Genomic DNA, 57,671 nt, shown 5'->3' with positions numbered 1-57,671 from the left:
CAAAGGAGCCAGATATGGTAGGCTGCTGCACTCCGGTTCCTGCAAGCAAAAGTCTGAATCCTAAATTCCATCCCTTATGAAGAAAGGTTTTCCGCATACCATACATGCAAGCAAGCAGGAAGAGCAGAAAACAGAGTCCTCCTAGATGAGCGGGAGAAAATAATGTGAAGGGATTTTTTTCATAGGATGTGCTGAAAAAAGAAATCAAAGGATTCAACTCTCTTCATTTTTCTCTCATTATAATGGTTTCATTATTGATTAAAAAGATAAAAAATGGAAGAAACATCAGTTGATTATTATCATTATGTATATTATTATTGAAAGTGATAATAAAAGTTGGAGGGTTATAAAAATGAAGAAAAAAATGGACCTGATCCTTCATCCTGTCCGGTTAAAAATTGTTCAGTCCCTTTTGAACGGAAAGACAATGACGGTACAGCAGCTCGCTGAGCGGGTGGAAGATGTTCCGCAGGCTACGTTATACAGACATCTGAAGAAGCTTCTCGAAGCAAACATTCTTTCAGTGGTCCAGGAAAATCAGATTAGAGGAACAGTTGAGAAAGTGTATGCATTGAATGAACCCGCTATTCAGTCCCATGAGGATTTGCTCAATCTCACAAAAGAGGAGCATCTTGAAATGTTTATGCATTTCACCACTCATTTAATGGGGATGTATGAAGCTTATTTGGAGAAGGATAACCCTGATTTAGTAAAGGATGGTGTAACCTACAGGGTTGCAAATGTTCACCTCTCCGACGAGGAGTTTATGGAAACAGCCCAAGAAATCGGGAAGGTCGTTTTGAAGGCAATGAAAAACGAGCCTTCACCTGAACGAAAAAGCAGAAACATTGCAACGATTGTCATACCTGAGTAGCAGCCATTGGGAGGGATCTTATGAAAAAATTGGAAATGAAGCTTGCATTGTTTATCGGCGTCATATGTTTTGGGGCAGGTTTTTTGCTGCTGCCTTACCAATTAGAGACCTTAAATTCAGCGCTGCCGCAAAGCGAATTTGAAAAAATGACAGCGGATATGCAGGTGGGGATTATGTCTCTGGCTTTTTCCGCGCAGCTGTTTTTGATGAGTTTCCTGTTAGCCTGGGCCGGGTTTCATCTTGCACGCAAAACGGGTTTTTCGTTTGACATTCTGCAGTCTTTTTTTGAAAAAGGGCAAAACAAATCGTTTGCAGGTAAACCTTTTGTGCTTGCTGTCATCTTTGGTGGAATAACAGGGTTTCTTATTGTTGCTTCGGATCGTTTTTATTTTGAAAACCGCATTCTGCAATTAAATGAGTTCAGTCCTGAATTTTCATGGCTCGGTTTGGCTGCGGGTGTAGTAGGAGGAGGCGTTTTTGAAGAAACACTTCTCCGCCTGTTTTTTGTCTCCTTTCTTGTATGGGGATTCCGCAAGATTTTCAGAACATCAGGCAAGACCGTATACTGGGCAGCGATCCTCATTGCTGCTTTGGGATTTGCTGCGCTGCATTTACCCTTTACATTCGTCGTGTTCGGCGAGCTTACAGGGTTAATCGTGTTCAGAAGCTTTTTGCTTAATGGCATTGGGGGAATTTTCTTCGGCTATCTGTATTGGAAAAATGGATTCGAATACGCAATTATTTCTCATATGTTTGCCCATATTTCCATGCAGCTGCTGTTTATTCCGCTATTCTATTAATGTTAGAAAAGGAGATTGACAGATATGATTAAGGTCACGGATGTATCAAAATCATTTGGGAGTCACACAGTGCTGAATGGTGTGAATTTTAAAGCGGAAGAAGGAAGGATTATCGGGCTGCTCGGTCCGAACGGTGCGGGAAAGACGACGTTTATCCGGATCCTGAATGGCGTCATCAAGCCCGACAGCGGTGAAATCTCCATTTTTGGCCATGATCCTGCCTCAAGCGGAGATGAAATCAGGAAGCTGTCCGGTGTTGTGACGGAAAGTGCCGGCCTCTATCACCAGTTAAGCGGCCAGGAGAATCTTGCGTTTTTTGCTGATTTATACGGTGTAAAAGAAAAATCAAGAACTGGAGAACTGCTTGAGCTTTTTGACCTTGCCGAACATAAAGACAAACCTGCAGGCACCTACAGCACAGGCATGAAAAAACGTCTTGCGCTGGCGAAAGCACTCCTGCATAAACCAAAGCTACTTTATTTAGATGAACCAACAAACGGGTTAGATCCGGACGGCATTAAAATGGTCCTGTCCTATTTGAAAAAATACAACAAAGAAACAGGCACAACCATCATCATCTGTTCCCATGTTCTTCATCAGCTTGAACCTGTCTGCGACTCTTTTGCGTTTCTTGAAAACCGCACGATTGTTGAACAGGGCACGGTATTAGAGCTGTCCGATAAATACTTGAATGAGGTCAAAGTGAAAGTTATAACGGAGCCTGCTATGATTCAAAGGGGTGCAGCAAGTTTTCCTTTTGACCAGCTGAAACCGGGAGAGGCGGTGTTCACTCTGCCTTCCAAAGAACACATTTCAGGGCTGCTGAGGGAACTTTTGAAAAAGCATTCCATTTATTCAGCTGAGATGGTAAACAGCGGACTTGAGGCCATCTATTTTAAAGTAAGGGAGATGCACAATGAACAGCACAATCATGAAGGCCATCATTAAAAAAGACCTTAGAGACATTATCCGCAGCAAGAACCTGTTTGCCGTACTGATCATTATCCCTGTTCTTTTTTCAAGCGTCATCCCTGCAGCCATTCTCTCTGCCGCTCTCTTTTTAGATCTTGAGGAACTTGCCGGCAGTGACGCGGAGAGGATGATCGCGAGCTTCATGACCCAGCTGAACCGGGAAAGCATTGCTTTTGAAACAGTTGAACAGCAATTTGTCTTTTTATTTTTAAATTACATGCTGCCGTCTCTTTTTCTCCTCGTGCCGATTATTACAGCAAGCGTAGTCGCAGCGAACAGTTTTGTTGGAGAGAAAGAGCGAAGAACACTTGAAAGTCTCCTGTTTTCGCCAGTGTCTGTCAAAACGCTGTTTGTGAGCAAGATCATTGGATCATTCTTGCCTTCGCTGCTTGTATCGTTTGCAAGTTTTGTTCTAAGCGGGATCATTATCAACAGTCTCGGCTATCAGATGTACGGACAAATGATTTTCCCGTCCGCTAACTGGCTTGTTCTTATTTTCTGGCTGTCTCCGATGGTTTCCCTGCTGACAGTCCTGCTGAACGTGCTGATCTCTTCACGGGTGAAGACGTATCAGGAAGCACAGAACATCGGAGGGGTCATTGTCCTGCCGGTGGTCGCCATGATGGCGGGTCAGGCAAGCGGGCTCTTTTTAGTAGGGTCTGGAGTCACGTTTTTAATCGGGCTAGGCCTGCTCCTTGTGAATTTGCTGCTGATAAGCAGAATGGCAAAGTTCAGCGACCGGTATATGCTGTTTGAAAAGCAGATTCATTAGAGTTTTGGGATAGTGCCATCAAGCGAAGGGATCGGGGAATTGAAGGCACTTATCCGGGAGAACGGATGCCTCAGTTGGAGAAATCTTGGATTTGATGGCACTTATCATGGAGAATAGAACCCTCAAGCGGAGAGATTTCAGAGTTGATGGCACTTATCAGGGAGAACAGAATACTCAAGCGGAGAGATCTCAGAGTTGATGGCACTTATCCAGGAGAACAGAACACTCAAGCGGAGAGATCTCAGAGTTGATGGCACTTATCCGGGAGAACAGAACCCTCAAGCGGAGAGATCTCAGAGTTGATGGCACTTATCGGGAAGAATAGAACCATCAAGCGGAGAGATTCGATAGGTTGATGGCACTTATCGGGAAGAATAGAACCATCAAGCGGAGAGATTTCAGAGTTGATGGCACTCATCCGAGAGAATAGAACCCTCAAGCTGAGAAATCTCAGAGTTGATGGCACTTATCGAGAAGAACAGAACCCTCAAGCAGAGCAATCCCAGAGTTGATGGCACTTATCCGGGAGAATAGAACCCTCAAGCAGAGCAATCCCAGAGTTGATGGCACTTATCCGGAAGAACAGAACCCTCAAGCAGAGCAATCCCAGAGTTGATGGCACTGATCCAGGAGAACAGAACCCTCAAGCGGAGCAATCCCAGAGTTGATGGCACTGATCCGGAAGAACAGAACCCTCAAGCAGAGCAATCCCAGAGTTGATGGCACTTATCCGGCAGAAAAGAACCCTCAAGCAGAAAAATCTCAAAGCTAATGGCACTAATCAAACAAGGGAGAGCGAATAAATGGATACAGCTATACTTGTACTTGATATTCAAAAGGGCTTTATCGGCCAAAAAGCTCGAATGCCCGCAGCAGGACATCACATTGAACCGATGCTGAAAAATGTAAATGACATTGTAAAGAAAGCTGATCATACAAAACTGCCCGTTGTGTATATTGGCAATGAATATGAACCAAAACAATTCATTTCCAATTTTTTAACAAAGAAATCAGCATTAAAAGGAAGCGAGGGGGCTGAACTGGATGAGAGGCTTCTGAGGGTGAATGATCGTTATTTTTCGAAAAGCAAATCAAGTGCGTTAAGCAATCCGGAGCTAGTTTCATATTTAACGGCTAACAGTATTAAACACTTAGTTATTGTTGGTTTGTTTGCAGAAGCCTGTGTAGCTGCAACTGCACTCGATTCCATCCGCAGGCAATTCACTGCAACAGTTGTAAAAGATGCAATAGCAAGCATGAGTGATACAAGAAAAGAGAAGTCTTTAAAGTACATGCATTCAAAAGGGGTTGCGATTGTTGAATCCTCCCATTTATTCAAGAATACCTTCATTGAACACTTGGGATAGTTCTTTAAAGTTTCCGTCAATCAAATCGTACCAGGTTAACTGGTCCTCAGACTGTATAACCACAAAACAACCCCCTCTGACATATCAGCGGGGGTCTCTTCATTAAATCTTAAGATCAATTTTTGCGTTTTTCTTCAGTTCTTCTACTTTTTGAGCCAGAAGTTCCTGTTGTTTTTGCTGTTTGAGAGATTGCTCGATTTGAGGTTTTACTTCTTCAAGCTTAGGTACTTCCTGTTTAGCTGCTTTTCCTTGCTCTGCGTACTGGTCATACGTTTTTTGAATCTCTTCATCAGAGATTTCGCCTGCAGGCACTTCTTTTTCGATATACTGTCTGAATTTGATGTCATCAGCAATCTGAGACTCAAGAGTTTTCATGTCCATGCCTGATTTTTTGAGTGCTGCTTCAAATTCTTTTTCTGTTTTGAATTGTTTTTTCGTTTCATCAAGCTGTTTTTTTACGTCTTCATCAGATGCTTTGTAGCCTTTTTTGTCGGCTTCCTGCATAAGAAGGGTTTGTCCGACTAAGCTGTCAAGCGTCTGCTTTTTTACTTGTTCGGCAGCTTCCTTGGACGTTGGATCCTGTCCCATTTGCTGCATTTGTCCCTGTGTTGCCTGAAGGACGCTGTTGTAGTCTTTTCCAAGAATCTCTTCGTCATTAACGAGAGCGACCGTCTTCTTCTCATCCACTTGCTGCTTTTCTAATTTTTTCTGCATTTCTTCCATTTGCTTTTGCTGTTCCTTCTGCTGATCGGTTTCGGCTGTTTTTGCTTTATTTTCTGTTTTAGCCTCTTTGCTTTCTTCGTTGCCTCCGCATGCGGCTAAAACAACGGCCATCAGACCTGTTATGAGTGAAAACATTATTTTTTTCATCATCGATCTCCTTCCTTTAAGCTAGAAGTATAATTTTTTCTAAAAAAAAATCATCTAGTGCGCATTATAAAGGAAATGAATTGAAAAAGAAACCTTATGGGGCAGTTGTAACGAGATGTAATACGATTGAAACCTTTTTTACGAGCTAAAAAATGTCTTAAGATATGTTAGAATATGGGTGTTGGAAAAGGGGGAATCAATCATATGGGAAAAGTGGTCGGTTTTGAATTAAGCAGCAAACATCCGGAAAAAGCGGCAGCATTTTACGAGTCGGTGTTCGGATGGGATGTTGGCGAGCCGGTCTGGGATTACAGACAGGTAAAGACAGAACAGGGTGCAACGGGAATAAACGGCGGAATCAGCAAAGGACCGGAGGATTTTCCTCATGGAACAAGAATTCAGATAGAAGTAGATTCAATTGATCAGACACTTGCCGCTGCTAAAAGGAATGGAGCTGTAATCGTCAGAGAAAAGATGGAATTTGATGACTTTTATCTTGCGTATGCAACAGACCCTGCAGGCATCGGGTTCGGTTTAGTAGAAAGAAAGAATTCTTTACATAAAGGAGATTAATCAATGGCTAAACTGCCTCCAAAACCATGTTCAGAGTCACGGGTTTTTCAGACAAACCGCGTGCTGCCTCCGGATACAAACAATCATCAGACCCTGTTTGGAGGAAAGCTGATGGCCTATATCGATGTTGTAGCATCCATTTCAGCATCCAAGCACTGCAGAACAGAATGCGTCACGGCCTCAATGGATTCGGTTGATTTCCTGCACCCGATCCGTCCGGCAGATGCGGTGCATCTTGAATCATTTGTGACGTTCACTGGAAGGTCGTCGATGGAAGTGTTTGTAAAAGTGACAGCAGAGGATTTAAAAAGCGGGAAATCAAAGGTCGCAGCAACAAGCTTTATTACGTTCGTCTCACTTGACGAAAATGGCCGGCCGAAAGAAGTTCCAGCTGTCTTTCCGGAATCCGATGAGGAAAAATACTTATTCGCAACAGGTGATGAGCGCTCGCAGATCAGAAAATCAAGAAGAAAAGCAAGCATTGCCTTCTCTGAACAAATTAAACAATATTGAGGAATCATTCATGTTCATTCTATACAGAAGACTTCTTGCAGAAGATGTAAAACCGGGCCTGCTCGACCATTTTGTCAGGTATCAGAAAACTGATCGGGTATGGTATGCGGAAAATGGCCAGTTCAGGGAAAAGGAAGATTCTTTTACCGATGATTGGGACCGTGAAAAGAAGAATGAAGTCATTCAATCCCTCAAGCAATGCATGCGGGCTGGAGGAACTGTCATTGGCGCCTTCCTGGGAGAGCACCTGATAGGTTTTGCCGCGGTTGAAGGAAAGAAGTTCGGGAGAAGCCTGCACTATCTTGAACTGTCATATATTCATGTCTCAAAAGAGACGCGGGGCAGAGGGACAGGTCTTGAGCTTTTTAAACTTGCCTGCACATATGCCAAACAAATGGGTGCTGAAAAACTGTACATTGGCGCACATCCATCCGTGGAAACACAGCATTTTTACCGGAAAGCAGGCTGCGTGCCTGCTAGAGAAATTAATCGGGAGATATACAGCCGCGAGCCGCTGGATCTTCAGCTTGAAGTGTCACTTGATCCTTTTTAAGGATCTTTTTTTTGTTTACATTCTTAACAGAATCTACATTGACTTTTTCACCACTGGGTCATATAGTTAAATACGTTAAAAGTTAAATTGTTGAACTAATAATTTTGATAGATGCAGAACTTGACACAAAAGGAGGGATTGGGCATGTCATGTAGTAAAATTACCGAGCTCGTCGACCGGTACATAGCGGTTTCCTATTCTGTGACGAATATCGCGGAAACGCTTGTAAAAGAACAGATCGGCAGTGATCTGACGAATGATCAGCACTATATGCTGAGATACATGAGCGGGGCAAAGACCTGCACATCGACTGAACTGGCAGCTGCTTTTAATGTAAAAAAAAGTGCCATTACGGCCATCATTACACGTCTTCATGAAAAGGGGCTGATTGAACGCGACCGCGACGAAAATGACCGCCGAGTTGTTTACTTAACGCTGTCTGATAAGGGACATGAACTGTTTGAAAAAGCGGAAAACCGCATACATACGCTCGTAGAATCATTTATCAATAAATTTGATCCCGAAGAGATCACGCAGTTTATTGAAACCTATGAAAAGCTGAACAGACTTCTGCTTGAAAACAAAGAAAAGCATACGGGGGAATCTGAGTGAATACGATAATTAAACAAAAATGGTTTGTCCTGATTCTTTGGATTGCCGTTATTGCCGGACTGCTGTTTACAGCTCCGAACATGGCGGACCTGGTCCGGGAGAAGGGGCAGATCGATGTTCCTGAGGGCTATTCCTCTTCCTACGCATCTGAAATTCTTGATGAGGTGCAAAAAGAAGAAGGCGGGGAAGATTCAAGTTCGGTGGCACTTGTCTTTTACAGCGAGAAAAAGCTGACGAAATCAGAGATTTCCGAAGCGGAAAAGGCAATCCGCACGCTTGAAAAAGAAGAAGATAAACTCGGTATAACCGAAATTCTCACCCATTTTAACGAAAAAAGCCTCAAAGAACAGCTTGTCTCAAAAGACGGCAAAGCGATTCTTGCATCTGTCAATGTCGCATGGAACGACCGCGAACCGGAAGAAGTGAGAGATGCTCTCTATGAAGCAATCAGCGATGTGGACGTTGAATATGACTATACAGGCAACTGGATGATCAATGAAGACTTGATAAAGAGCTCTGAAGAAGGATTGAAAAAGACAGAGGGCATTACGGTTATTTTTATACTCGCAGTGCTACTTCTTGTCTTTAGATCCATCGTGGCGCCTATTATCCCGCTTCTTGCGGTGGGCTTCACGTATCTTGCTTCACAGTCTATCGTTTCGTTTTTAGTAGATTCATCGGATTTTCCTATCTCGAACTACACTCAGATTTTCCTTGTAGCCGTTCTATTTGGAATTGGAACCGACTACTGTATTTTGATTCTGAGCAGATTTAAAGAAGAATTGGCCGTAAGTGAAACAGTGACTGATGCCATCGTGGCAACGTATAAAAACGCGGGCCGGACAGTCTTTTTCAGCGGCGTTGCCGTCATGATCGGCTTTGCTGCCATCGGATTTTCACAGTTTAAACTCTACCAGTCAGCTTCGGCGGTTGCAGTCGGTGTGGCTGTGCTGCTTATCGCGTTATTTACGATTGTGCCGTTTTTCATGGCCGTGCTCGGCGGGAAGATTTTCTGGCCGTCCAAAAGCAAAGCAGAACACGGGGAAAGCCGACTTTGGAGCATCCTCGGCAGATTCTCGCTTGCCCGCCCGCTGCTCTCCCTGCTGATTGTTGCAGCCATTTGCGTGCCGTTTCTGGCCGTTTATGACGGCGAACTGTCATTTGATTCTCTTGAAGAAATCAGCGGAGATGTTTCCTCGATCAAGGCATTTAATGCCATTGCCGACAGCTTTGGACCGGGTGAATCCATGCCCACACAGATTGTAATGCAAAATGATGAAGAAATGGACTCTGCAGAATATGCAGCATTGGCCGAAAAAATCAGCCAGGAGGTCGAAAAAGTCGACCTTGTTGATAATGTCCGGTCCGTTACCCGTCCGGCGGGAGAGCCAATTGAAGACTTCTTCGTTGCCAAACAGGCGGAAAACCTGAGCGATGGACTCGGCGACGGCAAAGAAGGAATCGATGAAATCAGCAAAGGATTGAACGAGGCCGGCAGCGAGCTGTCAAAATCACAGCCCCAGCTGAATGACGCAACAGAAGGAATTAACGGACTGATCTCGGGAACGTCTGAACTCCAGTCAGGCATTAATGAGGTTCAGTCAAATCTTGTCAAGATTGAAGACGGCATTCGTCAGGGCAGCACCGGCTCGGCGAAAATTAAAGAGGGGCTTTTGAATACAAAGGCAAAGCTTGAGGAGCTTTCAGCCGGGTATGAAGAGCTTGAGGCTAATTATAAGTTATTAGGAACTGGACTCGGCGAACTTACTGCAGGTTATAAAGAATTGGAAGCTGGTCTTTCATCATTGAATCAAGCATTCAACAAGCTTAATAGTAATGATTTTGCTGCATTGGGTCAGGAGTATACAAAGCAAGAAGGTAATTCCAATAAAAGTTTAGAAAGCGACACTAGATACCAAACGCTTGTAGGAACAGTTGCGACAGCAAAAGAATCTCTCAACTTACTGTCTCCCGGTCTTAGTGAGCTGAACGGAAAGCTATCCGCGGTCTCAGCCGGCATGACCCAGGCAAACACAGGCTTCACCCAGGCAAACAACGGTCTTGCACAATTCCCTGGCGGCATCGACGCTCTTATTAAAGGCATTGATCAGCAGCTTGCGGGACTTAATCAGCTCGCTGACGGCCAAGGGCAGATTGTCGGAAACATGCCGAAATTTTCAAACGGGCTTGGAGAAGTCAATTCCGGCCAAAAGCAGCTGCTTGACGGGTTTGGAGATCTTGGCGGCCAGCTTGGTCAGCTGACGGACGGCTTAAATCAGAGTGCTGACGGGCTTAACCAAGTATCAGACGGGATCGGCTCTGCTCAGGATTACTTGACCGGTCTTTCCAAGTCCTCGGATCAAAATGGATTCTACCTGCCTGAGGAAGTTCTTGACAGCAAGGAATTTGCGCAGGCGCTTGATGCCTACATGTCTGAAGACCGGAAAACGATGACGCTTGATGTTGTGTTTGAAGCAAGTCCGTATTCCAATGAAGCGATTGAACAAGTGCCGGAAATTAAAGAAGCTGTAAACCGTGCTGTAAAGGATACAAAGCTTGAAAATGCAGATGTGGCCGTAGGCGGCATTACAAGCACAAACGCAGATTTGAGTACTGTTTCTGCACAGGATTACTCGCGTACAGTTATTTTAATGCTTGTGGGAATCTCTATTATTCTCATCTTTATGTTCCGCTCTCTGATTATGCCAATCTACATTATTGGTTCACTCGTGTTGGCCTACTTTACATCCATGGCGATCAATGAAGTGATTTTTGTAGACATTCTTCAGTACACAGGCATAAGCTGGGCCGTACCGTTTTTTGGATTTGTCATTCTTGTTGCGCTTGGCGTCGACTACAGTATTTTCCTGATGGACCGCTTCAATGAATACCGTGATCTGTCAGTAGGCGAAGCAATGCTGATGTCTATGAAAAAGATGGGGACAGTTATTATTTCAGCAGCCGTTATACTCGGAGGCACGTTCGCTGCAATGATGCCTTCCGGAATGCTTTCTCTGCTGCAGATTGCCTCCATCATTTTAATCGGATTGTTCTTATACGCACTTGTGATCCTGCCGCTGTTTATACCGGTTATGGTAAAAACATTCGGGTCAGCAAACTGGTGGCCGTTTAAGAGAGTATCGAACGAATAGCAACAGACGCAAAAAAGCTCCGGCAGTTATGCTGGAGCTTTTTTTGTATTTGAATATCAGAATGTCACTTCATCCTGATTTCTTACCACAAGAAGCGTTTTGCCTTTATCAAGTTCTTCTTCGAGCTTTTCGGCCATTTCAGTATCAAACCCGATTTCTTCCATTTTCACGACGAGTTTGTCATCTTTGCTTCTGAACACATTTTTTATCGCTGTTCCGACTCCGGTTACACCTACGCCGATTTTATTAGCGTCTGTTTCTTTGCGGTCGCGTCTGACGTGATCATTGTCGTGTGAGAGTATGTAGATATCCTCGTCCCTGATGCCGTCATGGCGCAATCTGTCAATCGATTCCTTCAGCTGTTCATCATCGTGAAAAACTTTGAATTTCGGTTTCATCTTTATCGCCTCCATGGTAAAAAGGTACCCGCTCTATGAAAGATTGAAACAAGGAAACAAGTACTCGAAAAAAACGGGAGGAATTTGCTATAATAGATTGAATGTCAATCATACACGTGCTTGTTTAAACAGGCATTTTTATAAGAATGGAAAGAGAGTGAAAAAATTATGGGCCGTAAATGGAACAATATTAAAGAGAAAAAGGCGTCTAAAGATGCAAATACAAGCCGGATTTACGCAAAATTCGGCCGGGAGATTTATGTAGCAGCCAAGCAGGGCGAGCCGAATCCTGAATCAAACCAGGCACTCCGCATGGTGCTTGAACGTGCAAAAACATACAGCGTCCCTAAAAACATCGTTGACCGCGCAATCGAAAAAGCAAAAGGAGGCTCTGAAGAAAGCTATGATGAGCTTCGTTATGAAGGCTTCGGGCCGAATGGTTCAATGGTCATCGTGGATGCATTGACAAACAACGTCAACCGCACAGCATCCGATGTCCGGGCTGCGTTTGGAAAAAATGGCGGCAACATGGGAGTTAACGGTTCGGTTGCGTACATGTTTGATGCAACTGCCGTTATAGGCGTTGAAGGAAAGAATGAAGAGGATGTGCTGGAGCTTTTAATGGAAGCAGATCTTGATGTGCGGGATATCCTTGAAGAGGAAGATTCTGTGATTGTCTATGCTGAACCAGACCAATTTCATGCTGTTCAGGAAGCATTCAAACAGGCGGGCATTACTGAATTTACCGTGGCAGAGCTTACGATGCTTGCGCAAAATGATGTTGAGCTCCCTGAAGATGCACAGGCACAATTTGAAAAAATGATTGATGCGCTGGAAGATTTAGAGGATGTTCAGCAGGTATACCACAACGTGGACCTGGGATAATAGATGAAAACAGGCGGAAAATCCGTCTGTTTTTTTATACCCAGATAAAAAATGAATAAAAAAGTGATCCATTTAAAAAATCCTGTCGTTTCCTGTACAAGAAGTTCAAAACGAACTTAAAAAAACGACAGGGAGCGTGTAATCATGAAAATCAAAAAATTGTTAGCACCTGCACTTGGATTATCCTTACTTGTACCAACTTTCGGAACGGCCGTCCAGGCAGAGGAAATGAAGCCGACAGTCAACACACCTGCAGCGCAGCTCAGAGCAGACCTTGACTACCTATTGTCAGAGCATTTTGTTTTAGCGGTAACAGCCATGACAAAGTCCTATGATGGAGCAAAAGATGCAGAGGCAGCAAACAAAGCTTTAGATCAAAATGCAGCTGACATGACTCCTGCCATTGCTTCAGTATACGGGGAAGAAGGCGCAGCTGAATTCGAGCGAATCTTCCGGGAACATAATAATTACACGGCCGATCTTGTAAATGCGGCAAAAGGAAATGACGAAAATGCCCGTGCAGAAGCAGAAAAAGAAGTCGCGGCATTTGTTGAAGAATTTTCAACCTTCCTTGGAACTGCAACAGAAGGAAAGCTTCCTAAAGAAGCAGCTGAAGAGGCAGTGAAAGTTCACGAAGCCCAGGTGCTTGAAGTTTTTGATAACTACGTAGAAGGCGACTACAAGGAAGCAAATGAAACATTCCGAGAAGGATATAAACATATGTATGTGATCAGTGACGCATTAGCGGGAGCCATCACAACTCAAATGCCTGAAAAATTCGAAAATACAAAATCCGATACACCTGCAGCTGACCTTCGCTCAACCTTGAACAGCCTTGCTGCTGAGCATTTCTCTTTAGCGGCTACCGGCATGCAAAAAGGATTTGACCAAACAGAAGATTATGACTTTGTCAGCTGGTCAGAAGATGCCAACACAGCAGACTTTAAAGCGGCAATCGGCTCTGTATATGGAGAAGAGGGTGCGGCACAGTTTGAAAAAGTATGGCAGGGCAACCACATCAATGCACAAGCTGAAATTGTAGCAGCTACGCTTGAAGGCGATGATGCGAAAATCACAGAATCTAAAGCAAAGCTTGATCAATTTGCAATGGACTTCGGCACATTCCTTGGTGCTGCAACGGGTGAAAACCTTCCTGCCAAAGACGCACAGGCAGCAATTAAGCAGCACGAAGCACTTGTAACACAAACGTTTGACCAATATGTTGCCGGCGACTACGATGCAGCTTACCAGTCATTCCGCGAAGGCTACAAGTTCATGTTCGGTGTAGGCCAGAACCTTGGAAATGCCATTGTGACGCAAATGCCTGATAAATTTGAAGCTTCAGCAATGCCTGAAGACATGCCAAAAACAGGACTCGGCGGAACAAGTGAAGCACTTCCGGCATCAGCAGCCGTATTTGCAGGCCTAGGCTCGCTCTTAGCTGCAGCAGCTCTTGTTCTTTTCAGAAGAAAAACGGCTCAACAGAAGTAATTGCTGAAAAGAGAGATGAGAGGGATGCTCTGTTTTAGAACACATGAGATTGGATCAGCTGCAAGCGCACTGATCCTTTCCCTCTTTTTTCCTTATTAGAACAAAACTATGTGATTTATAAACGGGGTGCATTGGAAAATGAAAAAAATCATCTTACTCGGCATAAGCAGCGTTATCTGTTTTATCCTCGCGGGCTACAGTTACGGGCTTTTCCCAACTCAATTATCCTCTACCGATACCTCCCCCAAAAAAGCAGAGCAAACGACTGTGCAGACGGAAAATGCTGCCGCCGGGGCAGATGGGTCTGAACGTCCGCTGAATGAATTTACCTTATTAAAAGCAGAAGTGAAAAAGCTGATTGAAGCCCAAAAAAGAGAGACTGCCCAGATGAAAGGCATCATCCCTGCAACCGTTGAAATCCCATCGATAAATGTGAATGCCCCAATTGAACAGGTGGGGATTCTTGACAACGGTCAGATGGGGGTGCCAGAGGACATTAATAATGTCGGCTGGTTTGAACCTGGAGTGAAGCCTGGAAGCAAGGGAAGCGCAGTTCTTGCAGGACATGTTGACAGCAAAACGGGTCCTGCCATCTTCTTTGATCTGAAAAAAGTAAAAGAGGGCGACGAAATCATCGTAAAGGATCAAAACGGAACAGCTCTTACGTTTATCGTAAAAAAGCAGGAAAGCTATGAACGTTCATCAGCTCCGATCGATGAAATCTTCCAGACGTCAGAAGGACAGAATTTAAATTTGATTACTTGTTCAGGAACGTTTGACCGCTCTGCAGGAACGCATGAGGAAAGACTTGTCGTGTTTGCAGAGTTAAAAAAGGAAAAGAAACCGGCAAAGAATGTTCCTCCCCCTGCCCCTGATACTGTAGAAGTGAATGGAACATTTGTAACGTGGCATGCTGTCCGCGAAGATACGGTTGCAGGCTACAGAGTATACAGAGGAGACAAAAATGGCGAGAACTTCGAGCAAATTGCGAGCATATCAGCTCTTGAAAGAAAGAGTTTTATGGATGAAAATGCGGCAGACCATACTTATTACGTGACAACTGTCGATGCATTTGAACAGGAATCAGAGCCTTCTGAAATAGCCGCGGTCAATTAAACTTCAGAAAACCAGTCTGTCATTTGATCAGACTGGTTTTTAAATGTGTATTTTTTGAAAAAATGAAACTTTTCACCTAATAAAACGTTAGATATAATGGGTCTGTTTATATACTATTCTGCAATTATTTAAGGAGCGTTTGATTATGGCCAATACAGTCATACAAGAAAAAACAAGCGTAAAAAAGAAACGGAAGAGGAAGGTTTTTCTTGGCGCACTTTTGCTTTTCGTCCTTTTGGCTTCTGGCACAGCAGTCTATCATTATACAAAACCTCTTCCGGCAGGCATCTCCCACGAAGGTGATATTCATGCCGGGCAGGTGGAATTTCTCTACGATCTGACGTTTGAAAACGGGGAAGAAGTGACTCATAATCAGGTCATTTTTGACAGGATTGAAGATACCATTGAAGAGGCTGACCAGTTTATCATGATGGATATGTTCTTGTTTAACGACGAATACGACCGGTCTGCAAGCTATCCAGCCCTGTCCCGCAGCCTTAAAGACGCTTTAATTGAAAAGAAACAGAAGGATAAAGAAATCCAGATAACGGTGATTACCGACCGCATTAATACCTTTTATGGATCATACCCGTCACAGATTGCAGAAGAGCTGAAAGAAAACGGCATTGAAGTTGTCTTTACGGATTTAAAGCCTCTCAGGGATTCGAATCCCTTTTTCTCCGGGGGCCACAGGACGTTTCTGCAGTGGTTTGGAACCGGTGGAAGCGGCTGGATTCCGAATGCGTTCAGTCCTGATTCTCCTGATGTCACACTCAGGTCCTATCTGGACTTATTAAATTTTAAAGCAAATCACAGGAAAGTCATTGTATCTGAAAAAGAAGGAATCGTGACGTCCGCCAATCCCCACGACGGCAGTTCGCTCCACTCTAATATTGCGTTTGCTGTAAAAGGAGAGATCCTGAGGGAACTTGTTGAAACGGAAAAAGCGGTCGCTTCCTTGTCAGGAACGGATGTGGAAATGGATGAGAGCGCTGTTGTATTTGCACAGGCGGAATCCGGCGCTTATGATGTTCAGCTTTTAACCGAAGGGAAAATCAAGAAACACTTAGTAAACGAAATGAAGCAGACCGGAAAAGGTGAAAAGATTAAAATTGGGGCATTTTATTTATCTGACCGCGACATCATTAATGAGCTGCTAGCAGCTTCAGAAAGAGGAGCAGAGGTCAGACTGATACTTGATGCAAACAAAGATGCCTTTGGACGGGAGAAGAACGGTGTTCCCAACAGGCCTGCTGCTCATGAACTTGTTTCAAAATCTGATGGAAACATCCAGGTGCGGTGGTATAAAACAAACGGCGAACAGTATCACACGAAGCTGATGTTTTTTGAGGGTGAGGAAGAGGATACGGTCATTGGCGGATCAGCCAATTTTACGAAACGCAATCTCGGAGATTTTAACCTTGAGACAGATCTGAAAATTACCGGCCCTTCCAATACAGGGATGATGGAGGAAATGGAAGCCTATTTTGATGAGCTCTGGTCAAATCAGTCAGGAACATACACAGAGGATTATGAAGTATTTGCAGATGATTCGCTCTTTTTGACATTCATGTACCGCTTTCAGGAGTGGAGCGGGATTTCAAGTTTTTGATGGGAAACGGCAGCTTGTTGCTGCCGTTTTTTATTTGCACCTATAAAAGAGGCTTCGACAAAACATGTTATAACAATAAATTGGGGTTCAATAAAAATCCGGAAAATGACACCACAAACGGGCATCCAATTCTGGTGAAAGTGGCGGCACTAAGCGGAATGACGCCACAAACGAGCATCCAATTCTGGTAAAAGTGGCAGCACTAAGCCGAATGACACCACAAACGAGCATCCAACTCTGGTAAAAGTGACGGCACTAAGCCGAATGACGCCACAAACGAGCATCCAACTCTGGTAAAAGTGGCAGCACTAAGCCGAATGGCGCCAGCAAGTTGGGATTCATTTTTAGCACTTTAACATAAATAAACCGGACGAGCTATAGCACTAGTCCGGTTTTCATTCTATGAATCCATTGATTTTCCAAGACTTTGTTTGCGCTCCTGCTCAGCAATCATTTCATCGTCTTCGGCATTGTCGCGTGTAACTTTCTGCGTTAGAATTGCTCCAACGGCAACAAGCATCATGACAGCGATGTAGTAGCCTTTTTCATTCAGCTGAAGGTTATCGGCATTGTACAGTCCGATACAAAACAGCGCGACTCCGGCAAAGAACGTAAAGTAAGCGAGGAATGTAAAGGCCGGTGTATTTCTTCTTCGGTATTTTTGCATGGCAGATCGCTCCCTTTTAATAGGTAATATGGCAGTAATGACTCTGATATCATACCATAATTTCCCTAAAGTGAAACGTATTATTTGTCATATTTACAGTTTCATTGTGAGGAGGTGCACCTATTTTACATTTATATTGAGAGGTCCTTTGATCCGCACGGGAGGTTCATTGACCGAAATCTCTGTCCGCTGCTGGCGTTTAGCTCCAAAGACAGCTCCGACCTGCTTGATGGAGGATGTGACATTGTGGAGCATTTCACCGACGTCATGGGCAGATTCAAGGAGCGGATCGACAGTGCGGATTTTGCCTTTGACATCTGATGTTAGCTGATTGGCTGTATGAATCAGCTGCTCGGCTTCTTCTGAAAGCCCGTTTACGGCATTTCTGACTTCTGCAAGCGTCTTGTTGGTTTCATCCAGCGTAACCATCCCTTTTTTTAATGTTCCGATCAAATGGACAGCAAGACAGATGAACGCACCCGAAGCACCTGCAACACTTAATTTGATTAACATGTTTTCCCTCCTTTTTGTATCAATCTATGTTTTTCTTATATTGGAAATGCCATAATTGGTGTAAACTCATAAACAGTTGAACAACTTAAATGGCTTGTGTAAAAGACATAAAGGGGAAGAAATCTGTGTATAAAATTAGACCTGAAAGAGAAGAAGACATTCAAGAAATAAAACAAATGAATGATGATGCGTTCTGTCAGGAAAACGAAGCAAAGCTGATTGCGGAAATAAGGAGCTCTGACGGGTTTATTCCTGAGTTATCACTGGTAGCATTGGGTGACACAGGCAATATCATTGGTCACATCCTTTTTAGCAGCATTCATATTCAAACTCAAAATAATAAAATAGCAGCGCTGGCGCTGGCTCCTATGGCAGTCAGTCCTCAGATGCAGAATAAGGGCATTGGTTCAGCCCTTGTGAGAGATGGGTTGATACGCAGTAAAATGCTGGGGTACAAATCTGTCATCGTTCTTGGACATCCTCTGTTTTATGCCAAATTTGGTTTTAAGCCTGCAATTGAATATGGAATTAAGCCGCCTTTTGAAGTGCGTGATGAGGTTTTTATGGCTTTGGAATTAGAGCAGGGTTCTCTTGAACAAGCAGCAGGAACAGTGGTGTACCCGCCTGCCTTTTCTAACGTCTGACAACCGCCTAATTATTATAAAATTTAGATTAGTTGTTGACATCATTGTCGGTTTCTTATAAAATAGCAGTATACCAATCGAATAAATGAACCTCCTAAAGGGGAGTAGCTTTTACAATAGTGTCGTCACTTCGAAGCAATTTGCTTCCGGCTCTATTGGCAACCATTGCGTTGTTAGCAAGACCTTTACCTATTACCGGTAAAGGTCTTTATTGTTTTTAAGAACAAAAAACCTTTGCCGAATGCAGGCAAAGGTTTTTTTATTCGAAATTTCCTATATGAGGTGTGAGAGTATATGAAAAAAATCCGATGGTCCATTGAAAAATTAATTCGTGAAAACAAAGAGGAACTGCTGAAGGATAAAACGCAGCTTGAAAAAATTGAACAGCGCATTGATGACAAGTACACGAAAAAAATAGGATTTAAATAGGAGGAATGAAGATGATTCTAAGAAAATATATGTCTATTCTAGGTATTGGTTCTGCTCAAATTGATTTAATCCTTACTAAGGAAGAGTTCAGTCCCGGTGAGTGTGTGAAAGGTTACTTTTTAATAAAAGGCGGTGTGATTGAGCAGCAGCTGAAGCGGATTGACTGTGATTTGGTTGCGGCTGATCTGTCTGCCGGGAGTGAGAATGTGCTTGAAACGTCGAATATTTTAACCTCAAAGCAAATTGCTGCTGACGAACAAAACCGGATTGATTTCGTATTCAGGCTTCCTCAAAACCTTACGGAATCAAACGATGAGAGGTCATACTTCTTTAACACGAGGCTGGTTTTCGATGAAGGTGTCATCAGCAAAGATCAGGACTTTATCACAGTAGTAAAGGGGGACTAACAGATGGAACTAACAATGCTGATGGAATATGGATGGGTATTGCTGCTTTTGATTGCGATTGAAGGACTGCTTGCCGCAGATAACGCGCTTGTGCTTGCCATTATGGTCAAACACCTGCCGGAGGATCAGCGGAAGAAAGCTTTATTTTATGGTCTTGCAGGTGCCTTTGTTTTCAGGTTTGGCTCCTTGTTTGCAATCTCCTTCCTGGTGGATGTCTGGCAGGTTCAGGCGATCGGGGCTCTCTACTTGCTGTTCATTGCAGCGAACCATATCTTAAGAAAACTTGTGTTTAAAAAGAAAGAAGAAGAAGAGAAGCCGGATAAGAAAAAATCAGGATTCTGGGCAACTGTACTGAAGATCGAGCTTGCAGATATCGCATTTGCTGTAGATTCCATTTTGGCTGCTGTGGCTCTCGCTGTCACGCTTCCAAACACCAGCCTGCCGCCAATCGGCGGTCTTGACGGCGGAAAATTCCTCGTCATTTTCGCAGGGGGCATTATCGGGCTTGTGATTATGAGATTTGCGGCAAACTACTTTGTCGACTTGCTTCATAAACGTCCGGGTCTTGAAATTGCAGCCTTCGGAATTGTCGGGTGGGTTGGAGTAAAGCTTTCCATCTACACCCTGTCGCATCCTGAACTCGCTGTGCTGCCTGAAGGATTTGCAAAATCCCCCGAGTGGAAAATCACATTCTATGTTGTACTCGTTGGAATTGCAGCAGCGGGCTGGTTTTTGTCAAAAGAGAAAAAAGAAGAATCGGCAGAAGTCAGTCAATAGTTTTGAAGAGCATCCATTTCATCATGGATGCTTTTTTGTGTTTTCTTTAGAAAATCTTTACCTTTTTCCAAAATTTATCATGTATAGTGAAGGTAGATTACACAAGAGAAACGGATGGTCGTAATGAAAAAATTAATCAAATACAGTTTGGCCGGCTTGCTTCTTTCAGGCTTAATCTATACAGGATTTCTCCATTACAGCATTCAGACAGCAGCCTCCGGGCAGCCGGAAGATGGAGCGGATTACATCATTATTCTCGGTGCAAAAGTCAATGGAACGGTGCCTTCTCTCGCACTGCAGTACCGGGCTGATGCAGCAGCAGAGTATATGAAGAGAAATCCCGGGACAATTGCCGTCGCATCGGGCGGACAGGGGCCGGGGGAAGAGATTACGGAAGCTGAGGCAATCAGCAGGATATTGAGCGGGCATGGTATTGATGAAAAGAGAATTATAAAGGAATCGGCGTCAACAAGCACAATTGAGAACCTTTCATATTCAAAGAAAGTACTGCCAAAAAACGCAAAACAGGGACTGATTGCCACAAATGACTTTCATATTTACCGCTCATTGCTTGCAGCAGAACAGCTTGGCCTTGATGTGGAGGGGCTGCCGGCAAAAACTCCGGGTGTCGCCGTTTTGAAATCTTTTTCAAGAGAGTACTTAGCGATAACAAATTACTACGTAAGAGGACGCTATGAGGCAAAATAAAAAGAACCATCTTTTCCGCCGTCCCGGGAATGGTTCTTATGTTTTTCTCTATAAAGCTGTTCTTTTTTCGTTTTCGTCCGTTTCGTGCTCAAATCCTGCAGAGCAAATGGACTTCTGCTGCTTTCGGGATTCCGTTTTCCTTCGCGCGTCATTTTCAGGCGCTGTTTTTTTGCTTTTGACAAACTCATGGCATTCACACTCCTGCTATTATTTCTATCAGTATACGCGGAAACAAGACATTTTGTACAGATGGAGTGAACGCTGTTATGTATCTTTTTCCAGCAGGTTTCTTTTCGCCTGCCAATGGGAAATGTATAGTCAGATAACAATGACTGACGTGAGGGAGAGATAAATATGGAGTATTCTGCAAAGGCGGAAGCCAAGGCAAAGGCGAATGATGCAGGAGAAGAAACAAAGCCCTGGATCAGGCGGTTCGGACGGTTTGGCTATATGGCAAAAGGACTTGTCTATTTTTTAATCGGCGTTCTTGCGCTGCTTGCTGCTCTTGGACTGGGAGGGAAGATGACCGGAACGAGCGGGATGTTTGAAACCGTGGCAGGAAAGCCATTCGGGGAGATATTGCTGTGGGTGATCGGCATCGGACTTATTGGTTATGTTTTATGGGAACTCATAAAAGCTTTTCTTGATCCTGAAAGAAAAGGAAAGAAGACAAAAGGCATACTCGTTAGAACAGGCTATGCAGTAAGTGCAGTCGTCTATGGAGCCATCGCTTATAAAGCAATATCGATTGCTATGCACGCAAGTTCAGGCGGAGGCGGGTCTGAAAAAACAATTTCAGCCAAGCTGCTCCAGCAGCCCTTTGGCCAATGGATCATTGGACTGGTTGGCGCAATCATTATCGGATATGGACTTTATGAACTCTATAACGGCTATACTGAACGATTCATGAACAAATTCAGAGTAAGCGAAATGAATGAACATGAACGCAAGGTTGCAAGAAAGTCTGGAAAGTCAGGCTTAATTGCAAGGGGAATCGTGCTTGCGATGATCGGGTATTTCTTTATTCAAACGGCCATTACAGCAAACCCGGAGCAATCTAAAGGAATTGACGGCGCCTTAGCTGAGCTTGCCTCTAAACCTTACGGCGGGTGGATGCTGGGCCTTGCTGCCGCAGGACTGATGCTTTACGGCATTTATGAAATGATCCGCGGCCGATATGAGCATATGAGCTTTGGGCGTTAGAAAAAGGGAGAGTAATCTCCTTTTTTATTTGGATAAAATCCTTTATGTTTCCCGGAAAATATTATAAAGGCACAGGCAAATCTCTCTAAAGCGGAATAGGTTACTGTAAGGGAGTGATTTAGGTGTCTAAAAAGAATACAAAAGACAAAAAGGTCAAGGTAAAAGTGATTTTTCTGGACGAAAGTGAAACCGATTCACTTGCCGGAGAACTTGAAGAAGGTGATTTTTCGTACAGTTTGGCAGGCGAGTCAGCAGAAAGTGATTTTTCGGACAGTTTTGCAGGCGAGTCAGCAGTAATGGACTTTACCGAAAGCCTGGCGGGCGTGATAGGAGAGGCTGTGGAAGAATCTCTCGAAGCCGTGTCAAAACATGTTTCCTGTGAAAAAAATTATAAGAAATACTTTAAGGAAAAATACAAGCACAAATATAAGAGAAAGTACAAAAAATGCTGTAAAAAACAGAAGATTTCCATTGCCTATGGATCTCTATACAATTTTGAACTTGGCAGTTTTGCCTTGGATGGAGAACCAGTTAATTTCACAGTTGCAGGACCGCTTCGCCATGTAAGTGGAATCCTTGCTGATAATTGCCTGAGAATAAAAAAATCCGGTGTTTACGAAATTATTTTTTTGGCAGATATCATGACAAATCCGGTCATTGCCAATTTTGCCATCTTTAGAAATAATACATTGATTGACTTGTCCAGGTTTTCACTTATGGCGACAGACACAATCCAGACGACAATCGGAAAAACAGTCCACTTGGAACTATCAGGCGATGATGAAATTACTGTCAGAACGCTTGATGTCAGCTCTCCAAACGTAGAATACGTAACACCTGCCGTCCAGATTCTGAATGCAGCGCTGACGGTCAAACTGCTAGATCAAGGATAAATCTGACCTCAACCATCTCATATTTTACAAAAAACAAGGCACCTTAAGAATGTCTTGTTTTTTTATGTTCCTGAAAAAATGGAGAGGAGGTCTGGTCATGTTCACTTTTTTTAAGAAGAAGCCGCCGCAGAGTTCGTCGTCTGACCAAAATCAGGACAGCAGCATGGAAGGCCTGCTGAAGAAATGCAAGCTTTCTTCAGATTTCACCTCGTACCGCTATTCAGAGGAATGTCCTTATTATATTCATTACTATAAGACGCTTGTTGACGCGAAAGTGCTGCATGATCACGTTCTTCCTCATATTATCGAAGGGGAAAAAGGCGCAACGCTGTTTGATCTGCAAAAAACCGTTCCAATTGATGATTCAGAGATTATTAACGATGCTGAAAAAGCTCAAGGAAAACTTCTGGCGGGCAACATTGGGATACAGTGTATATCAAATAGGAATGAACTGCTTTTGATCCCTGCAATCACAGTTGAGAAAAGGGCAGTCAGTCTGCCTGAAGTGGAGTACAGTGTTGTCGGTCCGAAAGAAGCGTTTGTAGAATCGCTTGATGCCAATCTGAATCTGATTCGAAAACGGCTTCCGATTCCCGAATTAATTGCAGAAGAAATTAAGGTGGGCAGACTCTCAAAAACAAGAGTGGCTGTTCTTTACATAAAAGATATTGCGGATGATACAAATGTTCAGACCATTATCCAGAGAATCAGTGATATCGACTACGATAATGTCCTGGACAGTTCGGTTATTGCCCAGATTATTTCAGATAACCATCATTCTGTATTTCCGCAAATGATTGATACGGAAAGGCCGGACCGTGTCGCTGGTGTTCTTACTGAGGGGAAAATTACGATTTTGGTTGACGGTTCCCCGCATGCACTGACCGGTCCGACAACGCTGATTGAATTTTTCTCGGCATTTGAGGATTATTTCCTGTCGTATCCAATTGCTTCTGCCTTCAGGCTTGTCCGGCTGTTTGCCGTGTTTTTCTCTGTCATATCGACGGCTATGTACGTCGGGGTGCTGACGTATCATTATGAAATGATTCCGCAGAATCTGCTTAATCCGCTTGTTGCTTCAAGAAGCGGCGTGCCGTTTCCTCCCATTTGGGAAGCGATTATCCTGGAACTGACCATTGAACTGCTCAGAGAAGCGGGAGCAAGACTGCCGACGAAAATCGGCCAGACCATCGGTATCGTAGGCGGGATTGTTATCGGTACAGCAGCAGTTCAGGCAGGCCTGACGAGCAATGTGCTGCTTATTATTGTAGCCCTTGCAGCGCTTGCCTCCTTTACCACTCCCGTTTATCAAATGGGCAACGTCATCCGTTTGATCCGTTTTCCTTTCATCTTTTCTGCACAGCTGTTCGGTCTGATGGGAATCGCGTTTTGCTTTGCCTATTTTCTTGGCCATCTATTAAAACTTTCTTCCCTCGGACGTCCATATCTTGCACCTGTTTATCCGCTTAGAATGAAAGATCTGAAAGATTCCCTATTCAGGCTGCCGATTTATATGCAGACTGAAAGGCCTCTGCAAATGAGAACAGCTTCACCTGTGCGGTTTGAAACGAAAAAACACAAGGAAAGAAAGCCGGACATTGAAGAATAAGGAGGTGCTGTGATGTTTCCGCTGCCAAACGAGGATAAAAAAGTCTCGAACTATTTTGTCTTTTATTTAATTCATGCCATGCAAGTGGGGGTTGGGATATTAGGCTTTGAACGGTACATTGCAAAGTCAGCGGGTCACAGCTCCTGGCTGGCTATTATCCTTTCCGGCGTGACCATTCTCGTTCTGATCTGGATTTCCTATCAGATTTTAAACAGGGGAAAAAATGATATAACCTCCATCCATCATGACCTCTTCGGTAAATGGATCGGCGGGCTGTTCAGCCTCTATTTTGTTGTCTATTATACGATGTTTGTCATTGTGCTCATCCGTACTTATGTCGAAGTCATTCAAGTCTGGGTATTTCCGGACGTCTATCACTGGGTATTTGCCGGAATTATCATTTTAATAGCCTACTCTTACGTGACAGGAGGCTTTCGAATCGTTACAGGCATTGCCTTCCTCGGTGTCATTTACGGAATTCCATTGCTGTTTATAAAATATTTTCCTATTCGGGAAGCTTATTGGGGCAGCCTGCTGCCGGTCATTGATTTATCGTTTAAGGAACTCTTGAGCGCCACGAAAACGATGACACTCAATTACCTTGGATTTGAAGTCCTGTTTATGTTCTATCCCTTTTTAAAAGATCCTCCAAAGTCTCAGAAGTGGGCACATTATGGTGTACTGTTCAGCATTTTTATTTATTTAATCACTGCACTTGTTTCGTTCGCCTATTTTGATCAGGATCAGCTTAAAACGACGATTTGGGCTACATTAACCCTTTGGAAAATTGTCGATCTGACTGTTATTGAACGTTTCGAATACGTTGGAATTTCCATTTGGTTCTTTATTGTTCTTCCGAATATCTGCATCGGACTATGGAGCGCGAGCAGAGGGGTGAACCGCATAATGCCTGTAAAACAAAGAACGGCCCTGATTATAATTAGTGCGGCGGTGTTTGTTTCCTGCTATTTTCTAAAAGACAGGGGTCAGATTGACTGGCTGAATAATAAGATGTCCGAAATTGGATTTTATACGATATACGGATACATACCGCTCCTTTTTATCCTGCAGATGATCATTATGAAAGTGAGGAAGCAAATTTGAATGCATTTAAAGCGGCCGTACTTGTTTCTCTCATGCTGATTACGGGGGGCTGCGTGCCTACTTCAAAAGTTCTCGAAGACGTGCAGCTTATTCAGGCGGTCGGATACGATTATATCGGAGAAGATGAATTCCAGGTAACAGACGGCGCAACCTATACACCGCCGGGAGTTCAGTCAGAGCCGGAAAATGTTGTGCTTACCGCCGTTGGGAAAACAAGCAAAAGCATCAGGCAGAAAATCCAGGCTCAGTCCACAAGGCCGGTAGAAGTCGGACGGGTGGGCATCATTATTTTTGATCAGGAAATAGCGAAATACGGTATCGGGCCAATTGTCGATAACCTCCAGCGGGATCCGAATATCGGGAGAGATATCAGCCTTTGTGTTTCTGAAGGAAAGGCCTTTGAGATTCTTGCTTCAGATATTAAGCAGGAAGAATCTGTGTCTCGATATGTGACAGATATTGTCTCGCAGAATATGGACCGCACAATCCCAAGCATGAACCTGCATCATTTCCTTTTTCAATACAGGGGAGATGGCTTCGATCCGTTCCTTCCGTTAATTGAAAATAAAAACCAGGCAGTCGAGGTTCTGGGTGTTGCCCTATTAAAGGGGGATAAGCTTGCGGGCAAGCTGGATCTGCAGGAAAGCTACATGATGAAAGTCCTTTATGAAAAAACGAATAAAGGCATTATCGAAGTGGATTCGAAAAAAAAGAACCCGGTCAGCATTCAAAATCTCTCCTCAAAAGCTTCGTTCCGTCCGCGAAAAGAGATGACGGGATACACGATGTCAGTCTCAGTCAAAATGGACGGGCGGGTGATGGAAGCCGGAGGGCTTGATTTAACAAAACAGACAAACATAAAAAAACTTGAAAAGAAAACAGAAAAAATGCTCGAGGAGGAAATGCTTTCTCTGCTCAAAAAACTTCAGGAGCTTGATGTCGACCCTCTTGGAATAAAAGAACAGTTCCGCCAGGAGGGATACAAGGACTGGAAAAAGCTTGGTCAAAAAGTGCAATTTAACGTGCATGCAGATGTACGTCTGATCCAGGCAGGAATCATGGAATGAGCGAATAAAATCGGTTTCCTGATAGAGAATAGAAAGGTGAAAAAAGGAGGATAAAACATGACTCAGCAAATCAATGGAGATCCAAACGAAAATATGCAGACAGGCATGGTTCCGCCGCAGCAAAATCACGGCGGGCATGAAATGTTCGATGTATCAGAAATTTTGTCGGGAGCGGTCAATGCTTTAAATCTTTATGTCCTTTTAAAACCGCATGTCAAAGACCCTGAACTGCTTGATCTGATGAACAGACAGGAGCAATTTATGATGACGGAATATAACACGATTGTAGAATGCTTTCAGACAGGAGTAAAACCCTCTGTCTCTACAGAAGTCTACAACATGAAACAGAAAAATGATTTTGTATACGGCCTGAAACAAACTCCGCCAGTGAAGCCAATCGGGATGCCGGGTGAGATAACGGATCAGGTTATTTCAAGCCTGATGCTGAACATGGTGAAATCAAATGCATCCCTTAAAGGAATGGCAACTACGGAGGTAACCAACCCGACAGTCAGGCGAGTGCTGGCAGATACCATTCCAAACTGTATTGAGATGGCCTATGAGATCTCGATTTATCAGAACAAGCATCACTATTATCAGGTGCCGCAACTTCCCGAAGGGGACATGCAGCAGATGGTAAATGCTTTTGCTCCTGTTCAAAAGAAGCAGCATTAAAAACAAATGTAGGTAAAGATTGTTTAGAACCATCAAGGGGCAGGAGCAGCTAGCTTGTGGGAACTTATCTGCTTGATTAGGACCATCAAGGGACAGGGGGAGCCTGCTTGAGGGAACTTATCCGCTTGTTTAGAACCATCAAGGGACAGTGGGAGCATGCTTGAGGGAACTTATCCGCTTGTTTAGAACCATCAAGGGACAGTGGGAGCATGCTTGAGGGTACTTATGGGCTTGATTAGAACCAACAAGCAACAGGAGTAGCTAGCTTGAGGGTACTTATGGGCTTGATTAGAACCATCAAGGGACAGGGGGAGCCTGCTTGAGGGAACTTATCCGCTTGAATAGAACCATCAAGGGACAGGGGGAGCCTGCTTGAGGGAACTTATCCGCTTGTTTAGAACCATCAAGGTACAGGGGGAGTCTGCTTGAGGGAACTTATTCGCTTGTTTAGAACCATTAAGGGACGGAAAAAGCCAGCTTGAGGGTACTTATCAGCTTGTTTAGAACCATCAAGGGACAGAGGGAGCCAGCTTGAGGGAACTTATCCGCTTGATTAGAACCATCAAGGGACGGAAAAGCCAGCTTGAGGGAACTTATCCGCTTGATTAGAACCATCAAGGGACGGAAAAGCCTGCTTAAGGGAACTTATTCGCTTGTTTAGAACCCTCAAGCAACAGGAGCAGCTAGCTTGAGGGTACTTGTCTGCTTGAATAGAACCATCAAGGGACGGAAAAGCCTGCTTGGGGGGACTTATCGGCTTGTTTAGAACCATCAAGGGACGGAAAAGCCAGCTTGAAGGAACTTATCCGCTTGTTTAGAACCATCAAGGGACAGGGGGAACATGCTTGAGGGAGCTTATCCGCTTGTTTAGAACCCTCAAGCAACAGGAACAGCTAGCTTGAGGGAACTTACCTGCTTGATTAGAACCATCAAGAGCGGGAGTAGCCTCCTTGAAGGTACTTATCCATCAGGAGCTGAATCTACGATAAAAAAGGGTGAATTTGACCGTGCTCAAATTCACCCTTTTTACTATTTTATTAAGGCTTCAATACAACCTTCACACATTCATCTTCATGATCATTAAAGATTTTGTAAGCTTCACTGGCTTTGCTTAAAGGCACCTTATGTGAAACGATTTCGGTCGGGTCAAGCTTCCCTGATGCGATCATATCAAAAAGCATTGGCATGTAATGAATGACCGGTGCTTGTCCCATTTTTAAATTGATGTTGCGTTCAAAGATATTTCCCAGAGGGAACATATTGTATTTTGAACCATATACACCGGTAAGCTGAATGGTTCCAAACTTCCTGACGGCGTTCATGGCGATTTCAAAAGGACTTAACGTTCCGCCCTGAAGCTTCAGCTTTTGGCCGATTTCCTCAAGAGCTGATTTTTTGCCGTCCATTCCGACACAGTCGATCACAGCATCAGCGCCTCCGCTTGTCAGTTCTTTTATGTGGGAACCCGTGTCTTTAAAATCATCAAAATTAAGTATTTCAACATTGTTCATTCGTTTTGCTTTCTCAAGCCTGTACGGCAGATTATCTACAGCGATAACCCGTTTGGCGCCTTTCATCCAGGCGAACTTCTGCGCCATGAGTCCGACCGGACCGCATCCGAGGACAACTACGGTATCGTCAGCCTTTACCCCGGCGTTCTCAATACTCCAGTAGGCTGTTGGAAGGACATCAGACATAAACAGGAGAGCTTCATCCTCAAGTTCAACCGATTCAGGAATGACAAACGGCATAAAGTTTCCGAAAGGAACTCTCAAATACTCAGCCTGACCTCCGGGATGATTTCCATAACGTTCGGTGAATCCAAAGTACCCGCCTGTATCGATTTCAGGATTTCCATTGGAATTGTCACACTGGCTTTCGAGTTCGTGTTTACAGTAGTAGCATTCTCCGCAGGAAATGTTAAAAGGAATAACGACCCGGTCTCCCTTTTTAACCTTTGTTACTTCGGGTCCGACCTCTTCGACAATCCCCATAGGCTCATGCCCAACGACATAATCTTTCTCAGCGGGGAGTGCGCCCTGATAGATATGCAGATCCGAACCGCAAATGGCAGTTGATGTAATGCGGACAATGATATCATCATTTTTCTGAAGAACCGCATCCGGAACTTCCTTCACTTCCATTTCCTTTGCACCCTGAAACGTTACAGCTTTCATCAATACAGCCTCCTAAATTGTGATAGTGTTGTTATACCCGTCTTTCCTCTAAATAATGGACTTATTGGAAAAATGAGACTTTTGTAGGAGAGTCGATATTTTTCGCGAAAATAGAAATAGCCCGGCGGATATAAAATCCACCGGGCTTGAACATGTGATTATTGGTTTACATCAAATCGATCAGCATCCATTACCTTCACCCATGCAGCAACAAAGTCATTCACGAATTTCTCTTTGTTGTCATCTTGTGCATACACTTCCGCAAGTGCACGGAGGATGGAGTTGGAGCCAAAGACAAGGTCAAAGCGGGAGGCAGTGCGCACCACTTCACCTGTTTTGCGGTCACGGCCTTCATATTGGTTAAATCCGGCCGGTTTCCATTCAATGCCCATGTCTAAAAGATTAACGAAAAAGTCATTTGTTAATTGACCCGCGCGATCTGTGAACACGCCATGCTTTGTGCCGCCATGGTTTGTCCCAAGCACACGCATTCCGCCAAGAAGAACCGTCATTTCCGGTGCAGTCAGTCCAAGAAGCTGTGCTTTATCAACAAGCATTTCTTCAGGGCTGATGGAGTATTCCGCTTTCTGATAGTTGCGGAAGCCATCCGATACCGGCTCAAGCACTTCAAAGCCTTCAACGTCTGTTTGTTCTGCTGTTGCGTCGCCGCGGCCTGGTGTAAATGGTACGACTACATCAAAGCCTGCATCCTTCGCTGCCTTTTCGATTGCCGCACTTCCGCCAAGAACGATCAGGTCAGCAAGGCTGACTTTTTTGTCAAGCTGGCTTTGGAGGCTTTCATACGCATCAAGAGCTCTTGTCAGTTCAGCAGGCTCATTTGCTTCCCAGTCCTTTTGAGGAGCGAGGCGCACACGCGCACCGTTCGCACCGCCGCGCATATCCGAACCGCGGTACGTGCTTGCAGAAGCCCAAGCTGTTTTAACAAGCTCACTCACGGAAAGACCGGAGTTTAAAATTTTTTCTTTTAAATCTAAAATTTCAGCGTCAGACAATGTGTAGTCAGCTGCCGGAATTGGATCCTGCCAAATAAGATCTTCCTGCGGCACTTCCGGACCCCAGTAGCGAACTTTCGGCCCCATGTCACGGTGAAGAAGCTTGAACCATGCACGTGAAAATGCATCTTCAAATTCTTCCGGATTTTCATAAAAACGGCGTGAAATTTTCTCGTAGTCCGGATCTGTGCGCAGTGCCATATCAGCTGTTGTCATCATTGTTTTCACTTTGATGGATTCATCTTCCGCATCAGGTGCCATGTGACTTTCAGGAAGATCCACTGCCTCCCACTGATAAGCGCCGGCCGGACTCTTAGTCAGCTTCCACTCATAGCCTAACAGCTGCTCGAAATAACCGTTGTCCCATTTCGTAGGGTTAGCAGTCCAGGCGCCCTCAACTCCGCTTGAGATTGTATCGCGGCCTTTCCCTTTACCGTGCTTGCTCAGCCAGCCGAAGCCCTGAGTTTCCAGTGTTGCTGCTTCAGGATCATCCCCGACAAGTGACGGATCGCCAGCGCCGTGAGCTTTACCGAATGTATGTCCGCCTGCAATCAAGGCAACCGTTTCTTCATCATTCATACCCATGCGGTAGAATGTATCGCGAATGTCACGGGCACTTCCCATAGGATCCGGTTTTCCGTTCGGGCCTTCAGGGTTTACATAGATAAGTCCCATCTGAACGGCTGCAAGAGGATTTTCAAGCTCCCGGTCACCTGAATAGCGGTTGTCAGCCAGCCATTCCTTTTCATTTCCCCAGTATACGTCTTCTTCCGGATGCCAGATGTCCTCACGGCCGGCACCAAATCCAAAGGTTTTAAGTCCCATTGACTCAAGCGCAACATTTCCGGTTAGTACAAGCAAATCTGCCCAGGAAATTTTGTTCCCGTACTTCTGTTTGATCGGCCACAGAAGGCGGCGGGCTTTATCCAGATTCACGTTATCAGGCCAACTGTTCAGAGGAGCGAAACGCTGCGAACCAAAAGCACCGCCTCCGCGGCCGTCAGCTGTCCGGTACGTACCGGCTGCGTGCCAGGACATCCGGATGAAGAACGGACCGTAGTGACCATAATCAGCAGGCCACCAGTCCTGGCTGTCTGTCATCAGATTATGAAGATCTTGCTTTAAAGCGTCATAGTCGAGTTTTGAGAACTCTTCTTTATAATTAAAATCCTCTCCGAACGGATTAGATTTTTTATCATGCTGGCGAAGGATGCCAAGGTTAAGCATGTTCGGCCACCAGTCTTTATTTGTTGTACCTCCAGGCTTTCTGGAAGTCGTGATTGCACTGTCTGCGTGACCTCCCTGAGCACCAGTGAATGGGCACTGGCCTGCAGCTGTATGGCTTTTTTGATCTTGGCTGTTATTTGTTTCCATGTTTTTCCCTCCCGATAAAAGTCTTTTAAATACTTGCTTTTAATGATTGTGACTATTCTGATGAATATAATCATTATCAGTTTATAATTATACTAAATAAAAAAAGAATTACAAAGCAATATGACTCTCCGGAAAGAAGTATTTTTAATACAGGGTGTGTTTTTTTAAATTTTAAGAATTAATTGACAATTATCTTTCCTGCTATGTTAATATAAAAATGGTAATATTACAAATTTATGACAATTAGAGGGGGAGAGAAAGGCATGAAAAAATATTTGCTCGTTGTTATGATGCTTGCTATTGCCATGATTTCAGCCGCCTGCGGAGGCAGTGAGGGAACAAGCGGTTCAGGGGGTTCAGGAGATTCAAAACCTAAAACACTCCGCATTCTGACCGGGGGAACAGGCGGTACATATTATCCTCTCGGCGGTTCTTTCGGTGATATTATCTCTGACAGCACAGACTATAAAGCTACGGTTCAATCTTCAGGGGCTTCTGTAGAAAACATGCAGACATTAAAAAGCGGAGACGCTGAAATTGCTTTCTCTCAAACGGACATTGCCACTTATGCTCTAACAGGAGAAAGCATGTTCAAAGACAACAAAATTGACAGCGTCCTCGGCATTGGAACACTTTATAATGAGACAGTTCAGCTGATTACAACAGATAAAAGCGGAATTAAATCTGTTGAAGATTTAAAAGGGAAAAAAGTTTCAGTAGGAGCAATCGGATCTGGAGCTTATCTTAACGCCGTTCAAATTCTTGAAATACACGGCTTGACGGTAGAGGATGTTCAGGCGCAGAATCTGTCATTTGATGAGTCTACTGAAGGCATTCAGGGCGGCAGCATCGATGCAGCATTCGTTACGGCCGGAACTCCAACTGCTGCAGTTGAAACACTTTCAGCTCAAAACAAGGTAATTGTTGTACCGCTCGAGGATGACAAAATAAAAGCGCTGATTGAAAAATATCCTTTCTATTCAGAGGATGTTGTACCAAGCGGCACGTACAAAATTGGTGAAGACGTGAACACAGTAGCTGTCAAGGCGATGCTTGTCGTACAGGATGAGCTTGATGAGGAGCTCGTTTACGAGATCACAAAATCCATTTTTGAAAACACAGATAAAATTGCCCATGCTAAAGGCAAATTAATCAAAGCAAAAACAGCTCTTGACGGGATTGGCGATCTGAAACTGCATCCTGGCGCCGAGAAATACTTTAAAGAAAAAGGCGTACTGAAATAATGGTTTGAGAGATAGGCCGCAGAGGAACTGCGGTCTATCGCTTGATTTTGGAGGAAACAGGGATGAAGAAAAAGCGATTATACGCTCTCATGCTTTTCATCTTAGTCATTCTCATCTTTATTATCCCGTTTAAGAAAACCGCAGCTTTTCATTTTGAAGACACAAACAGGCTGTTGGCGTACATTTCTGTTCAAGAAAGCGATACTTTTCAAATAAAGTATACCCATTCCATTCATCTGACAGATGTGATTGAAACATATGAGCTTTCGAACAAACAGATCAAACAAATGGAGCTTTCATATGAGACGTTTGCAGTAGGCATGCCCTCTGGACCTGAGGGGGAAGAGATTTTTGAAATAAAGGATGGCCGTTATATCATTTCAAATATGAATCGGACATTTCCTTTTTTTGACCTCAGCACAGGACAGGTGGTTGCCAATCACAGAGTGGTTTACAAAGGAAAAGAATATGAATTGAAAAAATACATAAAACCCGGTACATGGGTCAGAGTCAGTTATGAAACCATGAATCTTTTTCAGCTTTTGAGAGGAGTGAAAATCAATGAAGGATGAAGAAGTGAAATTTTTATCACTTGAAGAACAGCAGGAAATTCTCGAAAAATACGATCCAGAAGCTGCAACGAGAAAGCTCACGGGAATTATGGGATGGATTGCTTTCCTGGGTTTGCTGTCATTTTCCCTTTTCCAATTATACACAGCTATTTTTTCCGTTTTTACTGCTCAAATTCAGCGTTCCGTCCATTTAGGATTTGCACTGGCGCTTATTTTTCTATTATTCCCTTTAAATAAGAAAAAGAAAGAATCAGGTAAATGGCAAGTTGGCTGGTATGATATTGTGCTTGCTCTTCTCAGTATTGTCGTCGGTGCCTATTGGCCGCTCTTTATGGAAGACATCGCCATGCGTGTTGGAATCTTAACGACAACTGACTTTGCAATAGGGATTATTGCGATTTTGCTCGTTCTCGAAGCCACAAGAAGAGCAGTCGGGCTTCCTATTACAATTATTGCTGTTCTTTTTATGGCTTATGGGGTTTTTGGACAATACATGCCGGGATTTCTTCAGCATGGAGGGTTAAGTCTTGAACGATTGGTTCAGACCATGTTTTTCACAACAGAAGGGATTTTAGGAACGCCGCTTGGGGTATCGGCAACTTTTATTTTCTTGTTTCTGTTATTCGGCTCGTTCTTGATCCAGACTGGTGTAGGTCAATATTTTAATGATCTGTCAGCTGTAATCGCCGGGAAAAGAGTCGGCGGACCGGCTAAAGTTGCCATTTTTTCAAGCGCCCTTCAAGGCACAATCAGCGGAAGCTCCGTTGCGAACGTAGTAACATCAGGCGCATTTACCATTCCAATGATGAAAAAACTGGGATATAAAAAGGAATTTGCAGGAGCTGTTGAAGCCGCATCTTCAACTGGCGGACAATTAATGCCGCCAATCATGGGAGCTGCTGCTTTCCTGATGGTCGAATTTATTGGAAATGGCATCACGTACTGGGACATTGCAAAGGCTGCAGCCATTCCAGCAATCCTTTATTTTACTGGAATCTGGATCATGACCCATTTTGAAGCGAAACGTTTAGGTTTACGGGGATTAACAGAAGATGAAATGCCTAATCGTAAAGAAGTGGCGAAGAAGATCTACCTCCTGCTTCCGATTCTGGCGATTATCGTCTTGTTGATGACAGGTATTCCTGTCATGCATGCAGCACTTTATTCCATTTTAATTGCTATAGTAGCAGGTTTTATTAATAAAGAAACAAGAATGGGCCCGAAAGCTATCATTTTAGCATTGGTAGATGGGGCAAGAACGGCTTTATCTGTAGCGGCGGCAACCGCAGCTGCGGGTATCATTGTAGGGATCGTAACCAAAACAGGACTAGGTTTAACATTGGCAAATGGCTTAATTGATCTGGCACAAGGCTACATTATTCCAACGCTGATTTTCACCATGATCGCATCCTTGATTTTGGGAATGGGATCGCCAACAACGGCAAACTATGTCATCACATCAACAATAGCAGCACCTGTTATCATTTTTATGGGCTATCCGGATTTAGCTGCCCATCTATTTGTTTTCTATTTTGGAATCATTGCGGATATTACACCCCCGGTGGCACTTGCAGCATTTGCTGCTGCTGGTGTATCAGGAGGAGAACCTATTCGTACAGGAATACAATCATCCAAGCTTGCCATCGCAGCATTTATCATTCCGTATATCTTTGTTCTTTCACCAGAAATGCTTCTAATTGACACGACACTTCCAGAAGTCATTTGGGTTGTGTTTACAGCAGTGACGGGAATGATCGCAATTGGTGCTGGGATTATTGGCTATTGGATGAGACCTATGAACTGGATTGAACGAGTACTGGCTATTATTTCAGGCCTGCTATTAATCTATCCAGAGGGAATTTCAGATGTAGTCGGTCTAATCATGTTTGCAGGATTGTTTGCTGTGCAGTTTATTTATAAGAAAGACAGCGATCAGACTGTGGCTCGGGAGGCGTAAAGAAATAACCTAACAGGGGCGGTTTTATTGCTCTAATTATAAGAAAACAATGGCGCAGGTAAACGATGTCTATTACAAAAAATTTAAAGGGCGGCGATTGCTGCCCTTTTTTAATTTGAAGCTAAGTATTGTAAACGTGATGTAAGAACACTCTGCAGAAGTGAAAGTGGAAGTTAAGTGCTGTAAACGTGATGTAAGAATACTTTTCGGTAGTGTGAGAGGAAGCTAAATGGTGTAAACGTGATGTAAGAGCACATCTAGGGTGGCTCAATGTTATGTAAGCGTTCGATTCGGAACTCTGGTGAGAAAACAGTGTCTATTCTATAAGTATGGTAAAATATTCTTAAAATTGAATCCCCGGGAGGTATAGCTGATGAAGGTCAAAGACATCAACCACCTGCTTTTTTCCGTTTCAGACCTTGACAGATCGATTGAATTCTACGAGACCGTCCTTGAAGCAAAGCTGCTGGTAAAGGGCAGAACCACAGCGTATTTCGACCTGAATGGAATCTGGCTGGCACTTAATCTTGAAAAGGACATACCAAGAAACGAAATTAAAGAATCCTATACACACATTGCCTTTACAATTGACAAGTCCGACTTCGACAGCCTCCATCAAAAACTCATACAGCACAGGGTTACAGTCTTGCCAGGAAGATCAAGAGATAAAAAAGACAAGAAATCCATTTACTTCACAGATCCGGACGGACACAAGTTTGAGTTTCATACAGGAACTCTTCAGGACAGGATTAAGTATTATAAGGAAGAGAAAAAATATATGACTTTTTTTGATAATTAAAGTATTGACTTTGCAAACGCCGCCCCATATAATAGAATTTGTCAGCAGCACTTACATACTGCGACTTGTTAGCTCAGTGGGAGAGCACTTCCTTGACAGGGAAGGGGTCGGGGGTTCAAGTCCCTCACAGGTCATTACATTTAAGAGAGTTTCCCGGAATGGGGAGCTCTTTTTTATTTAGGAAAATGCCGAGTGGTTGGACGGCCGAAAATTGAAACCCGAAAAAGCACCCGATTCAAATAGACGACGGGTGCTTTTTTTTTGTGCGGCTGTTTTTATACCTTGAAGAGGAGACCCGGGTAAACATAAGCTCCTACTTTCGAACTGGAAATTCAATTTTTGGAATTTTTTTCTGGTAAAGGGTGTAAACGTCATAAAAAAGGGTAAAAGATTGATGGTACATTTTTACCAATCTTAATCCATTTGCTATTAATTTTCCATTTCGTCTTTTTTGCCATTTTTATTCATGTATACTGTAAAAGTCTTTATAAAGATCCATATTTTATTAATTATGGTAAAAAGAATAGGAGAGTGAAAAAATGAAGCGTACGAAGAAGATATGCCTGATGCTGCTGTCAGCTTTATTCATCTTGTTTGCGCTTGCGGCATGCGGAGGCGGGGAACAGGCGTCTGGAAATGAAGAGAAAAAAGAGAATACTAAAAAAGAAGAAGACGTTTCTGAGAAAGAAAATGAGGATGAGGTTGAGATAGCCGGGAGCATTGAAGACATTGTAAAAGAAGAACCTGGAAAATATTCAGGGAATGCTTACAATAAAGCGGTTATACATAAAGCTTTAGACGAAAAGTCGTTTGCTGATAAGGACAGCTTTCAGATCTATGGCGAGCTGCTTGCTCTTGTGAACGAGGGGGAGAATTACAAGCCTTTTTATGATTTTTATGAAGAATTCAATCCGAGCATAGAGACTTCTTTAAGCAATATGCCTGGAGGAATGACGCTTGAAAACGGTGAGATTGGACTTAATACAAATATCTCAATCCTGTTGGATGCAAGCGGCAGTATGGCTCAGAAAATCGGCGGACAAACCAAAATGGATCTGGCAAAAAAAGCTGTAAATGATTTTGTTGCTTCCATGCCTGAAGGAGCGAACGTATCACTTAGAGTTTATGGCCAGGAAGGCAGCAACAGCGACAGTGATAAACAGCTATCCTGCAGCAGCACAGAAGTAGTCTATGATTTGAAGCCTTATAATGAGGCCGAATTTAAAGCTTCACTTGGAAAGTTTAAGCCAACCGGCTGGACTCCAATCGCTAAAGCCATTTCAGAATCAAAAGCAGACTTTGAGAAATCAGATAAGCAGGGACAAAATATCATTTATGTCGTAAGCGATGGAATTGAAACATGCGACGGAGATCCTGCTAAAGCAGCAAAAGAACTCCATGATTCAAACATTGAAGCGGTTGTCAATATCATTGGTTTTGATGTAGACAGCAGCGGCCAAAAACAGCTCATGTCTGTAGCTCAGGCCGGCGGCGGTCAATATGAAACCGTTGATACGGCTGAAGACTTCCAGGAATTATGGGAAGATGAGCGCCTGCGCCTCTGGAACGAATGGTGGGACTGGGGCAATAAAAACTGGAATGAAGTCTGGGAAGAGCAAAGCAAGAAGCAAAATGATCTTTATGAAAGAAAAAGAGAGTTAACAAACATGATTTATGAGGAGAAAAAGAGACTGAATGATGCAGCCTTATATCTCCAGGAAAAAGAACAAATTGAGTATGATATCCGTCAGGAGGTTACAAGCCTGGTCGATCAGCGACATGAAATTCTGAAAGATTATGCGGAGGATACTCATGAAGAGCTGCTTGATACAGTTAAAACAGAGGGCGAAGACCTGAAGGACTCCATTCAGGAGAAAAAAGAAGAAATGACAGAAAAATATGAGAAAAAATAGGTTCTTCTGTTCTAAGGGATGATTCAGAACGTGTAGAGTTCAGGCAAGGAGGTATGATTTTCGTATATCTCCTTGTCTTTTTCTATCTTTCAATATAAAAACTTCATAAATGCAGCAGAAAGGCAAACATTTTGAAGTTTTCACCCTTCAAGAGGTCATTGAAGACATGCTTACAGTCCAAATAAAGAGTCTACAATCCTGATATGCTGCTTAACAATCCAAATCAAGGATTTAACAGTCTAAACAGGTGCTTTAACAATCCAAACCCAAAATCGTTTGCAAATGTTTTACAAATATTTATCGCGTTTATCCTAGTAACTCCTGTTCACTGAAACTATAATAAATGTATGCTTCCTACTAACCAATTGCGAGGGGATATTCGTGGAAAACAGGGAACTTCTGCTGGCCATTACAGAATTAAAATCCAGTATGGATAAACGGTTTGATGCACTTGAAAAACAAGTGGATTCAAGGCTTGATAAGGCAGAGGAACAGCTGTATAAGCTTTCCAGGGCCATTCATTCAGGAGGAGATGACCACGAAGAGGATATTCAGAAACTTGGTGATGAAGTAAGAGATTTGAGATTGTCAGCAAAGTATTTGCTGTCTAAGATCAGTGAACATGACGTTGAACTATACAAAGCAATGAATATGCTGAAAAACACCTCTGATGAATAGTCAGAGGTGTTTTTGCGGGCAGCGGGATTAAGATTTGGATTATGACTGTCACAAATAGATTAATAGAAAAAATGACCTGGAACGAGTCCAGGTCACCTTTGTAAAAATTTGCTTTAAATCACGGCCCGGTAGGTCCAGTAGGTCCAGCAGGTCCAGTAGCCCCGGCAGGTCCAGTAGCCCCGGCAGGTCCAGTAGCCCCGGCAGGTCCAGTAGCCCCGGCAGGTCCAGTAGCCCCGGCAGGTCCAGTGACCCCAGCAGGTCCAGTAGCTCCAGCAGGTCCAGTGGCCCCAGCAGGTCCAGTGGCTCCGGCAGGTCCAGTGGCTCCAGCAGGTCCCGTAGCCCCGGCAGGTCCCGTAGCTCCAGCAGGTCCAGTGGCTCCGGCAGGTCCAGTGGCCCCAGCAGGTCCAGTAGCCCCGGCAGGTCCCGTAGCTCCAGCAGGTCCAGTGGCCCCAGCAGGTCCAGTGGCTCCGGCAGGTCCAGTGGCCCCAGCAGGTCCAGTGGCCCCAGCAGGTCCAGTAACACCCGCAGGTCCAGTGGCCCCATCAGCACCAGTGACTCCGGCAGGTCCAGTGACCCCATCAGCACCAGTGACTCCGGCAGGTCCAGTGACCCCAGCAGGTCCAGTGACCCCAGCAGGTCCAGTAACACCAGCAGGTCCAGTGGCCCCATCAGCACCAGTGACTCCGGCAGGTCCAGTAGCTCCATCAGCACCAGTGACTCCGGCAGGTCCAGTGGCCCCAGCAGGTCCAGTGACTCCATCAGCACCAGTGACTCCGGCAGGTCCAGTAGCTCCGGCAGGTCCAGTAGCCCCATCAGCACCAGTGACTCCAGCAGGCCCAGTAATTCCGGCAGGTCCAGTAGCCCCATCAGCACCAGTAGCCCCAGCAGGTCCAGTGACTCCGGCAGGTCCAGTGACCCCAGCAGGTCCAGTAGCTCCGGCAGGTCCAGTAGCCCCAGTAGGTCCAGCAGGTCCAGTTGGCCCGACACCGGCACCTCCCATAGCGAAGAGAGAAATGTCATCAATCACAACATCAGCTGATCCGGCAAGCGGCAATTTGTTTACCAGGATTAGTGCCTGAGTTGTACCAGAAGGTGCCTGGGCGGTATTTTCATAAATGCTCCGCCAGTGAAACTGGTTTGAATCCGGTAGACGGTTAGGAGGGATATTAAGGATGGTTCCAAATCCCAGGAAATTAAATGCGTCATCGTAAAAGCCAAGCGTTACTGAAATGAGAGGACTAGGAGATGCGCCAACTTTACCAAGAGAAATTTCCAATAAAAAAGTCTCACCCTGGCTCGCTTCAACAAATTGGTAGAGAAATGCATTGGCATTTCCGCCTGTTAATCTGGCAGCTGCGAAACCGCTGTGAGAGAATTGTGTGGTAATGACTGCGTTGACAGCTGTCCATGGAGGAAAGCTTCCTGTTTCAAAACTATCATTGATAATTCTGTTTTCAATACTCATTTAGTAGCCTCCTTTCTATATTTTTGCGCTTTACATGAAGTAAAGCTTTTATAGCATATGAGATAAAGAGACTTGTGACCGTGCGTTTTCATTACGGTTTTTGCCCTTATTTCATTTTATTTTTTCCCCTAGTTCAAAAAGAACCGCATACATTGTCTTCGTTTGATCATGAAAGTCCGCAGGTTCGTTTTTTGGTTTTTTGAAGAAATCAAAAAATCTCTTCTTTTGTTTCGGTTTCTGACTGCTTAGTTCATTTACATCTTTAAGAAAGCTATCAACTATCTCTGAGTCAGCAATGATCATTCTAACTATGACATGCAGTGTGTTTTCAATAGCAGCACGTGTGACGATTTCGTCATGCAGCATGAGTGTATTAGCATCAATTCCGGATGCGGCAGGACTTTGTCCAGCTTCTTTTTTCTCTTGATGCAGGAGAACCTTTCCTGTCTGTTCTATTTTTTCCTGCAAATGCTTTTTCGTTATAGTAGGCACTTTGCTGTAATCGATGTGCCGGTCATAGTTTGCAAATAAATCGTTTATTCTTTTATCCAAGTTATTCCCTCCCTTCAAAAGCAGTTTATGTTAGAAAAGAATACGGAGCATGGGGAAATAACCGCTTTGCAGCGCACATTTTGCTCTGTTTCTCCAGTACTTGTGACACCCTTTATTTCAGAGGGAATATACCCAATCCAAAATTCTGATACCTTACATGAAATTTCCTAACTTATGCAGGAGGGCACTTTTTCTTACAATGAGGACAGATAGAAAACATCATAGAAATCGGGGTGGTGAGCAGATGGAAGCGAAGATTGTACGGGCAGAGGAGCAAGTAATTGCGCCCAGTACAAAAAAAGGAAGAGTAAAACGGGATCTAAAGAGGATGAACTCCCAAAAATATTTGCAGGTTATGGCGCTGCTCGGTATGGTTTGGATGTTCATTTTCAACTACGTGCCGATGTATGGACTGATTATAGCTTTTAAGGAGTTCAGCATTATCAGCACAATCAGAGAGGCTCCGTGGGTTGGACTTATGCAGTTTAAAGAATTTCTGCAGGATGAGAATTTCTGGACTGTACTGAAGAACACTCTTGGCATCAGCTTGATTAAGCTGATTATCGGCTTTCCGCTGCCAATCATTTTTGCCTTGATGCTGAATGAATTGACTTCACTGAAGTTTAAGAAAATGGTTCAGACGATTACGTATTTGCCTCATTTTCTTTCATGGGTTGTTCTCGGCGGTATTTTAACAACATGGTTATCTGATATTGGCATTATTAATGACATTTTACTTAATCTCGGATTTATCAATGAACGCATCAGCTTCCTGGCTGAACCGCAGTACTTCTGGGGCATTGTGATTATCTCGGATATCTGGAAGGAAATCGGCTGGTCTGCAATCATCTATCTTGCAGCAATAGCGGGCGTATCTACTGAACTCTATGAGTCTTCGACAATTGACGGGGCAAACCGTTTTCAGAAAATGTGGCATGTCACACTGCCTTCGATCCGTCCAACGATTACGATTCTTTTCATCCTGGCAGTCAGCGGTGTGCTGAATTCAAACTTTGACCAGATCTTGGTTCTCCGTAATGCATTAAATGAAAGCGCTAGCAATGTTATTGATATCTATGTGTATCAAATGGGTGTTCAAAATGCGCGCTATTCTTATGCAACGGCAGTCGGTCTTTTAAAAGCAATCATTGCCTTTATTCTGCTTTACACGGCTAACAGAATTACGAAAAAGCTTGACGGCACTTCATTATTCTAAGGAGGGGAGATCACGTGCTGAAACTGTTTAAATTAAACCGCAGAACAAAAAGTGAATACATCTTCGACAACATCAACATCATTATTATGTTCTTGATCTGCGGAATAACGCTTTACCCAATCTGGTATGTTATCGTCAACTCCCTGAATGAAGGTGCAGATGCAGCTAATGGCGGCATTTACTGGTGGCCTAGGGAGTTTACTCTTCAAAACTATGAAGCTGTTTTTGCCAACTCAGGCATTCTGACATCATTCGGAGTCACGATTGCGAAAACGGTTATTGGAACCATCACACACGTTTTCTTCACAGCGATGGTAGCCTATGCGATTTCAAGAAGAGATTTATATGGAAGAAAACTGTACATGATGATCGGTATCGTCACAATGTTTTTCAGCGGAGGACTGATTCCTTACTTCCTTCTGATTCGTGACCTGGGATTATTTGATAACTTCCTGGTCTATATCATTCCGACCATGTTTAACTTTTTCCATCTTATTATCTTTGTCTCGTTCTTCAGAGAGCTTCCGCCATCACTGGAAGAGGCAGCAAAAATTGACGGAGCCAATGACTTTATGATTTTTATCAAGATTATTGTGCCGCTGTCGATGCCGGTTATTGCTACAATCGCACTATTCCAGGGTGTTTATCAATGGAATGATTATTTCGCAGGGGTCATTTTCGTCAATAATCCGGAACTTCAGCCGATCCAAACCTATTTGTACAAAGTTGTTGCTGAATCCAGTTCCAACCAGATGATGATGAATGCTCCAGGCAGCATCACAACAAAAACGGTGACGTCACAATCGATCAAGCTTGCAACCATGGTCATCACGACATTGCCGATTGTTCTTGTGTACCCGTTCCTTCAGAAGTACTTTGTAAAGGGGATGCTGATCGGCTCTGTAAAGGGCTGATGCATATAGAAAGAAAGTCAATTATAATGAAGTACTAGAGAGGGGTTTACTATGAAAAAGTTTAAGAGTCTGTCCATTTTCCTTATTGCGGTTCTTCTTCTTTCCATGCTTGCTGCATGCAATAATGAAACCGCTTCATCAGGGGAAAAAGAAAACAAAAAGCCTGTTTCAGCAGATGAGCCTGCATGGAAAGCAGATACATCGCCGATTACATTTGACTGGTATGTCAACTTTTCCTGGTTCGCATCAAAATGGGGAGAGGACGCAGTTTCAAAGTATGTAACAGATAAAACAGGCGTTTCAATCAACTACATTTCTCCTGCCGGAAACGAAGCAGAGAAAATGAACACGATGATTGCATCCGGCAAGCTTCCTGATTTTATTACCCTTGGCTGGTGGGAAGATGCTGTTAAGAAAATGCAGGAAGGCGAACTGGTTCTTCCATTAAATGAACTTGCTGAAGAATATGATCCATATTTCTTTAAAGTAGCAGATAACGCAAAGCTTGAGTGGTACAAACAGGAGAACGGAAATGTATACGCTTACCCGAATGCATCTTCTTCTCCGAAGGATTTTGAAAAATACAAAGACTTAAAGCCTTCTAACCAAACATTCTTAGTAAGAAAAGATATGTACGAAGCACTTGGAAGTCCTGATATGAGCACACCTGAAGGGTTTGTTTCAGCTCTTCAAGCTGCAAAAGAAAAATTTCCGGAAGTAAATGGTGCACCGCTTATTCCGCTTGGCCTTCATGAATTTACAGATGTAGGCAATACATCACTTGAAGCTTACCTTCAAAATTTCCTAGCCATTCCTATGGAAAAAGACGGTAAGCTGTATGATCGCACAGAAGATAAAGAATATGTAAAATGGCTGAAAACATTCAGAGAAGCAAATGAAGAAGGATTGCTTGCAAAAGATATCTTTGTAGACAAACGCCCGCAAATGGAAGAGAAAATCGCCCAGGGCCGCTACTTCGCTATGCTTTATCAGCGCAGTGACATGGCTGCTCAGCAGCAGGCTCTTTATGCGAAAGATCCAAATTCTGTCTATATCGCTGTTGATGGTCCTGCTAACGCTGCAGGCGATCAACCGATACTTGCAGGGGACAGCATTTCCGGCTGGACAGTTACTCTTATCTCCAAAGATGTAAAAGACAAAGACCGTGCCATTGCTTTCTTAAGCTACCTGATCAGTGAAGAAGGACAAAAAGATTTCTTCTTCGGTGAAAAAGGCGTGACGTACGATGAGACAGACGGAAAACCTCAGTTCAAACCGGAAGTTCTTGACCTTCTAAGCAAGGACAGAACAGCTTTCGACCAGCAATACGGTGCTTCTTATAAACACTGGATGCTGATGGATACGAATATGAGTCTTCCTTGGAACCCGCCTACTGCGGAGCCGTTCAAGCAATTGGAAGACTGGACAAAAGGCAAAACAGTCAGCTTTGCAGCTTATGACGGCCTGAATCCTACAGGTACTTCTGCAGAAGCCATTGCAAGTACAAAAATCAGCCAGGAATGGGGAAAAACACTTCCGAAGCTGCTTCTTGCAAAATCAGACAAAGAGTTTGATAAGGTGATGAAAGCTTACTTGAAAAAACGTGAAGATTACGGCTATGACAAAGTAGAAGAGTATCAGAAAAAGATGTTTGAAAAGAATAATGAAAAACTGAATGCTGGAGAAAAGTAAGGAAAAAGGGCTGCTTCGGCAGCCTTTTTTTCCCTGTTATCCGAAAAAGAAATCCCTTATACTAAAAAGAACGTCAAAAGAACAGCAGGTGTCCTCATGGCAGGAAAAATAAAAACGAAGATCTTCGAAATGTTCCTCAAACTCTCATTGCAGCAAAAATTCATCGCCTTATATATTTTCATCATCATGATTCCAGTCGTCGCATTTACCCTGATCTACACAAGGCAAGTGGATGAAAGTGCGATAAAGGACATTACAACGAAAAATGAATATCTCCTTGAAGTAGAAAAAGTTCATATTGAAAACAATATCGAATCGATGAGGAGAACGGCACAGATGGTTGTCTCTGATAATGAATTTATCGATTTTGTGAAATCAAGAGATGAGACAAATGTGGACGATCTGCTGAACTTTAAAATGAATGCGTTCTCAAATGTATCAAGGCTTCAAGTGAATAATCCAACCATTGAAAACATTCACCTTTACACAAACAATCCCTTCGTAAACGAAATGTGGCCGATCCTTTTCAGTGAGGAGCGGATTGCTGATAAGCCATGGAAGCAGGAAGCCATCGACCGCAACGGCATGGAAATGTGGTGGTATGAACAGCAGGATTACGATATCCTCGGACGCTATCCATACCGGGCGAATGCCAAGATTTCAGTCTTGCGGGAGCTGGATTACCCGAAGGATGAACACTTGGGCATCATCGAAATCAGCATGCTTCAAAAGAACTTTTTCCCGAAAATGTTCAGCACGGTTGACGCAGGTGATTCTGCGATGATGGTCATTGACCAGAACAGCAATTATATCGTCAATCCTGATAACCGCTTTTTAAAAGAAAATGAGATTCGTATAGATACACTGACAAGCCACTTTGAAAAAGAAAAGAAGAAAGAATCCTTCTCTTTTTATTATGAAGACCATGAGCTTCCCATCCTTGTGGGAGCTGTCTATATTGAAGCAATCGACTCCTATATGCTGAGCCTGGTCTCTCTTGAAACGATTTTTGCAGATACAGAAAACACAAGAAATCTTGTCCTTGGGGGAATTGTGTTCCTCGTGCTGATTCTCTCCTTTTTAACATACAAAATGATCTCGTATTTGCTCAAAGAGATGTACAGGCTGATGAGCACGATGAAAAAAGCAGAAGCTGGTGACTTCGGTGTGAAAGTCGAGGTGGATGAATACAGCGAGATCGGACAGCTTGCCTATCATTTCAGAAGCATGCTGGCAAAAATCAACCGCCTGATTGCTGAAGCCATTCATAAAAATGCGGTAACAAAAGAAGCGGAGCTTAAAGCTCTTAAAACGCAAATCGATTCTCATTTTCTATTCAATACACTTGAAAACATCAAGATGATGGCTGAAATAAAAGGAGATTACGAGACGTCCGATGCCGTGACATCACTCGGTTCCATGATGCGCTACAATCTGAAATGGAAAAACGATTTTGTGCTGCTTCAGGAAGAACTGACGCATATCAAGCATTATATTGAAATTATGAATCTGCGGCTTGAGAACAGGCTGACGCTAAAAGTCGATGTGCAGGACCACCTGCTGGCATCAGAAGTGCTGAAAATGTCTCTTCAGCCAATTGTGGAAAATTCGGTCAAGCATGGTCTGATTCCATTGCTTGCTGAAAAGCAGGGCGTTATCAAAATAAGTGCAAATAGAATAGACAGCGGAATCTTGATCGAGATAGAAGATAACGGGACCGGTATGAATGACAGGGAGAAAGAACGCCTGTCTGAAAAAATCACAGCAGGACAGCATACCGAAACGCTTCATGGGTCAGGAATCGGGCTTGTAAATGTAAATGAGCGGCTGCTCTTGCATTACGGAACCGATCATGGACTTCAATTAGAAAGCAAAGAGGGAGCTTTTACAAAAGTTTCATTCCTAGTACCAGACTTGCAGACAAAGGGGGACTTGCAGCATGTACAATCTGTTAATAGCGGATGATGAATCAAATATACGCCTTGGCATTAAAGCCATGATTGAACGGGAATTCCCGAGCGAAATCAATACCTTCCTTGCTGGAGACGGGCTTGAGGCACTGGATATCATGAGCAGGGAACAAATCGATCTTCTCATCACAGATATAAAAATGCCTCGCATGAACGGAATTGAGCTGATCCGCACCCTGCAGGAAGCGGACAAAAAACCAATCCTGATCATTTTAAGCGGATATGACGATTTTGAATATACAAAGGCAGCCATTAAATGCAAAGTAAAAGATTACCTTTTAAAACCAGTGAACAGAAACGAGCTGTTTCAGACCGTCCGCAGTTCGATGGAAGATTTGGAAAAGACAAAAACACTCGTTCAGCAGGAACAGGAAGAGGAACAGCTCAGACAAATTCAGTACATCCTGCTGAATCCGCTCCTGTCAAAAGAACGGATCAAAGAAATCTGCGGGCAGTCAAAGCTTGAAGCTAAGAGCGGACACTATTTCATTGCCGTTATGAATCAGGGGAGAAATCTCTTTGAAAAGGCAGAGCAGGTGCTGAAAAAAGAAATCCTGTTCCTGGACCAGAAAGACCGGACCGTCATTCTGACAGAAGATCAGACTGTTCTTGATTTGCTTAAGCAGCACATCCCTGAAGCAGAGCTGGGCTGCAGCGGGCAGAAAACCGATTTTTCAGAGATCAGAGAGGCCTATCTGGAAGCAGCAGAGGCATGCAAATATTCGTTTGTCCACCCGAGACACTCATATATTGATTACAACACGGTAACATCTAAACCTGCAGCAGACATGCTTCCCATAGAAGAAATCAAGAAAATCAAAAACATGCTCGGAACAATCAGAGAACAGGAAATCAAGTCTCTTCTGTTGAAAGTTCTAGATCACGAAAGGATTACGTCCTATTCAATCGATTATCTTGAGAGTATCCATCACGAAACAAACAGAATCATCTATGAACCTTTTTTTGAGCGGTTCGGAGAAGAATCAAAAGCCGCATTTAAAAAGCTGTCCCATATGGAGGACCTCTACAGCTTCCGCGATTTCTATCATTATTTTCATGAAACACAGGAATTGATCCTGAGGCTTCATGAATATATGAAGCAGCTGAGGTCGATTTCAACTGAACAAACCTATATGGAACAGGCACTTGCATTTATCGGTGAAAACTATCAAAAAGACTTGAACCTTGCAGTTGTTTCCAATCACATATCCCTGAACTACTCTTACTTCAGCCATGTGTTCAAAGAAAATACGGGTCAAAATTTCGTCGATTACCTGAAAAAAGTCCGCATTGAAAACAGCAAGCGACTGCTTCAGGATCCTGACTTGAAAATTTTTGAAGTGAGTGACAGGGTCGGCTACAAAAACCCTAAACAATTTGCGCGCGTATTCCGGGAGCTTGAAGGCATTTCCCCGAAAGAGTTCAGGGAGGCGGCTGGTATTTCAGCCGCCAAGGAACAGACATAATCTTATTTTCCAGGAAATTTAATCGTTCAAATCCATCGGGAGGCAGATAAAATGATTACATATCCAATGTTAAAATCGAATGCCGTAATAGGAGTGACCGCACCGTCGTCAGGTGTGCAGCCGGAGTTGCACGGTCTTTTAAAACAGGCTTCGGCGAGAATGGAATCCAGGGGATATACAATTATCACAGGTGAAACAGCCTGGACCCAGGATAAAGCAAAATCCGCACACGCAGCAAAACGCTCAGAGGAATTTAATCAAATGATGCAGGATGATCGAATTGACTTCATTCTTCCTCCGTGGGGCGGAGAGCTTGCGATGGAAATGCTTGAAGGTGTTGATTACGATGCGATAAAGGAAAAATGGATTTTGGGATACTCCGATGTCAGCGTGCTTACACTGGCCATTACCCTCAAAACGGGGATGGCAACAGCTCACGGCACGAATCTGATTGATTTAAGAGGAGAATTGTCCGACCCAACCACTGCGATGTGGGAAACTGTGCTGAAAACTGAAAGGGGAGGAAAAGTAACTCAGACGTCCTCTGAAAAATATCAAAAAGAGTGGCAGCACGAGAACCCGACACCTCATGTTTATCATCTGACAGAACCAACCGTCTGGAAAACAGTGTCCGGCCAAGATGAACAGGCCAAAGGACGCCTGCTCGGAGGCTGCATTGATGTGATTAAGCATCTGGCAGGCACGCCGCTTGGTGATGTTAAAGCCTTTTCCGAAAAACATATCGCCGGCGATCCGATCCTCTGGTATTTTGAAAACTGCGCGCTTTCCGCAACGGATTTGCGTATATCGCTTGTCCAGCTGAAAATGGCCGGCTGGTTTGAAAATTGCTCAGGGATTCTATTTGGCAGAAGCCCGGCCAACCATCCTGTAGAGGGGTATACGGCAGAGGATGTATATGAGGACCTTGCATCAGAACTTGGGGTCCCTGTCATCTATGACATTGACTGCGGACATCAGCCGCCTCAGCTGACCCTGATTAACGGTGCTTTTGCGGACGTGACAGTGGAGAACGGAAAAGGGATTGTTGTTCAGGAGTTTAGATGATGGAAGAAAGCATGCCTTTAATAGGTATGTTTTTTTCTTGTTTATCCGGAACTTTATTCCGTTTCAATCGTATAACACTTATCCATTCCAGAAGGGGGAGTGCAGATGATATCCTACCTGATCATGGCCCTTTTCATCATAGCCGGCGCGATGCTCTATCAGGGGAAATGGGCGAATTTAATAGCAGGGTATAATACGCTTTCTAAAGAAGAAAAAGAAAAATATGACACGCCTGCTCTTTGCAGGTTTTACGGAAAAATGATGTTTGTCATCTCGTTCAGCATCCTTCTGTGGGAGATTGGCGACGCACGTGGAAGCCTGCTGATTTTTATGTTCGGCACCTTGCTGTTTATTGCTTCTGTTGTTTTCACACTTGTCTATTCGAACAGCGGAAGCCGCTTCAAAAAGTAAGCTGCCTTATTCGGCAGCTTTAAAAACTTCTATTTTTTCTCCCTTTTTCACTAGAATCACATCCTCTTTCTCTTTGGCGCGGTACAGGACTGTCCCTTTATCGAGATAATTCGACCAAAAATTCTGCGATGGTTTAACACTTGCATCCAGTTTATTTGAAATCGTCCCAAGCTCTATTCCAAGCGAATACTGTTCAGACAAACCCTCTGCATAATAATCTTTTCCATCTGCCATAAGCAGAGCTGCGTATGACTGGTTGTTCTCCTGCTGACTGCAGCCGGCGAGTACGGTATAAATAAATGCGGCAAAAAGAATCTTTCTCATTTTTTCCTCCTTCTGGAAATGGCGTGTATTGAAGTAGACGGAGAAAAGAGGATTTCGTTTCACCTGAGACACAAAAAAGAGCATCAGTTTTTGATGCTCTTTTCAGTTCTTAATAAATTTCTTTAATTCCCGCCAGCCTGATTGAAAAGACATTCTTATCTTCGTCTTCAAGTGACAGGGTCTGATCGCTCAAATCGAGATTTCGGACGCGGCCTTTCAGTGTCTGGACTGCACCGTCGATGTAATAGTTTACCGTTACAAGCTTGTTGCGCCTCAATGCTTTTAAAATCATGTGAATGTCTCCTTCCGTTTTGTGTTTATTTTAAGGGTAGTAGTTTAAAGTGTAATCGCTTTCTGTGAGTATATTCCTATTATACTACAGCTTTGTGAAAGCGATTACATGAAATTTGAACACTTTGTGAAAAAAAACACATTGAACACGTTCAGCTCACATGATACCTTTAATAAAAAGATCGCAGGAAATGGGGACTCACAGCATGGGAAGAGGATTACAAGGAAAAAAAGTTGTGATTGCAGGATCGAGAAAAACAGATGAAATCAGTACGCTGATTAAAAAACAGGGAGGGATTCCGCTTGTCCGCTCTCTGCAGGGAACCGTTTTTCTGGCTGAAGAGCAGGTGGAACCTGATCTTCGCAAGTACATAAATGAGGGTGCGGACTGGACCATCCTGACGACAGGAATGGGAACAGAAACGCTGGTGAAGCTGTCCTATCAGCTGGGGGAGGAAGAAGCCTTTTTAAGACAGCTCCGCGAGTCGAACATTGCTTCAAGGGGATACAAGACCTTCGCTTCGCTCAAAAAGCTTGGATTGACGCCATTAAAAAAAGATGATGATGGAACGACCAGGGGCCTTGTCCGGGCTTTGGAAAATGAAGATTTTTCCGGAAAAAGAGTCATGGTGCAGCTCCACGGTGAAACAGCGCCTGCTCTAATTAAGTTTCTTGAAGAAAAAGGGGCATCTGTCCATCAGCTCCTCCCGTACCGTCACATTTCACCTGATGAAAAAGCCGTCAGCCTCCTTTGCGAAGAACTGAAAGCTGGAGAAATTGACGCGGTATGCTTTACCGCTGCCATCCAGGTTCGGGAATTTTTTCAGTATGTGAAGGAGCATGATTTAACGAAGGATGTACTTGAAGTCTTCAAAACGCGCACACTCCCTGTAGCTGTCGGAAAAATTACTGCCGAAGCCCTTACAGAGGAAGGTGTAGAGAATCCCCTCGCTCCTGATCTTGAACGAATGGGTGCGATGATTATCGAACTTGCCAATTATTATGAAAAAAACAATTGACATAAGCCTTCCGACTGCGCATAATATATAAAAATCAATGAACGCTGAAGCGGGACTAGTATGCGGGACTTTGTGCAAAAGAGAGCGGGGTTTATAAGCTGAGAGACCCCGCAGCAGCAAAGCCGCAGAACCTGCCTGCCGAGTCCTGTGCCAAACACACAGGCGCCATCAGCCTGGCGTTATCAGGCAAAGCGGGATGCCACGTGCATCCAACCAAGGTGGTACCACGGAGAGCAAAGCCCTTTTCGTCCTTATTTTACAGGACGGGGAGGGCTTTTTTTATTTCTTAGGCAGAAGCTGAGGGGTCAAAAAACGGTGTAATTTAACCCCTTATTCAAAGAAGCATCAGCTGAAAGGTCATAAGCAGGTAAGATATGAGCCTTCAAACAAAAAAGCAGGAGCTGAAAAGTCATAAGCCGGCCAAATATGACCCTTCATACTAAAAAACATCAGCTAAAAGGTCATAACCCGTCGGCACTTCTGCCCAATAAACTCTTCCATCCCCTACTAAACTAAAGGAGGCCAACCCTCATGAAAAAACGGATTGTTGTTAAAATCGGGAGCAGTTCTCTTACGAACAGGAAAGGTGAAATCGATCAGGAAAAGTTCACCGATCATATTGCAGCGCTTGCGCGGCTCAGACAGGCAGGGCATGAAGTGCTGCTCGTTTCATCGGGAGCTGTTGCGGCAGGTTTCCGCAGGCTTGGCTATCCGGCCAGACCCCTTACGCTTAAAGGCAGGCAGGCGGCGGCTGCTGTCGGCCAGAGCCTGCTAATTCAAGCGTATATGGCTCAGCTTGGGGCATACGGCTTTGTTCCTGCCCAGATTTTGCTGACCCGGACAGATTTTTCATCAAAAGAGCGTTACAGAAATGCTTTTGCAACGATTCGTGAATTGCTTGACAGGGGCATTATCCCGATCATCAATGAAAATGATACGGTTTCTGTTGAGGAGCTGACGTTTGGCGATAATGACATGCTGTCTGCCCTTGTCAGCGGGCTTGTTCAGGCAGATGACCTCGTTATTTTAACGGATATCAACGGACTGTATGACAAAAATCCGCGCGATCATGCTGATGCGAAAAGGTATGAACGTTTGACCGGCATTACGGATGAGATGATGCTCGGAGCGGAAGGGGCGGGATCTTCAGTCGGAACCGGCGGGATGAAATCCAAGCTTGCTGCGGCGAAAACAGCCATTGAGCTTGGTGTATCCGTTTTTATAGGTACGGGAAAAGGTGATGATAAGTTCATCCGCATCTTGAACGGTGATGGTGACGGGACCTATATAGAAGCCCGCTCTTTCCTGAAAAGCAGTAAACAGTGGATTGCCCTTCATTCTTTAGTCAAAGGGAAAATTTTTATTGATGAAGGAGCAGAGTCTGCCCTCATTATGAAGGGGAAAAGTTTATTGCCTGCAGGTGTTTGTGACATTTCGGGAACATTTGAAACCGGAGACGTTGTGGAAGTTCACGGACCGAACGGGATGCTCGGTAAAGGAGAGGTTTTTTGTTCCTCTGAAACGTTAAAGCAGGTAATGGGAAAACGGACAAAAGAAGCAGGAGCTGTGCTTGCGTCCATCGAAGTGATACACCGCGACCGATGGGTCAAAGCGTGAAACGGAGGGATAACCATGAGTGAAGTGATGAGGAAAGGGAAAATTGCCAAGGCTGTCAGCTATGACATGATGCAGGTGCCGACCGAAGAAAAAAACCGTGCGCTGGAACTAATCGCAAGGCAGCTGGAAGCGGAGTGTGATTTTTTAATAAAAGAAAATCAAAAAGATATTGAGGCAGGAAAAAAAGCCGGCATGACGGATTCCATCCTGGACCGCATGCTGCTGACTGAAAAAAGAATTGATGATATGGCTCTTGCCATCCGCCAGTTAATCCGCCTGGAGGACCCTGTCGGAGAGGTGCTTGAGACGATCCAAAAAGAAAACGGGCTGCTTATTCAGAAAAAACGAGTGCCGCTCGGCGTGATCGGAATGATTTATGAAGCCCGGCCTAATGTGACGATCGACGCTGCAACCCTGTCGCTCAAAACAGGAAATGCGGTTATTTTAAGAGGCAGTTCTTCTTCCATCCATTCAAATAAGGCACTCGTCAGCGTGATTCACCGCGCTCTTGAGCAGACATCCATTCATCATGAAGCGGTTCAGCTGATTGAAGACACAAGCAGAGAAACAGCCAAACAGCTTTTCACGCTAAATCAATACTTAGACGTTCTTATTCCGAGGGGCGGGAAGAACCTGATCGACACCGTCGTGAGAGAGTCTTCTGTACCTGTTCTCGAAACAGGTGCGGGCAATTGTCATCTTTTTATCGACGAATCGGCAGACCCTGAAATGGCAGTAAGAATTGTTCTGAATGCAAAAACGCAGCGTCCTTCTGTCTGCAACGCAATTGAATCAATTCTAATACATGAAAAATGGCTTGAGCAGCACGGGAAAAACATGCTGCAGTCCCTGCATGATCATTCCGTTGAAATCATCGCCGATGACCGCATCGTGTCACTTTTTCCTCAGGCAAAACCGGCAAGTGAGGAAGACTGGGCCACTGAATATCTGGCACTGACCGCCAGTGTAAAAACAGTGAAAAATACAGATGAAGCAATTAAGCACATCAACACATACGGAACTAAGCATTCGGAAGCCATCATTACAGAAGACCTGAAAAATGCGCATGAATTTCAATCCCGCGTTGATGCGGCAGCTGTTTATCACAATGCATCGACCCGTTTTACAGATGGCTTTGAATTCGGCTACGGTGCGGAAATCGGCATCAGCACGCAAAAACTGCATGCACGGGGACCGATGGGATTGCCGGCGCTGACTTCGACAAAGCACTACATTTCGGGAAATGGACAAATCAGGGAATAGAAGACGGACGTTGAGAAAACATAAAGAGACCAACGACACGAAGGAGAATTAGCTATGGATACGTCAATTAAGTGGAATGGGAAAATGAGCTTCTCCGGCAACACCCCGTCCGGACACGAAGTGAAAATGGATGCCTCAGAAGAAGTGGGTGGAGAGAACACCGGAGCAAGGCCGACCGAGCTTCTGCTTCATGCGGTTGCCGGCTGTACGGGCATTGATATCATCAGCATCCTGCAGAAAATGCGTCTCAATCCGTCCGCATTTGAAATGGATCTCACCGGCACAAGAGCAGAGGACCATCCAAAACGGTTTACAGCCATTCATATTCATTACAAACTGGAAGGCGATCTTCCTGAAGAAAAAGTGATCCGGGCCATTCAGCTTTCCAAAGATAAATACTGTTCCGTCTCACAATCCCTCAATGCTGAAATTACAGCTGAGTACTCGATTAACGGAGTAAAGGGCAGCAAGACCATGTAAAAAAGCGAAATCCTGAATAAGGGATTTCGCTTTCATTTTGCTTTCACAGAGTCCGTTTTTCTTATTTCGGACTTGGACCGTACTTGTTAGCTCCAGGCTCACTGTCCAAACAGTTGAAAACAAGCAGGACAATTCCGCCGATAACCGGGATAAGGCTGATTAGCAGCCACCAGCCGGTTTTGCCGATGTCATGCAGTCTGCGCACAGCAACACCAAGTGAAGGCAGAAGAACAATAAGAGAATAAATGATAACGAGAACAGACTGTATTCCAGTCATATATTCAACAATCGTTAAAAGAATTGTCACAATAAAGTTGAACAGAGTGAACATCCAGTATTCTTTGCGTCTTGCGCGGCCTTGAAACACCGCATATTTCTTAATAACGTCTAGATACCAATGCATGTGATTTCCTCCTTTCTCAGAAAAATGAACGACTTATTAAATATACCATTTTGTTCTAACATTAAAAGCAAAAAAAAACGAAACCCCTGAGTGGAATTTCGCTTATTTATTCAAAATGCTTTCTTCAAGCACCGCTGATTTATCACCGTACACCTTCGTGATGTGATTTTCTCCCCAGGCGCAAAGGGAATCCAGAATGCTTTGCAGGCTCCAGCCGTATTCACTTAATTCATACTCCACTTTCGGCGGAACTTCTGGATGGACAATCCTGTTGATCACGCCGTCATCTTCAAGCTCGCGAAGCTGCTGTGTGAGCATTTTTTGCGTAATGTTGGGCATGAGTTTTTTCAATTCATTTGTCCGTCTCTTGCCGTGGGTCAAGTGACAGAGGATGACGCATTTCCACTTGCCCCCGATAATCTCAAGAGTTGCTTCTACGGGAATGTTGTATTTCTTCTCCATCTAAATCCTCCTATTTAATAGGCACCAAAAAGTGCCTACATAACTTTTTAGTTCCTACAGCACTTGAAAGTACGTACTTTTCATTATGTTCGATATATCTCATAATAACATTTGCCGGCTGATCTTTACCATACACGTTTTAAAATAAATATCAATTTTCAGGAGGAGAAAAAATGAGCTTAGATAAAAAAAGAAGTATGTGGGCGCTGCTTGCCCTGGCAGTCAGTGCATTTGCCATCGGAACAACGGAGTTTATCAGTGTCGGCCTGCTGCCGATGATTGCAGAGGATTTAAATATACCTGTTACAACAGCAGGTTTGACTGTCACCCTTTATGCGGTCGGAGTCATGTTCGGGGCACCGGTCTTAACATCTTTAACGTCAAATATGTCACGTAAGACGCTACTCCTTTGGATTATGATTGTCTTTATTCTTGGAAACAGCCTTTCAGCGGGAGCATCAAGCATTGAAATGCTTCTTGCGGGACGCGTGATTGCGGCACTGTCGCATGGTGTGTTCATGTCGATTGGTTCAACAATTGCAGCGGACCTTGTTCCTGAAGACCGCCGTGCAAGTGCGATTTCTATTATGTTTACAGGTCTTACCGTCGCGACAGTAACAGGCGTACCGTTCGGAACCTTTATCGGCCAGCAGTTTGGTTGGAGACTTGCGTTTATCGTCATTATTCTTATTGGTATTCTTGCTCTTATCGCAAACAGCATTCTTGTTCCATCTAACTTGAAAAAAGGCAACCGCACGACGTTTGGCGATCAGCTGAAGCTTGTGAAAAACGGCCGTCTGCTGCTTGTCTTTTTAATAACAGCCCTTGGATACGGCGGAACATTTGTCGTTTTCACTTATCTGTCACCGCTTCTTGTGGAAGTCACTGGTTTTAAAGAAAGCACCGTTGCCATTATTCTGCTTGTATACGGAATTGCCATTGCCATCGGAAACATGATCGGCGGCAAGCTGTCCAATAAAAATCCGATTAAAGCTCTTTTCTATATGTTTATTGCTCAGGCTATTGTTCTTTTTGTCCTGACACTTACAGCACCATTTAAAATTGCAGGATTAATCACCATTTTAGTTATGGGACTGTTCGCATTCATGAACGTTCCGGGTCTTCAGGTTTACGTCGTAATGCTTGCAGAACGTTTCGTCCCAAGTGCCGTGGACGTTGCATCTGCCATCAACATTGCTGCATTTAACGCAGGAATTGCCATCGGGGCCTTCCTGGGAGGCATCATCACAGACTCCATCGGTTTGATTCACACAGCCTGGATCGGCGGTGTGATGGTCGCAGGTGCAGTGATCCTCACTGGATGGAGCCGTGCACTTGAAAAGAAAGATCAAAAGGTTCAAGGCCATAAGATGGCTGGATAATTGTGGTGCCCAGGGAATATGCCCTGGGCTTTTTTATCTGAATAAATTTAAGATATCCTCATTGCTTTATTTTGTAATATAATGGATGTGGAGGGATAAAATGCTGAAATTTCTGCTATTTATAATGTTAGTGCTCTTATATATTACTTTTTCTGAAAAGTTGATAAGACGAAAATTGGGAATACCGAAACAAAGGGGCTTCTTTTATCATAGCACGAACAGGATCCAAAGGTGGACAGAAGGAACCTTAATTGTACTTTATGCAGCCGGTCTGATGATTTTTGAATTTTCACCTTTATTTATTACAGTCTGGGTCAGCTTCTTTTTAGGAGTAAGGACATTCATGGAATGGAAATTTGAACGAGAAGAAAGAGAATATATTTTGAGTCTTCATGCTGCCGCCACCTTTCCTTTAGTGATTGCGGCAGGCTATTGGATAAATTCAATATAAGGGAGAGGAATCTATGGCTTTAGAAATGAAAACATCATGTCAAAGGTGTACAGAAGACCTGACAAATAACTCCTCTGCCTACATATGTACATACGAATGCACATTTTGCCATGAGTGTACGGAAGAAATGGAATTTGTCTGCCCGAATTGCGGCGGTGAACTTGTGAAACGGCCAAAGAGCGGGAAGGTGGGAGGTGTTCATTAAGAACACCTTTCTTTCTTACTCTCCAGTAAAGGCAATCGAG

At 44.0% G+C, this 57,671-nt stretch carries 60 protein-coding genes, 1 tRNA gene and 1 pseudogene (2 of these 62 cut by a window edge); 46 read left to right on the top strand and 16 right to left on the bottom strand.

Features of this window, described 5'->3' with window-relative positions:
- On the bottom strand, positions 1–71 hold the 5' end (the start) of the coding sequence (locus tag MHB63_02890) for a TIGR02206 family membrane protein (GenBank protein MEK3805533.1). Its footprint begins 523 nt before the window's first position; the window shows 71 of its 594 coding nt (coding positions 1–71); its start codon is at positions 69–71; its stop codon lies off the left edge, out of view.
- 281 nt (positions 72–352) lie between these two features.
- Between MHB63_02890 and MHB63_02885 the strand changes: the two genes are divergently transcribed.
- From MHB63_02885 to MHB63_02865, 5 genes are all read left to right on the top strand, one after another.
- Positions 353–874: a helix-turn-helix domain-containing protein gene (locus MHB63_02885; protein MEK3805532.1), complete on the top strand. Its 522-nt coding sequence runs from the start codon at positions 353–355 to the stop codon at positions 872–874.
- Between the two features lie 20 nt (positions 875–894).
- Entirely contained in the window at positions 895–1,674 is a 780-nt protein-coding gene (locus tag MHB63_02880) for a CPBP family glutamic-type intramembrane protease (protein MEK3805531.1), read from the top strand.
- Between the two features lie 24 nt (positions 1,675–1,698).
- Complete coding sequence (locus tag MHB63_02875; protein ID MEK3805530.1) at positions 1,699–2,622, top strand: ABC transporter ATP-binding protein; 924 nt, start codon at positions 1,699–1,701, stop codon at positions 2,620–2,622.
- The gene (locus MHB63_02870; GenBank protein MEK3805529.1) at positions 2,591–3,418 is read left to right on the top strand and encodes an ABC transporter permease subunit; all 828 of its coding nucleotides are present in this window, start codon (positions 2,591–2,593) and stop codon (positions 3,416–3,418) included. Before MHB63_02875 ends, MHB63_02870 begins: the two co-directional genes overlap by 32 nt.
- A gap of 803 nt (positions 3,419–4,221) precedes the next feature.
- Entirely contained in the window at positions 4,222–4,785 is a 564-nt protein-coding gene (locus tag MHB63_02865) for an isochorismatase family cysteine hydrolase (protein MEK3805528.1), read from the top strand.
- A 102-nt stretch (positions 4,786–4,887) separates the two neighbouring features.
- Here MHB63_02865 and MHB63_02860 read toward each other — a convergent pair whose 3' ends face one another.
- Entirely contained in the window at positions 4,888–5,655 is a 768-nt protein-coding gene (locus MHB63_02860) for a SurA N-terminal domain-containing protein (protein MEK3805527.1), read from the bottom strand.
- Positions 5,656–5,859: 204 nt separating this feature from the next.
- Between MHB63_02860 and MHB63_02855 the strand changes: the two genes are divergently transcribed.
- From MHB63_02855 to MHB63_02835, 5 genes are all read left to right on the top strand, one after another.
- Positions 5,860–6,228 carry a VOC family protein gene (locus MHB63_02855; GenBank protein MEK3805526.1) on the top strand — a complete coding sequence of 123 codons (369 nt, stop codon included), beginning with the start codon at positions 5,860–5,862 and terminating at the stop codon, positions 6,226–6,228.
- Between the two features lie 3 nt (positions 6,229–6,231).
- A complete protein-coding gene (locus MHB63_02850) occupies positions 6,232–6,741 on the top strand; it encodes an acyl-CoA thioesterase (GenBank protein ID MEK3805525.1) in 510 nt (169 codons plus the stop codon).
- A gap of 10 nt (positions 6,742–6,751) precedes the next feature.
- A complete protein-coding gene (locus tag MHB63_02845) occupies positions 6,752–7,294 on the top strand; it encodes a GNAT family N-acetyltransferase (GenBank protein MEK3805524.1) in 543 nt (180 codons plus the stop codon).
- Positions 7,295–7,438: 144 nt separating this feature from the next.
- Positions 7,439–7,906 (top strand): MarR family transcriptional regulator, encoded by a 468-nt coding sequence (locus MHB63_02840; protein MEK3805523.1) that lies wholly within the window; start codon positions 7,439–7,441, stop codon positions 7,904–7,906.
- Positions 7,903–11,058, top strand: a complete 3,156-nt coding sequence (locus MHB63_02835; GenBank protein MEK3805522.1) for an MMPL family transporter — start codon at positions 7,903–7,905, stop codon at positions 11,056–11,058. The genes MHB63_02840 and MHB63_02835 overlap by 4 nt, the downstream gene beginning before the upstream one ends.
- 56 nt (positions 11,059–11,114) lie before the next feature.
- Here MHB63_02835 and MHB63_02830 read toward each other — a convergent pair whose 3' ends face one another.
- A complete protein-coding gene (locus MHB63_02830; GenBank protein MEK3805521.1) occupies positions 11,115–11,456 on the bottom strand; it encodes a general stress protein in 342 nt (113 codons plus the stop codon).
- A gap of 168 nt (positions 11,457–11,624) precedes the next feature.
- Between MHB63_02830 and MHB63_02825 the strand changes: the two genes are divergently transcribed.
- From MHB63_02825 to MHB63_02810, 4 genes are all read left to right on the top strand, one after another.
- Positions 11,625–12,341, top strand: coding sequence for a YebC/PmpR family DNA-binding transcriptional regulator (locus MHB63_02825; protein MEK3805520.1), 717 nt, complete (start codon positions 11,625–11,627; stop codon positions 12,339–12,341).
- A 144-nt stretch (positions 12,342–12,485) separates the two neighbouring features.
- A complete protein-coding gene (locus tag MHB63_02820; GenBank protein MEK3805519.1) occupies positions 12,486–13,832 on the top strand; it encodes a copper amine oxidase in 1,347 nt (448 codons plus the stop codon).
- 138 nt (positions 13,833–13,970) lie between these two features.
- A complete protein-coding gene (locus tag MHB63_02815; protein ID MEK3805518.1) occupies positions 13,971–14,948 on the top strand; it encodes a class F sortase in 978 nt (325 codons plus the stop codon).
- A 145-nt stretch (positions 14,949–15,093) separates the two neighbouring features.
- Positions 15,094–16,560, top strand: a complete 1,467-nt coding sequence (locus tag MHB63_02810) for a phospholipase D family protein (GenBank protein ID MEK3805517.1) — start codon at positions 15,094–15,096, stop codon at positions 16,558–16,560.
- 400 nt (positions 16,561–16,960) lie between these two features.
- Here the strand turns inward: MHB63_02810 and MHB63_02805 are convergent, their stop codons facing one another.
- Both MHB63_02805 and MHB63_02800 read right to left on the bottom strand, forming a co-directional pair.
- Positions 16,961–17,227 carry a YiaA/YiaB family inner membrane protein gene (locus MHB63_02805; GenBank protein ID MEK3805516.1) on the bottom strand — a complete coding sequence of 89 codons (267 nt, stop codon included), beginning with the start codon at positions 17,225–17,227 and terminating at the stop codon, positions 16,961–16,963.
- Between the two features lie 120 nt (positions 17,228–17,347).
- Positions 17,348–17,740, bottom strand: a complete 393-nt coding sequence (locus MHB63_02800; protein ID MEK3805515.1) for a DUF948 domain-containing protein — start codon at positions 17,738–17,740, stop codon at positions 17,348–17,350.
- Positions 17,741–17,865: 125 nt separating this feature from the next.
- Between MHB63_02800 and MHB63_02795 the strand changes: the two genes are divergently transcribed.
- The 5 genes from MHB63_02795 to MHB63_02775 all read left to right on the top strand — a co-directional run bounded on the left by MHB63_02795 (position 17,866) and on the right by MHB63_02775 (position 20,705).
- A complete protein-coding gene (locus tag MHB63_02795; GenBank protein MEK3805514.1) occupies positions 17,866–18,384 on the top strand; it encodes an N-acetyltransferase in 519 nt (172 codons plus the stop codon).
- A 294-nt stretch (positions 18,385–18,678) separates the two neighbouring features.
- On the top strand, positions 18,679–18,813 hold the full coding sequence (locus MHB63_02790) for an FbpB family small basic protein (GenBank protein MEK3805513.1): 135 nt from the start codon (positions 18,679–18,681) through the stop codon (positions 18,811–18,813).
- Positions 18,814–18,824: 11 nt separating this feature from the next.
- Positions 18,825–19,220 (top strand): sporulation protein, encoded by a 396-nt coding sequence (locus tag MHB63_02785; protein ID MEK3805512.1) that lies wholly within the window; start codon positions 18,825–18,827, stop codon positions 19,218–19,220.
- Positions 19,221–19,223: 3 nt separating this feature from the next.
- On the top strand, positions 19,224–19,997 hold the full coding sequence (locus MHB63_02780) for a TerC family protein (protein ID MEK3805511.1): 774 nt from the start codon (positions 19,224–19,226) through the stop codon (positions 19,995–19,997).
- 114 nt (positions 19,998–20,111) lie between these two features.
- Positions 20,112–20,705, top strand: coding sequence for a YdcF family protein (locus MHB63_02775; protein ID MEK3805510.1), 594 nt, complete (start codon positions 20,112–20,114; stop codon positions 20,703–20,705).
- On the opposite strand, the gene MHB63_02770 is transcribed toward MHB63_02775, so the two are convergent.
- A complete protein-coding gene (locus MHB63_02770; GenBank protein MEK3805509.1) occupies positions 20,690–20,893 on the bottom strand; it encodes a hypothetical protein in 204 nt (67 codons plus the stop codon). The two genes, MHB63_02775 and MHB63_02770, sit on opposite strands and share 16 nt — an antisense overlap.
- A gap of 166 nt (positions 20,894–21,059) precedes the next feature.
- Between MHB63_02770 and MHB63_02765 the strand changes: the two genes are divergently transcribed.
- The 6 genes from MHB63_02765 to MHB63_02740 all read left to right on the top strand — a co-directional run bounded on the left by MHB63_02765 (position 21,060) and on the right by MHB63_02740 (position 27,256).
- Positions 21,060–21,908 (top strand): DUF1206 domain-containing protein, encoded by an 849-nt coding sequence (locus tag MHB63_02765; GenBank protein MEK3805508.1) that lies wholly within the window; start codon positions 21,060–21,062, stop codon positions 21,906–21,908.
- Between the two features lie 122 nt (positions 21,909–22,030).
- Complete coding sequence (locus MHB63_02760) at positions 22,031–22,801, top strand: hypothetical protein (protein ID MEK3805507.1); 771 nt, start codon at positions 22,031–22,033, stop codon at positions 22,799–22,801.
- Positions 22,802–22,898: 97 nt separating this feature from the next.
- The gene (locus tag MHB63_02755) at positions 22,899–24,410 is read left to right on the top strand and encodes a spore germination protein (GenBank protein MEK3805506.1); all 1,512 of its coding nucleotides are present in this window, start codon (positions 22,899–22,901) and stop codon (positions 24,408–24,410) included.
- Positions 24,411–24,422: 12 nt separating this feature from the next.
- Positions 24,423–25,514 (top strand): GerAB/ArcD/ProY family transporter, encoded by a 1,092-nt coding sequence (locus MHB63_02750; protein ID MEK3805505.1) that lies wholly within the window; start codon positions 24,423–24,425, stop codon positions 25,512–25,514.
- The gene (locus tag MHB63_02745) at positions 25,511–26,581 is read left to right on the top strand and encodes a Ger(x)C family spore germination protein (protein MEK3805504.1); all 1,071 of its coding nucleotides are present in this window, start codon (positions 25,511–25,513) and stop codon (positions 26,579–26,581) included. Before MHB63_02750 ends, MHB63_02745 begins: the two co-directional genes overlap by 4 nt.
- A gap of 57 nt (positions 26,582–26,638) precedes the next feature.
- Positions 26,639–27,256, top strand: coding sequence for a spore coat protein (locus tag MHB63_02740; protein MEK3805503.1), 618 nt, complete (start codon positions 26,639–26,641; stop codon positions 27,254–27,256).
- Between the two features lie 1,037 nt (positions 27,257–28,293).
- Here the strand turns inward: MHB63_02740 and MHB63_02735 are convergent.
- Together MHB63_02735 and katG are read right to left on the bottom strand one after the other, a co-directional pair.
- Positions 28,294–29,433: a zinc-dependent alcohol dehydrogenase gene (locus MHB63_02735; GenBank protein MEK3805502.1), complete on the bottom strand. Its 1,140-nt coding sequence runs from the start codon at positions 29,431–29,433 to the stop codon at positions 28,294–28,296.
- Between the two features lie 158 nt (positions 29,434–29,591).
- Positions 29,592–31,820, bottom strand: coding sequence for a catalase/peroxidase HPI (gene katG, locus MHB63_02730; protein ID MEK3805501.1), 2,229 nt, complete (start codon positions 31,818–31,820; stop codon positions 29,592–29,594).
- 263 nt (positions 31,821–32,083) lie between these two features.
- Between katG and MHB63_02725 the strand changes: the two genes are divergently transcribed.
- From MHB63_02725 to MHB63_02695, 7 genes are all read left to right on the top strand, one after another.
- On the top strand, positions 32,084–33,064 hold the full coding sequence (locus MHB63_02725) for a TAXI family TRAP transporter solute-binding subunit (protein MEK3805500.1): 981 nt from the start codon (positions 32,084–32,086) through the stop codon (positions 33,062–33,064).
- Positions 33,065–33,126: 62 nt separating this feature from the next.
- On the top strand, positions 33,127–33,636 hold the full coding sequence (locus MHB63_02720; GenBank protein ID MEK3805499.1) for a DUF1850 domain-containing protein: 510 nt from the start codon (positions 33,127–33,129) through the stop codon (positions 33,634–33,636).
- Positions 33,626–35,593, top strand: a complete 1,968-nt coding sequence (locus MHB63_02715) for a TRAP transporter permease (protein MEK3805498.1) — start codon at positions 33,626–33,628, stop codon at positions 35,591–35,593. Before MHB63_02720 ends, MHB63_02715 begins: the two co-directional genes overlap by 11 nt.
- A 373-nt stretch (positions 35,594–35,966) precedes the next feature.
- Positions 35,967–36,392, top strand: coding sequence for a metallothiol transferase FosB (fosB, locus tag MHB63_02710; GenBank protein MEK3805497.1), 426 nt, complete (start codon positions 35,967–35,969; stop codon positions 36,390–36,392).
- Positions 36,393–36,454: 62 nt separating this feature from the next.
- Positions 36,455–36,526, top strand: a tRNA-Val gene (locus MHB63_02705).
- Between the two features lie 405 nt (positions 36,527–36,931).
- Positions 36,932–38,305 (top strand): VWA domain-containing protein, encoded by a 1,374-nt coding sequence (locus tag MHB63_02700; protein ID MEK3805496.1) that lies wholly within the window; start codon positions 36,932–36,934, stop codon positions 38,303–38,305.
- A 381-nt stretch (positions 38,306–38,686) separates the two neighbouring features.
- Positions 38,687–38,983: a hypothetical protein gene (locus MHB63_02695; protein ID MEK3805495.1), complete on the top strand. Its 297-nt coding sequence runs from the start codon at positions 38,687–38,689 to the stop codon at positions 38,981–38,983.
- Between the two features lie 48 nt (positions 38,984–39,031).
- On the opposite strand, the gene MHB63_02690 is transcribed toward MHB63_02695, so the two are convergent.
- The 3 genes and pseudogenes from MHB63_02690 to MHB63_02680 form a co-directional block, all read right to left on the bottom strand.
- On the bottom strand, positions 39,032–39,970 hold the full coding sequence (locus MHB63_02690; GenBank protein ID MEK3805494.1) for a hypothetical protein: 939 nt from the start codon (positions 39,968–39,970) through the stop codon (positions 39,032–39,034).
- Positions 39,971–39,995: 25 nt separating this feature from the next.
- Positions 39,996–40,448 (bottom strand): annotated as a pseudogene (locus MHB63_02685) (NTTRR-F1 domain).
- A 111-nt stretch (positions 40,449–40,559) separates the two neighbouring features.
- Complete coding sequence (locus tag MHB63_02680; GenBank protein MEK3805493.1) at positions 40,560–41,000, bottom strand: hypothetical protein; 441 nt, start codon at positions 40,998–41,000, stop codon at positions 40,560–40,562.
- A gap of 244 nt (positions 41,001–41,244) precedes the next feature.
- Between MHB63_02680 and MHB63_02675 the strand changes: the two genes are divergently transcribed.
- The 7 genes from MHB63_02675 (at position 41,245) to MHB63_02645 (ending at position 49,734) form a co-directional block, all read left to right on the top strand.
- On the top strand, positions 41,245–42,216 hold the full coding sequence (locus MHB63_02675; protein ID MEK3805492.1) for an ABC transporter permease subunit: 972 nt from the start codon (positions 41,245–41,247) through the stop codon (positions 42,214–42,216).
- Between the two features lie 23 nt (positions 42,217–42,239).
- Positions 42,240–43,130 (top strand): carbohydrate ABC transporter permease, encoded by an 891-nt coding sequence (locus MHB63_02670; protein ID MEK3805491.1) that lies wholly within the window; start codon positions 42,240–42,242, stop codon positions 43,128–43,130.
- Positions 43,131–43,235: 105 nt separating this feature from the next.
- Positions 43,236–44,822: an extracellular solute-binding protein gene (locus MHB63_02665; protein MEK3805490.1), complete on the top strand. Its 1,587-nt coding sequence runs from the start codon at positions 43,236–43,238 to the stop codon at positions 44,820–44,822.
- A gap of 96 nt (positions 44,823–44,918) precedes the next feature.
- Complete coding sequence (locus MHB63_02660) at positions 44,919–46,787, top strand: sensor histidine kinase (protein ID MEK3805489.1); 1,869 nt, start codon at positions 44,919–44,921, stop codon at positions 46,785–46,787.
- Positions 46,762–48,258, top strand: a complete 1,497-nt coding sequence (locus MHB63_02655) for a response regulator (protein ID MEK3805488.1) — start codon at positions 46,762–46,764, stop codon at positions 48,256–48,258. Before MHB63_02660 ends, MHB63_02655 begins: the two co-directional genes overlap by 26 nt.
- A 51-nt stretch (positions 48,259–48,309) precedes the next feature.
- On the top strand, positions 48,310–49,323 hold the full coding sequence (locus MHB63_02650) for a S66 peptidase family protein (protein ID MEK3805487.1): 1,014 nt from the start codon (positions 48,310–48,312) through the stop codon (positions 49,321–49,323).
- Between the two features lie 105 nt (positions 49,324–49,428).
- Positions 49,429–49,734 carry a DUF3784 domain-containing protein gene (locus MHB63_02645; protein MEK3805486.1) on the top strand — a complete coding sequence of 102 codons (306 nt, stop codon included), beginning with the start codon at positions 49,429–49,431 and terminating at the stop codon, positions 49,732–49,734.
- A gap of 6 nt (positions 49,735–49,740) precedes the next feature.
- Here MHB63_02645 and MHB63_02640 read toward each other — a convergent pair whose 3' ends face one another.
- Positions 49,741–50,058, bottom strand: coding sequence for a membrane lipoprotein lipid attachment site-containing protein (locus MHB63_02640; GenBank protein ID MEK3805485.1), 318 nt, complete (start codon positions 50,056–50,058; stop codon positions 49,741–49,743).
- A 109-nt stretch (positions 50,059–50,167) separates the two neighbouring features.
- Positions 50,168–50,350, bottom strand: a complete 183-nt coding sequence (locus tag MHB63_02635) for a YolD-like family protein (GenBank protein MEK3805484.1) — start codon at positions 50,348–50,350, stop codon at positions 50,168–50,170.
- A gap of 205 nt (positions 50,351–50,555) precedes the next feature.
- On the opposite strand from MHB63_02635, the gene MHB63_02630 reads away from it, so the two are divergent.
- The 4 genes from MHB63_02630 (at position 50,556) to MHB63_02615 (ending at position 54,728) form a co-directional block, all read left to right on the top strand.
- Complete coding sequence (locus MHB63_02630) at positions 50,556–51,368, top strand: uroporphyrinogen-III synthase (protein ID MEK3805483.1); 813 nt, start codon at positions 50,556–50,558, stop codon at positions 51,366–51,368.
- 531 nt (positions 51,369–51,899) lie between these two features.
- Positions 51,900–52,985 (top strand): glutamate 5-kinase, encoded by a 1,086-nt coding sequence (proB, locus tag MHB63_02625; protein ID MEK3805482.1) that lies wholly within the window; start codon positions 51,900–51,902, stop codon positions 52,983–52,985.
- 15 nt (positions 52,986–53,000) lie between these two features.
- The gene (locus MHB63_02620; GenBank protein ID MEK3805481.1) at positions 53,001–54,248 is read left to right on the top strand and encodes a glutamate-5-semialdehyde dehydrogenase; all 1,248 of its coding nucleotides are present in this window, start codon (positions 53,001–53,003) and stop codon (positions 54,246–54,248) included.
- A 54-nt stretch (positions 54,249–54,302) separates the two neighbouring features.
- Positions 54,303–54,728 carry an OsmC family protein gene (locus MHB63_02615; GenBank protein ID MEK3805480.1) on the top strand — a complete coding sequence of 142 codons (426 nt, stop codon included), beginning with the start codon at positions 54,303–54,305 and terminating at the stop codon, positions 54,726–54,728.
- 61 nt (positions 54,729–54,789) lie between these two features.
- On the opposite strand, the gene MHB63_02610 is transcribed toward MHB63_02615, so the two are convergent.
- Together MHB63_02610 and MHB63_02605 are read right to left on the bottom strand one after the other, a co-directional pair.
- Positions 54,790–55,131: a DUF805 domain-containing protein gene (locus MHB63_02610; GenBank protein MEK3805479.1), complete on the bottom strand. Its 342-nt coding sequence runs from the start codon at positions 55,129–55,131 to the stop codon at positions 54,790–54,792.
- 102 nt (positions 55,132–55,233) lie between these two features.
- Positions 55,234–55,593 (bottom strand): helix-turn-helix domain-containing protein, encoded by a 360-nt coding sequence (locus MHB63_02605; GenBank protein MEK3805478.1) that lies wholly within the window; start codon positions 55,591–55,593, stop codon positions 55,234–55,236.
- Positions 55,594–55,766: 173 nt separating this feature from the next.
- On the opposite strand from MHB63_02605, the gene MHB63_02600 reads away from it, so the two are divergent.
- The 3 genes from MHB63_02600 to MHB63_02590 all read left to right on the top strand — a co-directional run bounded on the left by MHB63_02600 (position 55,767) and on the right by MHB63_02590 (position 57,631).
- Entirely contained in the window at positions 55,767–56,975 is a 1,209-nt protein-coding gene (locus MHB63_02600) for an MFS transporter (GenBank protein ID MEK3805477.1), read from the top strand.
- A gap of 100 nt (positions 56,976–57,075) precedes the next feature.
- A complete protein-coding gene (locus MHB63_02595) occupies positions 57,076–57,426 on the top strand; it encodes a DUF4181 domain-containing protein (GenBank protein MEK3805476.1) in 351 nt (116 codons plus the stop codon).
- Positions 57,427–57,439: 13 nt separating this feature from the next.
- On the top strand, positions 57,440–57,631 hold the full coding sequence (locus MHB63_02590) for a DUF1272 domain-containing protein (protein MEK3805475.1): 192 nt from the start codon (positions 57,440–57,442) through the stop codon (positions 57,629–57,631).
- A 15-nt stretch (positions 57,632–57,646) separates the two neighbouring features.
- Here the strand turns inward: MHB63_02590 and MHB63_02585 are convergent, their stop codons facing one another.
- Positions 57,647–57,671 carry the 3' end of a hypothetical protein gene (locus MHB63_02585; GenBank protein ID MEK3805474.1) on the bottom strand. The gene runs 530 nt beyond the window's last position, so 25 of the gene's 555 nt are visible here — the last part of the coding sequence; the start codon falls outside the window, past its right edge; the stop codon is at positions 57,647–57,649.

Origin of the sequence: Bacillus sp. FSL H8-0547, from assembly GCA_038002745.1 — a bacterium.
Lineage (GTDB): Bacteria > Bacillota > Bacilli > Bacillales > Bacillaceae > Bacillus_P.
The sequence above is the reverse complement of the archived record's forward strand: the minus strand, read 5'-3'. Positions and strand labels throughout refer to the sequence as shown.

Coding starts and splice junctions, on each gene's coding strand:
- MHB63_02750 (MEK3805505.1), top strand. CDS start 24,423: ATGTTTCCGCTGCCAAACGAGGATAAAAAAGTCTCGAACTATTTTGTC.
- MHB63_02840 (MEK3805523.1), top strand. CDS start 7,439: ATGTCATGTAGTAAAATTACCGAGCTCGTCGACCGGTACATAGCGGTT.
- MHB63_02640 (MEK3805485.1), bottom strand. CDS start 50,058: ATGAGAAAGATTCTTTTTGCCGCATTTATTTATACCGTACTCGCCGGC.
- MHB63_02645 (MEK3805486.1), top strand. CDS start 49,429: ATGATATCCTACCTGATCATGGCCCTTTTCATCATAGCCGGCGCGATG.
- MHB63_02675 (MEK3805492.1), top strand. CDS start 41,245: ATGGAAGCGAAGATTGTACGGGCAGAGGAGCAAGTAATTGCGCCCAGT.
- MHB63_02800 (MEK3805515.1), bottom strand. CDS start 17,740: ATGTTAATCAAATTAAGTGTTGCAGGTGCTTCGGGTGCGTTCATCTGT.
- MHB63_02785 (MEK3805512.1), top strand. CDS start 18,825: ATGATTCTAAGAAAATATATGTCTATTCTAGGTATTGGTTCTGCTCAA.
- MHB63_02715 (MEK3805498.1), top strand. CDS start 33,626: ATGAAGGATGAAGAAGTGAAATTTTTATCACTTGAAGAACAGCAGGAA.
- MHB63_02610 (MEK3805479.1), bottom strand. CDS start 55,131: ATGCATTGGTATCTAGACGTTATTAAGAAATATGCGGTGTTTCAAGGC.
- MHB63_02665 (MEK3805490.1), top strand. CDS start 43,236: ATGCTTGCTGCATGCAATAATGAAACCGCTTCATCAGGGGAAAAAGAA.
- fosB (MEK3805497.1), top strand. CDS start 35,967: ATGAAGGTCAAAGACATCAACCACCTGCTTTTTTCCGTTTCAGACCTT.
- MHB63_02720 (MEK3805499.1), top strand. CDS start 33,127: ATGAAGAAAAAGCGATTATACGCTCTCATGCTTTTCATCTTAGTCATT.
- MHB63_02775 (MEK3805510.1), top strand. CDS start 20,112: ATGGTCGTAATGAAAAAATTAATCAAATACAGTTTGGCCGGCTTGCTT.
- MHB63_02605 (MEK3805478.1), bottom strand. CDS start 55,593: ATGGAGAAGAAATACAACATTCCCGTAGAAGCAACTCTTGAGATTATC.
- MHB63_02810 (MEK3805517.1), top strand. CDS start 15,094: ATGGCCAATACAGTCATACAAGAAAAAACAAGCGTAAAAAAGAAACGG.
- MHB63_02620 (MEK3805481.1), top strand. CDS start 53,001: ATGAGTGAAGTGATGAGGAAAGGGAAAATTGCCAAGGCTGTCAGCTAT.
- proB (MEK3805482.1), top strand. CDS start 51,900: ATGAAAAAACGGATTGTTGTTAAAATCGGGAGCAGTTCTCTTACGAAC.
- MHB63_02770 (MEK3805509.1), bottom strand. CDS start 20,893: ATGAGTTTGTCAAAAGCAAAAAAACAGCGCCTGAAAATGACGCGCGAA.
- MHB63_02870 (MEK3805529.1), top strand. CDS start 2,591: ATGAACAGCACAATCATGAAGGCCATCATTAAAAAAGACCTTAGAGAC.
- MHB63_02660 (MEK3805489.1), top strand. CDS start 44,919: ATGGCAGGAAAAATAAAAACGAAGATCTTCGAAATGTTCCTCAAACTC.
- MHB63_02590 (MEK3805475.1), top strand. CDS start 57,440: ATGGCTTTAGAAATGAAAACATCATGTCAAAGGTGTACAGAAGACCTG.
- MHB63_02615 (MEK3805480.1), top strand. CDS start 54,303: ATGGATACGTCAATTAAGTGGAATGGGAAAATGAGCTTCTCCGGCAAC.
- MHB63_02650 (MEK3805487.1), top strand. CDS start 48,310: ATGATTACATATCCAATGTTAAAATCGAATGCCGTAATAGGAGTGACC.
- MHB63_02830 (MEK3805521.1), bottom strand. CDS start 11,456: ATGAAACCGAAATTCAAAGTTTTTCACGATGATGAACAGCTGAAGGAA.
- MHB63_02815 (MEK3805518.1), top strand. CDS start 13,971: ATGAAAAAAATCATCTTACTCGGCATAAGCAGCGTTATCTGTTTTATC.
- MHB63_02725 (MEK3805500.1), top strand. CDS start 32,084: ATGAAAAAATATTTGCTCGTTGTTATGATGCTTGCTATTGCCATGATT.
- MHB63_02860 (MEK3805527.1), bottom strand. CDS start 5,655: ATGAAAAAAATAATGTTTTCACTCATAACAGGTCTGATGGCCGTTGTT.
- MHB63_02700 (MEK3805496.1), top strand. CDS start 36,932: ATGAAGCGTACGAAGAAGATATGCCTGATGCTGCTGTCAGCTTTATTC.
- MHB63_02805 (MEK3805516.1), bottom strand. CDS start 17,227: ATGCAAAAATACCGAAGAAGAAATACACCGGCCTTTACATTCCTCGCT.
- MHB63_02845 (MEK3805524.1), top strand. CDS start 6,752: ATGTTCATTCTATACAGAAGACTTCTTGCAGAAGATGTAAAACCGGGC.
- katG (MEK3805501.1), bottom strand. CDS start 31,820: ATGGAAACAAATAACAGCCAAGATCAAAAAAGCCATACAGCTGCAGGC.
- MHB63_02600 (MEK3805477.1), top strand. CDS start 55,767: ATGAGCTTAGATAAAAAAAGAAGTATGTGGGCGCTGCTTGCCCTGGCA.
- MHB63_02885 (MEK3805532.1), top strand. CDS start 353: ATGAAGAAAAAAATGGACCTGATCCTTCATCCTGTCCGGTTAAAAATT.
- MHB63_02825 (MEK3805520.1), top strand. CDS start 11,625: ATGGGCCGTAAATGGAACAATATTAAAGAGAAAAAGGCGTCTAAAGAT.
- MHB63_02780 (MEK3805511.1), top strand. CDS start 19,224: ATGGAACTAACAATGCTGATGGAATATGGATGGGTATTGCTGCTTTTG.
- MHB63_02635 (MEK3805484.1), bottom strand. CDS start 50,350: ATGATTTTAAAAGCATTGAGGCGCAACAAGCTTGTAACGGTAAACTAT.
- MHB63_02865 (MEK3805528.1), top strand. CDS start 4,222: ATGGATACAGCTATACTTGTACTTGATATTCAAAAGGGCTTTATCGGC.
- MHB63_02595 (MEK3805476.1), top strand. CDS start 57,076: ATGCTGAAATTTCTGCTATTTATAATGTTAGTGCTCTTATATATTACT.
- MHB63_02740 (MEK3805503.1), top strand. CDS start 26,639: ATGACTCAGCAAATCAATGGAGATCCAAACGAAAATATGCAGACAGGC.
- MHB63_02755 (MEK3805506.1), top strand. CDS start 22,899: ATGTTCACTTTTTTTAAGAAGAAGCCGCCGCAGAGTTCGTCGTCTGAC.
- MHB63_02820 (MEK3805519.1), top strand. CDS start 12,486: ATGAAAATCAAAAAATTGTTAGCACCTGCACTTGGATTATCCTTACTT.
- MHB63_02630 (MEK3805483.1), top strand. CDS start 50,556: ATGGGAAGAGGATTACAAGGAAAAAAAGTTGTGATTGCAGGATCGAGA.
- MHB63_02790 (MEK3805513.1), top strand. CDS start 18,679: ATGAAAAAAATCCGATGGTCCATTGAAAAATTAATTCGTGAAAACAAA.
- MHB63_02850 (MEK3805525.1), top strand. CDS start 6,232: ATGGCTAAACTGCCTCCAAAACCATGTTCAGAGTCACGGGTTTTTCAG.
- MHB63_02655 (MEK3805488.1), top strand. CDS start 46,762: ATGTACAATCTGTTAATAGCGGATGATGAATCAAATATACGCCTTGGC.
- MHB63_02735 (MEK3805502.1), bottom strand. CDS start 29,433: ATGAAAGCTGTAACGTTTCAGGGTGCAAAGGAAATGGAAGTGAAGGAA.
- MHB63_02765 (MEK3805508.1), top strand. CDS start 21,060: ATGGAGTATTCTGCAAAGGCGGAAGCCAAGGCAAAGGCGAATGATGCA.
- MHB63_02875 (MEK3805530.1), top strand. CDS start 1,699: ATGATTAAGGTCACGGATGTATCAAAATCATTTGGGAGTCACACAGTG.
- MHB63_02880 (MEK3805531.1), top strand. CDS start 895: ATGAAAAAATTGGAAATGAAGCTTGCATTGTTTATCGGCGTCATATGT.
- MHB63_02855 (MEK3805526.1), top strand. CDS start 5,860: ATGGGAAAAGTGGTCGGTTTTGAATTAAGCAGCAAACATCCGGAAAAA.